Source organism: Nocardia sp. NPDC004278 (assembly GCF_053602975.1).
This window is the reverse complement of sequence record NZ_JBSGEQ010000026.1, coordinates 1-57671: the sequence shown is the minus strand read 5'-3', so window position 1 is coordinate 57671 and position 57671 is coordinate 1. Positions and strand designations below refer to the sequence as shown.

Below are 57671 nucleotides of genomic sequence, written 5' to 3'. Positions count from 1 at the left end.
CGACCATCCCGGTGTGCGGGCCGCCGGCGCTGAGGTTGGCGCGGGTCAGTTCGGCGTTGTTGGCGCCGTCGACCAAGCGCCAGAAGGCGTTGCGGACGCGTTCGAAAGTATGCCCGGCATAGGAGGTGATGACGAAGATGATGGTGGTGACGTGAGCGGGAAGCCGGGTCAGGTCCACGGCGATGGTTTCGTCGTCACCGTCGCCTTCACCGGTGAGGTTGTCCCCGAAATGCCGGATCGCGCCGTCGCGAGTGGCCAACTGGCCGCTTCAATTGTTCGGCTCGCCACACCGGCGCGGTCAGACGTTGACCCCGTAGTCGCGGGCGATACCCGCCAGCCCTGAGGCGTAGCCTTGCCCGATCGCCCGGAACTTCCATTCCGCGCCGTTGCGGTACAACTCTCCGAAGACCATCGCGGTCTCGGTGGAGGCGTCCTCGGACAGGTTGTAGCGTGCCAACTCGGCACCATTGGCGCGGTCGACCACGCGAATGTAGGCGTTGCGGACCTGGCCGAAGGTCTGGCCACGCACTTCGGCGTCGTGGATCGAGACCGGGAAGAAGATGTTGGTGATCGTGGGCGGGGTCGCCGACAAGTCGACGTTGATCACCTCATCATCCCCCTCGCCGTCGCCGGTCAGGTTGTCGCCGGTGTGCTCGATCGTGCCTTCCGGGGAGCGCAGGTTGTTGTAGAACACGAAATGGCTATCCGACAGCACCTTCTGGCTCGGCCCGGTCGCCAACGCGCTCGCGTCGAGATCGAAATCCGCGCCCGTCGTGGCCCGCACATCCCACCCCAAACCAACCGCCACCGCGGTCAGGTTCGGTACCTGCTTCGACAGCGAAACATTGCCGCCCTTGGCCAGAGTCACACCCATTGTCATCCCTTCCCTCTCGAATTCACATGGCAGCCACGGCCATCCGCCGCTCCCCAACAACGGCGACGTCGACCCTAACGGGTGTCCCGCCACCCGAGCATGATCCGGCGTCGGTGAACCGCGCAACGTGTCAACCAGTTCGATGATCCTCGCCCCGGCGCTGCCCCGGCGGGGCTTGCGCATCAACTCCACCACCGGCGGCGAGCCGCAGACCTCGACGTGCTCGACAGGTTCATCGCTCGCACCGCCACCGGTGTGCTCGAGTTGATCGGCGATGCGGGTGATGCGCCGCTGCAGCGCCAGCAGCTCGATCAGGTCCTGGTTGACCGGCCGACCCGCCCGCCGGGCCGCCTGCGCCGCGTCTACCCCCTCCGCGTGAGCCGAGAACACCGCCGCTCGAAGCCTCGCCGCCACCGTCTGCTCATGTGTTGGTTGTGGCCGGACCGGCGATCCCCCCGCATCGACATTCACCCCGCCAACCCTAACCCGAAATCCGGCATCCGACACCTATCGCGAAGACCACCCATCGACTGCGACAGCATGCGCGACTGGTATCCGCGCCGACCTCGTGGGTTCACCCCGAACCTGTCGCCGAACTCGAAATCTGTTGCCCAACAATCCGTGTGAACACTTACGGTTTACGATGTGGACGCACTGCTGACGACGTTCGGTATCGCTGGTCTCCTCCACGCTGCTCGGCGCGGCGATGGCGGCCTTCTGGGTCCTGCGCGGACGTAAATAACGAGCGGCCAAGCAGGATCGCTGACTAGCGAGGTCGTGCTGCGCCCCCGGTACCGGGCACGGCTACGCCGGAGTGTTCTTCGGGCTCGTCTCGTTCGTCGCGGTTCTGCTCGCCGAGCAGGTCGCGAGTCATCAGCGTGGCGCCGGCGACGGCGCCGGGCATCAAGAACACCGCGACGACCGGTATCAGGAACGCGAGACCAAGCGGTGCGCCGAAACCCCACGCGAGGCCCTTGCGAGAACGCAGTAGGGCGAGGCGCTCGCGCAGTTCGACCGAGCGGCGTTGCAACGCGACCGCGGTCAATTCCTCGGTCAGGAAGAACCCTGTCACAAACACCCCGACCACCGGGACCACGGTCTGGCCCAGGACCGGAACGAAACCCAAAGCGAACAGCAACACTCCCCACAGACCTGCCCGCACCAGGATGCGGACGCTGTCGCGGGCGGAAACCCACAACTCACGCCACAACGGCAACCCGGATTCGGGAGCGCGGCCGTCCGGAGAAACCGAGCGGTCGACCTGCTCCGACAGCGCCTCATAGAACGGCTGGCCGATCAACAAGGTCACGGCCGTAAAGGTGAGCACCGCCAACAACAGAGCCGCCGCGAACAACACCACGGCCAGGACCCCGCGGAACAACCCCAGCCAGGGACTGGGCCAGTCATCGGCGAATCCGGTCAGCCCTGCGGCCAGATCGGTTCCCCAGACTACGAGCGCGATCAGTGCCGCGATGTAGAGGACCAGGGTGATCAGGCCCGGCAGCAGACCGAAACCATACTGGTTCCCGTGCCGGGCCACCCATCTTTGTCCCTGCAGCAGGTACCGAAAACCCACCCCGAAATCGCGCATCCCCGAACGATACCCGCCCCCGTGATGTCACGAATATGCCAACGGGCCAACACAGTTCGAGTGCCCTCCCCGAGCCGCGCGCGGGATCCTCGGCGGCGGAGCTGGATTGACCTACAGTGGCAGCAAACCCGCTCCGCGAAGCGAAGGACCGCCCGTGTCGGCAACACTCGTCAAGGGCCAGAACGCACCGCTGGCCGCCTTGGATGTTCTGATCGGTGTGCAGGGTGCGGGTGTCGCCGGAGCCGAGGGCACCGGCACGGGCGGCGTCGGTGGTGGTTGCGCGGCGGCTCTCATCACACCGGTGAGGGTGATCAGGACCGCGGCGAGCACCACCGCCACCGTGGCCGCGGTGGTGCGGCAGGTACGTAATGCCCACAGCTCGAGGGCAGGGGTGAGGCGGGCGAGAAGTAGGGCGCTCACTCGGACTGGTCGTCGGCCCAAGGTCCACGTAAACCGCTCGGGCCCAGTGGACTCGGGAGATCCGCAGGTGATCGAGCGCATCCAGGACAGACAGGCGCTCCACTTCGAGCGCAGTCAACTCCCGCGTATCCAACCCTGCCCGTTCCAGAAAACTCCGCCGTCCGGGTATCAATGATTTCGGTCAGGACGCTTTCCGTGGGGTACACATTGCCGTCAAGGTCGAGGACCAACATGCCGATCTCACCCCCATCAGCGCACACGCACGGCCCGTCGCGGCTGAGAAGAGAGTGCGTCCGGCGGTGGGTCTGATCATCGGTGCGTTTGGGCCTCTCGCACGGACGTGAGGAGTTCGAGCGTCGTGGTGATCAGGCGTGAGTGCTGGGCCCCTTGAGGGGCGGCGGCGAAGATCCGCCGCTGCGGCCTAGGTGCGGCGATCTCGCGAATGGCCACCGTGGCGGGCAGATCGCGCTGGGCCAGCCTGGGGATCAGCGCCACGCCGTGGCCGTGGGCGACGAGTTGGGCGAGCGCCTGCCAGTCGTTGGTCCGGTGCGCGATGTCCGGAGTGAAGCCCGCTGCCGCGCAGGCCGCGACGGTGATGGCGCCACAGCAGCCGTCGCTGTCGCCGGTGATCCACAAGTCATTCTCGAAGTCCTCGAGTGCCGGGGTTTCCTTCCCGCAGAGGGGGTGATCCGGCGGTAGCGCGACGTCGAACTCGTCGGCCCCGAGATCGACGCGGTGATAGCGCGAGTCGCTTGCGGCCGGCGACCCAGTGAACTGGACGGCAAGGGCGATGTCGAGGCGTCCGGCGTCGACCTCGTCGAACAGCGCCGGCGGCTCGGCCTCACGCAGCATGATCCTGACTTTCGGCATGGTGTCCCGGGCCCGGTCGAGCAGGAGCGGGAGAAGCCCGGCGATCGCGCTGGAGAACGTACCGATCGTGACGGCGCCACGCACGCTGTCATCCCACGAGTCGAGTTCGTGGCGTGCACGTTCGATCTCGGCGAAGACGATGTCGGCGTGGGCGAGCAGTGCCTGTCCCCGCGGCGTGAGCACCACCCGCCGCCCGACGTGATCGAGCACCTCGAAGCCGACGTCGCGGCCGATCTTCGTCAGTTGCTGAGACACCGCGGACGGCGTCAGGTGCAGCGCCTGCGCAGTGGCCGCGATGCTCCCGTGCTCGCGGAACGCCCGCAGCACGCGCAGCCGCCGAAGGTCGTCCATGAAGTCAACGCTTAACGATCGCATTAAAATAATGTAGCTTGTACTGATTGTCCGGGCCGTGGAGACTGAGCTCATGCAATCTCGTTCAGACCGGTGGGGGCCGATCCGCCTGGGCGTCGTCGGGCTGGGTGCGATGGGCACCGCAATGCTGGCCGCGGCTGCCGCGACTCCCGAGTTCACCGTTGTCCGCGCGTTCGACGTCAACCCTGCGGCTGTCGACCGTGCGCGGGCGACGTACCCCGCCATTTCGTTCACTGCCGACGTGCGGGACGTTGTGCAGTCTCCGGACGTCGACGCTGTCTACTTCGCCACCCCTCCGGCGCTGCACGCGGAGCCGGTGATCGCCGCGATGCGGGCCGGTAAGGCCGTCTTCTGTGAGAAACCGCTGGCGATCAGTCTTGCCGACGGGCGTCAGATGGCGGAGGCAGCAGCCGAATACGGCGTCGCAGCCGCGGTGAACTTCGCGTTGTCAGACCGCGCCGCCGTGCTCGAAGTAGAACGAAGCCTGCTCGCAGGCGAACTCGGCGACATCAGAGGAGTCGATGTCCGGCTAGTCTTTCCCCGGTGGCCACGGGACTTCCAGACCGGGGCGGCCTGGCTCGCCGGCAGGACGCAAGGCGGGTTCGTCCGCGAGGTCCTATCACACTTCGTGTATCTGACCGATCGGCTGTTGGGCCCGCTTGACGTGGCTGATGTCAGCGTCGACATTCCACTCGCCGATCCGCATGCCAGCGAGGTCGCCGCGCGAGGGCTCCTGCTTGCCGGAGGCGTTCCCGTTCACGTATCCGCCTTTGCCGGCGTGGCCGGGCCTGAGTTGTACGAGTGGATTCTGTGGGGAACTCGCCGGTCGTACCGGCTCCGGAACTGGGGAGAGTTGCAGGTGTCCGACGGCGGCGAATGGACGCCGATCACCCTGGAAGGACCGAGAGGCTCCGAGGCGACTCGCCTCTCGCTCTTCGCCGACGCCGTTCGCGGTGCGCATCCGCGCTGTCTGGCCGACTTCGCCACCGCTCTACGTGTGCAGTCGGTCATAGAAGCCTTTCATCGCGTCGACTCGGCGGCCTAGCCAATGCACGCCATAAAAGTGAGCCTGGCAATACCGACGCCACGTACAACCTTGCCGTCATGCTCGACAAGTCTTTCCACTTCGACGAAGCCATCACCTGATACCGGCGGGCCGCCGACCACCAGCCACCGGGTTCGCTCGGGTACCGTCCGGTCGATCGCTCAGCGTGACACCGATAACCGTCCCCAATCGCTTCCACCATCCCGATTGCACCTGCTCCACACGTCAGCTCGGCTCTACCTTCGGCAAGGCGGCGCAATTTAACCGGCAGCAGCATCCGCCGCCGAACTGCAACTCCGCCAACGACCGAGCAACCATGGTCACCACTGCGAGCCAGAACCTTCTGCGCCGGACACTCACCAACGACCGGCCAAGCCCATCGACAACACCATCGGGCCCGAGCTCAGATCATCATCACCATTCCCACTCCCCCGCTTCGACACCGGCTTGGCCTAACGAGCCGGACGGAGGAACGCTGAACCTCAGCGGGCATAGCGCCGCCGGTCCAGATACCTGCCTGACGGTCTTAGTAGGGTCGGGGACTGGCGCGGTGGCGTGACCGCTCCGTTTCCAGCCCCCGCCGCCTCAAACCGTACGTGCAGTTCTCCCGCATACGGCTTTCCGACATCGTTCACCGTTTGGCATGCACCGTCGCCCTGCGCACAGTCCCGGTCAAGCGGTAGCCCCCGAGCCGGGTGACCCACCCGTATGTGAATCGGGTGCCCCAATTCCGGCCCGCGAGACCGTATTTCCAGCTGGCCATAATCGCCAGCCGCTCGTTGACGTAGCCGTCGACCGCGTTGAACTTCCGCCCCGAGTTGCCGTTGCGGAAGTACGCGCCCCAACCCTTCAGGATCGGGTTGATATCGGCGACCACAGCCGAGACCGGCCGGGTCGCTTGGGAGCGATGGGTGGCCGCGCGGACTTTGTCCCGCAGTACCCGCATCGCTCTGACCGACGGCCAGCGTTGCAGATAGAACCTGCCCCGCCATCGCCACGATTCCACTTTCCGGTGGTGGAAGCCGAGAAAATCAAAGCCCTGCCCGCCCTTGGTGAGGCAGGCGATGCCGGACTTGTCGGGGTGCAACCGCATCCCGAGTCGTCCCAGTACCCTCGCGGCCAGTTCCCGCGCCTGCTCGGCACGCTGCCTGGTCGGTGACAGGACCACGAAATCATCGCAGTAGCGCACCAACGTCCCCAGCCGGCAGCCTTCGTGCTGCCACGCTTCGTCCAGCACATGTAGCGCGACGTTAGCCATCAACGGAGAAGTCGGTGAACCTTGCGGGGTTCCCGCCCCGGTCGGGGAAGTCACCCCGCCGACCAACGTGGTCACCGGCCCCTCGCAGCACAGCACGGCATCGGTCAGCTCGAACAACGCGTCCGAACGCGACCCGAGACAGTCGTAGAACGAACAACGAAACGCCGCAAGGGAATTCACATCATCGACGCGTGTCGGCTCGACGCCGACGACCGCGTCGGGCACGCTGAGGGCCACGGTCACCGCTTCTGTTCTTCCGGATCTTTCGCAGGAACCCGAAGATAGTCAGACGGTGACCGTTTCCACGTCAGTGACACACCCGCACGGCCGGGCGAAACGCTTTCAGGCACAGCAACTTTCACCATACAAACAACCTCGGCGACCGGTCATGCCGGTCGCCGAGGTTAAACAACAAGCTGAGAGAACCCCGGGAAACCAGCATGTCGACCCGGCGGATCGTCGACCGTCATATCACGAATGTCTTTCCAGCTCTGCGGATATCGTCGGGGTCCTTGCCTTGCAATGCAACGCCACTGGCAGCCGCGCATTTCGCGCGGCGGCCGTTCGGCGGTCACTCCGGAAGCACCCGTTCACCGAGCGCGGCCACCACCCGGAGAGCAACCTCCAAGGGCATCTTGTGTTCGTCGAGCGGCTGCGGCAGCAACTGTTCGACCTGCTGTATCCGATAGAGCACCGTGTTCTTGTGCACGCCGAGCGCCTCGGCGGCCCTGGCCATACTGCCCTGCTCGAGGTACACCAGTGCGGTGTTGCGCAGCCGCGCGGCCGCCGCGCCCCGCCCCGCGAGACCGCCCAATTCGCGCCGCACCAGCCGGGACAGCGCGGCGATGTCGGCGGCGAGACAGCTGATGAGTTCGACATCGCGGTACAGGGTGACCGGCGCGGGGGCGGTCTCGGCGGCGATCCGATAGGCCCGCAGTGCCTCCTGATGGCTGACACGGAATCCTTCCACGCCGGTGGCGGGCACCCCGGCGGCCAGCAGCACGACCGGTTCCCGGTGCTGGAATACCTTCAGGCGAGCGATCTCCCGGAGGTCGGGCACCTCCGGCGTGGCCAGCCAGACCCAGAGCATCCGACCGCCGGCGGGCAGCGTCAGGGGACGTGGAGCGCCGAGCGCGGTCGCGATTTCGATTGCCAGCCGCTCGAGCAGTGCGGTGGCATCGTCCTCGGTGGGGTCGAGAGTCCAAATGATCAGGCCGGTCTGCTGGACGTAGAGGTTGTGCCCGAGTTGCCGTGTGCTGCGCTCGATATCGACTGCCTCCTCGCGCAATATCGCCTCGACGAGCTCGCGCCTGCGGGTCAGCACGCTACTCGCTTGCCGCCGCGTCTCGTCGAGGAAGGCCATCTCGGCCCGTTCGGTTGCCCGGGATATGGTGCGGCTCAAGTGATCCCACTGCAGATCCAGCACCACCGGCAGCAACTCCGGATCGGTGATCTCGCGGCAGGCCGAGGTCATGATCTCGGCCCAGCCAATGCGCTGCAGACTCCGGTAGCAGCGCTGCAGGAGGGCGATGTCGTAGCCACGCCGGGCCACTGCGCGCCCCAGGGCTTTGGCGGTATTGGGCAAATCGATATCGCCTGGGCGTTCATGCGGGCCCTGACTGAAGTACGCGCCGACACCGTCGTGCACCGCGACCCGAAGCGCCGGCCGAAGTGCGGCGTCGGATCCGATCTCCGGTGCGTCGGCGGCAATGGCATCGATCATTCGCCCGGACAGAGTGGTCAACTCCGGCTCGGCCCCCTCACGGTAGGCGAACGATTCGAACCAGGCTTTGGCCTCCGCGACCAGGTCACGGGGTTGACGCATATCGATTTCTCCCGGGCGTACGTCGATGTACAGGTGGCGTCGGTGGCACATTACAGACCGTGGCGTCGGCACAACCGCAACCGGCCGCTTTGTGACTCACGGTACAAGCGTCCCGTTCTCGTGTCACAGCACACTGGCCGCCATGAGCACTTCGAACACCCTGTCGCGGCTGTCACGGGCAGCTTCGCTGTGCGAGCTGTTCCAGCACACCTGCGCGACTCGCGCCGGAGATATCGCGCTGCGCACGCTCGACGGCGGGACCGTATTGACCTGGGGTGAATACGGTGCTCGAGTGCGCCGGCTCGCCGCGGGGCTCGCGGCACTCGGCGTTCGGCACGGCGACACGGTCGCGATCATGCTGACCAACCGGCCGGAGTTCAATCTGATCGATGCGGCCGCGTACCACCTGGGCGCGATCCCCTTCTCGGTCTACAACACCAATGCCCCGGCGCAAATCTCATACCTGTTCAGCAATGCGGCGAACCGCGTCGTCGTGTGCGAGCAGCAATTCCTGGAGCGGGTGCTCGAAGCCAAGGTGGACAGCCGCGTCGAGCACGTCATCTGCCTCGGCAACGCCCCGGCGGGCACGATGACGCTGGCGGAGCTCGAGGCCCTCGGCGACCCCGAGTTCGACTTCGAATCCCGTTGGCGTGCAGTCCGAGCGGACGACACGATCACCATCATCTACACCTCCGGCACCACCGGCGACCCGAAGGGCGTCGAGATGTCACATCGCAACGCCATATTCGGCACCGAAGCGATGCTCGGGATTCCGGAGTTCGCGTCGGGATGCGTCGGACGGGTGGCGTCCTACCTTCCCGACGCACACGCCATCAACCGGTGGCTTGCCCACTACATGCCCGCCATCACCGGTGCGGCGGTATATGCGGTGCCCGACAGCAAGAACCTCGCGACGGCTCTGCCGGTGGTGCGTCCGACGGTGTTCGTCACCGTACCGATGCTCTGGTACAAGGTCGAGGCGGCCGTGCGTGCCGCTCTGGCCGAGGAGGCGGGCCCGCGCGGCAAGGTGGCGGTGTGGGCGCTAGAGGTCAGCCATCGCAAGGTTGCCGCGGATCTCGCGCGCCGACCCGTCCCGCTACTGCTGCGGCTACAACATCTGCTCGCCAAGCGTCTGGTCCTGGCACGCCTGCTGGAACAAATCGGCTTGGACCAGACCACCATCGCCTACACCGGTGCCGCACCGATCACTCCGGAGACTGTGGAATTCCTACTGGCGCTCGGGATTCCGGTGGCCGAGGCCTGGGGCATGTCCGAGATCGGCTTGGCGACTTCCAACCGCCCGGGTGCGCAGCGGGTGGGCACCGTCGGCACGGCGCTGAGCCAGGTTGAAATGCGCTGCCTCGATGACGGTGAACTGCTGGTCCGCACACCCGGATTGATGAAGGGTTATCGCAACGACCCGGTCCGCACTGCTGAGACGGTCGCCGCCGACGGTTGGGTGCACACCGGTGATGTCGGGGTCATCGACACCGACGGATACGTCACGATCATCGATCGCAAGAAGGAACTGATCATCAATTCCGCGGGCAAGAACATGTCTCCTGCCAATATCGAGAGCGCGATCCGGGCGGCGAGCCCGCTGGTCGGGTCCGTGGTGGCTATCGGCGATCGGCGCAAGTACGTGACCGCGCTGATCACCCTCGAACCCGAGGCGGCGGCCGCATTCGCCGCCGAGCACGGTATCGATCTTTCCCCGCGCGCGCTGGCAGCTGATCCAGCCGTCCGCCTGCAGCTCGACGAGGCCGTCGCCACCGCCAACGCGCGACTGTCACGAGTCGAGCAGGTGAAGGCTTACACCGTGCTGCCGGTGTTCTGGGAACCCGGGAGCGACGAGATCACTCCCACGATGAAGCTGCGCCGCAACGTCATCGCCGAGAAATTCGCAGGCGAAATCGACGCCCTCTACGAGCATGGTCAGGCCTGAACACGCTGCCGCTCAGCCATTTCCATTCGGCGGAACCGTCGCGTCGAATCCGAGGCGACAGAACGGAAAACAGAAAGCAATGACGACAGAAGCATTGGTATACGACGCAATTCGCACTCCGCGGGGTCTGGGCAAGCCCACCGGCGCGCTGTACACGATTGCGCCGGTCGAGCTCGCCACCGGGCTGATCCGGGAGCTGTTGCGACGCAATGAGGGCATCGACGCCAAGCGCATCGACGACGTGATCCTGGGTTGTGTCAGCGCAGTCGGCGAGCAGGGCTTCGGCATCGCCGAAATGGCAGTGCTGCGTGCGGGATTGGGCGAGACCGCAGTGGGCGTGCAGCTCAACCGGTACTGCGCTTCCGGACTCGAAGCGGTGAACACCGCCGCCCAGAAGATCGCTTCGGGCTGGGAGGACCTCATCTTCGCCGGTGGCGTCGAATCCATGTCTCGGGTTCCGATGGGCTCCGACGGCGGCATGGTTGTCGCCTCGGACCCCAATGCGTACCAGCGCACTCCGATCATTCCACAGGGACCGGCCGCCGATCTGCTGGCCGCCAAGTACGGCTTCAGCCGCACCGATCTCGACGCCTTCGCGGCGCGCTCACACCAGAACGCGGCCCGAGCATGGGCGCAAGGCCGGTTCAAGGATGCCGTCGTACCGGTCGCGGACCTCAACGGTGTCGTCGTGCTCGAGCACGACGAACTGATTCGTCCGGACGCCACCGTGAAGTCTCTGGGCAAGCTGAAGCCGGCGTTCGCGGCGATCGGTGAGCACGGCGGCTTCGACGCTGTCGCGCTGCAGCGCTATCACGAGCTCGAGCGCATCGAGCACGTGCACACTGCGGGCAATTCCTCGGGCATCGTGGATGGCGCGTCGCTGCTCGCCATCGGAAACGCCCGCATCGGCGCGGAATTCGGACTCACCCCGCGCGCTCGGATCGTGGCCACCGCGGTCGCCGGATCCGACACAACGATCGGATTCACCGGCCCATACCCGGCTTGCCGCAAGGCGCTGGACAAAGCCGGACTGAGCATCGACGACATCGACCTGATCGAGGTAAACGAGGCGTTCGCGGCCGTGGTGCTGACCTTCGCCCAGCAGTTCGACATCGACGTGGACAAGATCAACATCAATGGTGGTGCCATCGCCATGGGGCACCCGCTGGGCGCGACCGGCGGCATGCTGCTCGGCACCGTCATCGACGAACTGGACCGCTCCGGCAAGCGCTACGGCATGGTCACGCTGTGCGCGGTCGGCGGCATCGGCATCGCCACCATCGTCGAGCGCCTGGGCTGATCCGCCGCACCAGAGAGGACTTGAAAGACTATGACCGAGAACATCATCGACTGGCAGCTGGGCGCGGACGGCATCGTGGTGTTGACCATCGACGACCCCTCCCAGGCCATCAACACCTGGAACGCCGCCTTCCGGCAGTCGCTGGCCGACACCGTGGATCGGCTGGAGACCGAACAAGCGAGCTATGCCGGTGTCATCATCACCTCCGGTAAGGAAATCTTCAGCGCCGGTGCGGATCTGAAGGAGCTCGGGCCGCTGCTCCAGAGCGCGGACGCGCCGCGGATCGCCGACTTCTTCGACGGAGCCAAGGCGCTGCTGCGGCGGCTGGAGACCCTGGGTAAGCCGGTGGTGGCCGCGATCAACGGCACCGCCCTCGGTGGTGGTCTCGAGCTGGCGCTGGCCACCCACCATCGAGTGACCGTGGATCGGCCCGGAATTCAGATCGGCCTGCCCGAGGTGACCCTCGGCGTGCTTCCCGGCGCGGGCGGAGTGGTGCGGACCGTGCGCATGCTCGGCCTGGCAGGTGCGCTGATGAACGTGCTGTTGAAGGGCACCAAGTTCGGCCCGCGCAAGGCGCTCGCGGCCGGACTGGTCGACGCCGTGGTCGGCACCGATAGCGAACTGCTGCCGGCCGCGCGGGCGTGGATCGCCGCCAACCCGGCTCCCGTGCAGCCATGGGACCGGAAGGGCTACACCCTGCCGGGCGGACGCGCCACCGAGACCGAACTGTCGCAGCAGGTGTTGGCACTGGCGGCCACCGTGCGCAAGCAGCTCAAGGGAGCCGATCTGCCGGCCCCGCGCAATCTGATCGCCGCCGCGACCGAAGGCAGCCTCGTCGGCTTCGCCGCGGCATCGACGATCGAGACCCGGTACCTGGTGAACCTGGCGCTGAATCCGCTGACCGCCAATGGGATTCAGGCATTCTTCGACCTCGGGGAGGCGAACAGGAACACCGACCGCGCCGCCGGGGCGGCGCCTTTCCGCCCGACCAAGGTGGCGGTACTCGGCGCGGGCATGATGGGCGCGGGCATCGCCTACGAATACGCCAAAGCCGGTGTGGCCGTAGCCCTCAAGGACATCTCGCCGGAGGCCGCCGAACGCGGCAAGGCGTACTCGCGCATGCTGGTCGAAGCCGCGGTCGCCAAAGGCCGATGGACCCAGCAGCGAGCCGATGAGCTGCTCGCCCGCATCACGCCGACCGCGGACGACGCCGACCTGGTCGCCGCGGATCTGATGATCGAGGCCGTGTTCGAAGATCCCGAGCTGAAGAAGAAGACCTACGGGCAGGTCGAGCCGGTGCTGGACGGCGGGGCGCTGCTGGCGTCGAACACCTCGCAGATTCCGATCTCCGGACTCGCCGAGGCAGTCACCCGGCCGGAGGCATTCATCGGCATGCACTTCTCCTCGCCGGTGGACAAGATGCCGATGGTCGAGGTGGTCAAGGGCAAGCTGACCAGCCGGGAAACGGTGTCGCGCGCGGTGGACGCGGTCCGCCTGATCAACAAGACGCCGATCGTGGTCAACGACGGCCGCGGCTTCTATCTGACGCGCCTGTTCATGGCGGCGACGTTCGAGGCATGCGAAATGGTCGCCGACGGCGTGCCCGCTACGTCGATCGAACAAGCCGCCATGCAGAACGGGATGGTGACCCAGCCGCTGCTGGTGCTGGACCAGGTGAGCCTGTCGCTGTCGCGGCAGATCATCGCCGACCAGGAGGCCGCGGCGGGCGGGGCGGACAGCCGCACTGCGGGCGAGGGTGTCGTGATCCGCATGGTCGACGAGTTCGAGCGCCTGGGCCGCGCCGCCGGAGCGGGCTTCTACGACTACACCGATGGCAAGCGCCTCGGGCTGTGGCCGGGTCTGCGCGAGGCGTTCGGACCCGCCCGAGGCATCCCGTTCCAAGATCTGCGCGACCGGTTCCTGTTCCGGGTGGCGCTGGAGGTGGCCGCCTGCCTCGAGGAGGGCATCGTCGAATCCGCTGGCACGGCCAATATCGGTTCCGTCATGGGTGGATTCCCGGCCGGAACGGGCGGTGCGCTGTCGTTCATCAACACCTACAACGGTGGCCCCGCCGGATTCGTCGCCCGCGCCCGGGAACTCGCCTCGGCGTTCGGTGACCGGTTTCTACCGCCTGCCGGGGTGGTCGCCGCCGCCGAAAACGGCACACTCATCGGCCGCTGAATCCCCGAGTCCCGCAACCTGATCGGACCATCATGAACACATTCATCCTCGAAGAGGATCACCTCGTCTTCCGCGACAACATCCGCAAATTCGCCCGCGAGAAGTTCACTCCTGGCCAGTTGGGACGGGCCGCGCGCACGGAATACCCGCGCGCGGAACTGCGTGAGCTGGCCGCCGCGGGCCTCACCGCACTGGCTGTGTCGGAGGAGCACGGCGGCCAGGGCGCGGACCTGCTCGTCCTCGGACTGGCCGCCGAAGAGATCGCCTACGCCTGCTCGACAATGGCGGTGGCGTACTTCTTCGTCAATGCGCAGACGAGCTTCTTCGCCGCCCACGCGCCGGCGGCGGTGCGCGAAGACTGGCTGCCCAAACTCATCTCCGGCGAAGCCATCGGCTGCACCGCACTCACCGAACCCGCCACCGGCTCCGACGCCTCGGCGTTGACCTGCCGCGCCGAGCGGGTCGAGGGCGGCTGGAAACTGTACGGAGAGAAGTCCTCCATCACTCAGGCCCCGCACGCCGATGTCGCCGTCGTCCTCGCGCAGACCGATCCGGGCAAACGCGCCAAGGGAATCGGTGCCTTCGTCGTGCAGCTGGACGATCCGACCATCTCGCGGCAGGCGTTCCAGGACCCGGGCTGTAAGCCGATCGGCCGCGGAGCGCTGACCTTCGACGGCACCTACGTGCCCGACTCCTACGTGATGCTCGAACCAGGCTCCGGCTTCCACGGGATCATGCGGGAATTCGACCTCACCAGGACCCTGATCGGGCTCATGGTGATCGGCACCGCGCAGCGCGCCATCGACATGACGGTGGAATACACCAAGCAGCGCACCACCTTCGGGCAGCCGCTGGCGATGAACCAGGGCGTGCAGTTCCCGCTGGCCGAGCACAGCACCTATATCTCCGCGGTACGGGCGCTGGCCTACCAGACCCTCGGCCTGCGCATGGCCGGCCAGCCGCACACCACGCAGGCGGCCATGCTCAAGTGGTGGGCTCCGCAGGTCGCGTTGGCCGCCGTCAACGACTGCGTGGTACTGCACGGCCACATCGGCTGGTCCGAGGAAATGCCGTTGCAGGCCATGCTGCGCGATATATCCGGCTACCAGATCGGTGACGGCACACCGCAAATTCAGAAGATGATCATCGCCCGTGATCTGTATGCCCGGTGACGAACCCGCTGCGCCGTAAGCCGGTAACGAGCTCGTTCCCACCTGTCTTCCGAAGGGCCCCAACTTGCGTATCGGCATCAATCTCCATCTCAGCACCGACTATCAGGTCGGAATAGACACCGTCGCACAGCAATTGGCCGACTACGAGAGCGCAGGGCTCAACATCGCCTCTCTCCCTGAGGGATACAGCTTCGACGCGGTGAGCCAGCTCGGCTACCTCGCCGCCCGCACCAACAGCATGCGGCCGGCCTCTGGAATCCTGCAACTCCCAGCGGAGACGAGGTCACCCCGACGATGAAACTCCAGCACAGCCGGATCTCGGCGAAATACGCGAACGAGATCGACGCGCTCTACACCACGAAAGAGGGTGCCTGAGATGGCCCGACCGTATCTTTCACCACAAGGCTTGCGCGGCAAGGTGATTGCCGTCACCGGCGGCGCCCGTGGCATCGGCCGGGCGACCGCGGCGGCGTTCCTCGCCGCCGGCGCCGACGTCGCGATCGGTGACATCGATGCCGGGCTCGCCGCCGAGACCGGCGCCGAATTGTCCGCCCGCCCCGGCGCCCGCATCGTCGGACTGCCACTCGACGTCACCGACGCGGACTCCTTCGCGAACTTTCTCGCCGCCGCCGAGGCCGAGCTGGGCCCGCTCGACGTGCTCGTGAACAACGCGGGCATCATGCCGACCGGACTGTTCTCCGACGAGGATCCCGCGATGACCGCGCGGATGGTGGACATCAACGTGAACGGCGTACTCATCGGCTCCCGGCTCGCCGTACAGCGGTTCCGGCCACGGGGCAGCGGACACATCGTCAACATCGCATCGCTGGCCGGCGTGACGGTATTGCCGGGTCTGGCCACCTACTGCGGGACAAAGCGTTTCGTCATCGGGTTCACCGAGACGCTCGAGCGGGAGCTGCGCACCGATGGTGTGGCCGTCACGCTCGTATTGCCGGGCGTGGTGCGCACCGAGCTGTCCGCGGGAACGCGAATGCCGAAGTGGATGGAAGGCATCACGACCGTCGATCCCGAGAACGTGGCCGACGGTATCGTCGCGGCGGTCGCGAAACGCAAGCGGAGCGCCGTGAGTCCGAAATCGTTGGGCCAGCTCCTCGCGTCGATGGCGATCCTGCCCAGCGGCGCACGGTATGCGCTGCTGCATGCACTGAAGATCGACGTCGGTGCCACGCACGTCGATCCCGTACTACGGGAGCGCTATCACCGGCGGCTCACTGGTGGCGCGGCATGACCGGCAAGATCGAGGTGCTGTCGCCGGTCGATGGCACCGTACTGGCAACGGTACCGAACGAGCGGCCCGAGGCGGTGGCCGCGATCGTCCGGGAATTGCGTGAGCAGCAACGGGAATGGGAGGCGATCGGTCCCGCCGCCCGGGCCGGCTGGCTGCGCAAGCTGCGCGAGTGGCTGCTCGCAGAACGGGATCGCATCGCCGATGTGCTGCAGTCCGAGTCGGGCAAGCCGCGCGCCGAAGCGGAAATCGAGCTGCCGTTCGTGGCCGAGGCGATCAGCTACTTTGCCCGCCACGCCATGGAGTTCCTCGCCGACGAACGCATCCGCCCGTCGGGACTGCTGAGCACACCGAAGCGGATGATGCGGATCCACCGTCCCTTCCCGGTAGTGGGTGTGATCTCGCCGTGGAACTTCCCGCTGCTGATTCCCGGCGCGGATGCGATCACGGCCCTGCTTGCCGGCGCGGCGGTGCTGCTCAAGCCGTCGGAGGTGACACCGCTGACGGCGCTGGAACTGCAGCGCGGCTGGCAGGAGATCGGAGCGCCGGCGGTGTTCGCGGTGGTCACCGGCACTGGCGAGACCGGTGCCGCAGTGGTCGAGAACGTGGACTACGTCCAGTTCACCGGATCCACCCGCACCGGGCAGGCCATCGCACACCGGTGCGTCGACCGGATGATCCCCTACAGCCTGGAACTCGGAGGCAAGGATCCGGCGATCGTGCTGGCGGACGCGGACCTGGATCGGGCGGTGCGCGGAATCGCCTGGGGCGCACTGCTCAACTCCGGGCAAGCGTGTATCTCGGTCGAACGGGTATACGTCGAGGCGCCGGTCTACGACCGGTTCGTCACGAACCTGGTGGACTACGTCGCCGGGCTGCGCCAAGGCGACGACACCATGCACTACTCCGTCGACATCGGCGCCATGGCCACACCGGCCCAGCGTGCGATCGCGCAGCGTCACATCGACGAGGCCGTCGCCGCCGGAGCCAGAGCGCTCATCGGCGGCGGTGACGCCGACGGGCCCTTCCTCGCGCCGACCGTGCTCGTCGACGTCGACGAGTCGATGACCTGCCTGCGCGAGGAGACCTTCGGGCCGACCATCCCGATCGTGAAGGTCGCCGACGCCGCCGAGGCGATCCGACGCGCGAATCAGTCGACGTACGGCTTGTCGGCATCGGTGTGGACCCGCGATTCGGCCCGCGGCGCGCAGATCGCCCGTGCGCTGGAGGTCGGTGCGGTCAACATCAACGACACGGTCACCAATCTCTTCGAGATGGGACTGCCGCACGGCGGGTGGAAGCGGTCGGGATCCGGCGCACGATTGGGCGGAGCCGCCGGCCTTCACAAATACACGCGTCAGCAGGCGGTCACCGCGCCGCGCATCCGTCCCCTGACTTGGGAACCACTGTGGTACCCGTACGGCCCGCGGAAGGCGCGAGTCGTACGCCGGTTGCTCGCGGCGGTCGCCAGGACCGGCAGCGCGTCGATGTGGCGACTTCCGGCGCGCACCGCGCAGACGTGAAGATGAAGCGCTGTCTGCGGAAGACCACGCTCCGCATCGAAACCCTCTTTCGTGGGTCGCCGAGCGCAACGGATGACGGAAGTAAGTTGGCTCAGCACTGTCTGAGAGTGCATGAGGTTCTGATCGGTTCAGCTGGAGGCACGGACGATGTCAGGTAATGCGGTAGCGGTCGGGCGTAAGGGTATGGCGCGGGTGCCGGGTGGCGTGTTCGCCATGGGTTCGCTGGATTTCTTCCCTGAGGAACAGCCGGTGCGTGAAGTTGTGGTGGAGCCGTTCTGGATCGACATCCACCCGGTGACGAACGCGGCATTCCATCGGTTCGTGCGTGAGACGGGATATGTGACGATGGCCGAGCGAGAAATCGACCCCGCGGACTTCCCCGGCGCCGATCCCGCAGACCTCGTGCCAGGCGCATTGGTGTTCCGTTCGCCGGGCAAACCGGTGCCACTGGATGATTGGCACCTGTGGTGGTCCTACGTTCCGGGCGCGAACTGGCGACATCCGGGCGGGCCGGGCACAAATCTGGATGGGCGCACACACCACCCCGTCACCCACATCGCCTACGCCGACGCCGCCGCCTATGCCGAGTGGGCCGGAAAGACGCTGCCGAACGAGGCCCAGTGGGAGTTCGCCGCCCGCGGCGGATTGGACGCGGCGACCTTCCCGTGGGGTGCGGAGTTCGCCCCGCGGGGGCGGCGGATGGCCAACACATGGATGGGCCGGTTTCCGTGGGAGTTCTTGCCGGGCAAGGGCCAGACGACGCAGCCGGGCACGACCAAGGTCGGCACCTACCCGCCCAACGGGTACGGACTGTTCGATGTGGCGGGCAACGTGTGGGAGTGGACCACCGACTACTTCCGTCCCGAACACCGTGCTCCGGCGGGCTCGTGCTGTGCACCCGCGACCAGTGCCGCACGCGCTGACGCGCCACCAGAACCGGAGTTCGGTGAGCGGTTCCCGCGTCGCGTGGTCAAGGGCGGTTCGTATCTGTGCGCACCGAACTATTGCCTGCGGTATCGGCCCGCGGCGCGTCAGGGCCAGACCGAGGACACGGCGACGTGCCACCTCGGGTTCCGTTGCGCCTTGTCCGAATGACTGCCCGACCGCAGCGACCCGGCACGCCGGCCGCGACCAGGAGTCACCGTCATAGGCCATATCGGCTGGCCACTTTTCAGTTTCTGACCACGCTTCGGAAACTTCGATCCGCCTGACGCTATGGCCCTACATCGAATTGATATCGAAAGGTTGGTTATTTAATCATGGACCGGTCCGACGAGCAGTCTTCGCTCGAATCCAATTCCACTCCTCATCCTCCCGGCAAAAAGCTATCCAGGCGTTCCATTCTGGGTGGCTTCGCCGCGGCAGGGGCAACTGCCGCCGCCGTCCCGCTGATGGCCGCGTGCGACAAATCCAAGAACGACGCTCCGCCCGGTTACGGAACCGGGATCGACGACGGATTCCACGGCAAGGTCGAACTCGACGCGCGCGACTCCAAGCCGGACTGGACCCCGTACGAGGTCAAGAAGGCACCCAACGGCGCCCCGAATGTGCTGGTGGTGCTGTTCGACGACGTCGGGTTGGCATCCTGGTCACCGTATGGCGGCCGGATCAATATGCCGGTATTGCAACGCCTCGCCAACGATGGGCTGACCTACACCCAGTGGCACACCACGGCCCTGTGCTCGCCCACCCGATCCTGCTTCTTGACCGGCCGCAACCATCACGTCAACCGATTCGCGTCAATCGTCGAGGGCACCAACGGTTTTCCCGGCGCGGCGGGCCGCCTGCCCGCACAGTGCGCGACGGTCGCGCAGGTGCTCCAGGACAACGGCTACAGCACGTTCTGGCTCGGCAAGAACCACAACGTGCCCGAAAGCGACATCTCCAGCGGAGGCACCAAATCGGAATGGCCGCTGCAGAAAGGTTTCGACCGCTTCTACGGGTTCCTCGGCGGTGAAACCAACAACTGGTACCCGAACCTGGTGGAGGACAACCGGTTCATCGAGGCACCCTACAGCCCGGAGCAGGGCTATCACCTGTCCAAGGACCTGGCCGACAACGCCCTCAAAATGCTGCGCGACCAGCGGTCGAGCAACCCGTCCAAACCCTGGTACATGTGGTTCTGCCCCGGTGCCAGCCACGCCCCGCACCACAGCCCGGCCGAATACGCCGACAAATATAAAGGCCAGTTCGACGACGGTTACGAGGCGTACCGGGAATGGGTACTCGAGCGCATGATCGACAAGGGCATCATGCCGAAAGGCACCGCCCTCACGCCGATCAACCCGCTGCCCAAGGATGTCGCGCTCGCAGCGGACTCGGTGCGGCCCTGGAATTCGCTCAATCCCGACGAGAAACGATTGTTCTCGCGGATGGCAGAGGTGTTCGCCGGGTTCTCCGAGTACACCGACGTCCAGATCGGGCGCATCGTCGACTATTTGGAGCAGACCGGGCAGCTCGACAACACCGTCATCTTCTACTGCGCCGACAATGGCGCTTCCGGCGAAGGTTCGCCGAACGGGTCGGTCAACGAGAACAAATTCTTCAACGGCTACCCCGACGATCCCGCCGAGAACATGCGATATCTGGACCGGCTCGGCAGCCCCGACACCTACAATCATTATCCGACCGGCTGGGCCGCAGCATTTTCCACCCCGTTCCAGATGTTCAAACGCTACGCGCAGTTCTCCGGCGGCACCTGCGACCCGATGGTGATCCACTGGCCCAAGGGAATCAAGGCGAAGGGACAGATCCGGCACCAATACCACCATTGCACCGACATCGTGCCGACCATTCTCGAGGTCACCGGCATCCAGATGCCCGATGAGTTCCGCGGGGTGAAGCAATACCCGATCAATGGTGTGTCGATGCGCTACAGCTTCGACAACGCCGACACGCCCACCGCGAAGAAACGCCAGTATTACGCCATGCTCGGCACCCGCGGCATCTGGGAGAACGGCTGGAAAGCCGCGTCGCTGCACGCCGCCCTCGGCAACAAGGGCCACTTCGACCAGGATAAATGGGAGCTCTACCACGTCGACGAGGACCGCTCCGAATCCAAGAACCTCGCCGACCAGTACCCCGACAAGCTCGAGGAACTGATCAACGCCTGGAACCAAGAAGCCCACGACAACTACGTCCTGCCCCTCGACGACCGTTCCGTCGTCGAACAACTCGGCCTCGAACGACCCAAACCCGAACCGCCCCGCGACCGCTACGTCTACTACCCAGGTGCCTCGCCGGTCCCCGACGCCGCCGCGGTCAATGTCTGCGGCAGGTCCTACAAGATCGTCGCCAACGTCGACCTCACCCCCGAAGCCCGAGGCGTCATCTTCGCCCACGGCTCCCGCTTCGGTGGACACACCCTGTTCATCAAGGACCACAGGTTGCACTACGTCTACAACTTCCTCGGCATCCAACCCGAACAGGACTTCGTCGCCTCGGCACCGCTCACCCCGGGCAAACACACTCTCGGCATGGAGTTCAGCCGCGAAACCTCCGGGAAACACGGCGAATCCGAAGGCACCACAACGCTGTACATCGACGGCCAACCCGTCAGCAAAGGCCCGATGCGCGCCCAACCCGCCAGATTCGGCCTCGCCGGCGAGGGACTCAGCATCGGCTACGACAGTGGCGACACCATCTCCCCGCAATACCAGAGCCCAGCCACCTTCACCGGAGGAACCATCCAGAACGTCACCGTCGATATCGGCAAGGAGTCCTTCAACGACCTCCAAAAGGAAGCCGAGGCCGTGCTGGAAGGAAACTGAGCTCAGAACGCGATCTGCTCACACCGGGGCGGCCAATCCGGTCGCGCGCCAACAGCGCTATCCGCGTCAAGGAAGTTGTAGGTCGGCGACATACACCAGGTTGGGGATATGGGTCCGGTCCCCCTCCGGACACAGATACGCCAACACGTGGCCGTGGGTTCGTCGCGGCCGTAACCGCGTGGTCGTCGTGGTTGTAGGTGAATTTCAGTCCCAGTTCTCGGTATACCTCCAGCTTGCCACCGAGTGCATCCACCAGTTGACGGATTTCGTCCCGGCTCATTCGTTGAGCTGGGACGGCGCGACTCGCGGCTGTCGTAAGTTGCGCGGCCAGGACCGCGCGTTCCAGCTTGTGATGGAACGGGTTTCGAGGATGCGGATCAGCAGGAGCGCCGACCAGCAGCGGATAACGTGAGCACGGATGCGTTCTTGGAGGCGAGGTAGCCGACGGCGATGTCCTCGGCCGAGAGCTTCGGATCCGAGCAGCACAGTAGGTATTTCCCGGCGAAGTTGGCTTCCGCTTTCACTTTTGCCGCGTCCACGGCGTGGTCTTGGGCGGCCCATCCGAGGATGGCGTCGAGCGTGGGTATGGCTCATTGCCGTCGGCGTATCGCCCGCGCTCGGAGTCGATGGGCCGCGCGACGACCCCGCGGCCCGGTTGACGGCGATCCACCGAAGCGAGGGTGTCGCCGCGTCCGGCGGTGATCTGTGCGATGTTGGCCAGCGCTTCGGTGGGCTGCCCGGTCGCCGGGTCGTAGCGCAGATAGCCCTGATGCACGGCCTCGACACCGGCGAAGTCCATTGAGTCGGGGAACTCGGCGGGGAATCGTTTGCCGCCGAACGCCTCGGAGGCGGGATCGACACCGTGGCCGAGCCGCGAGTTGAAGCGGCTCTGTGGGCCCGGCTCGTCCGCTCCGAGCATGGTCACCAGATCGCGCCACGATGCGGCGATAAGGATACTGTCCGCGCCGATGCCGAACTCCGCGGCATGGCGGACCGGGCCCGCTCCCGGCGACCCCGAGACGGTGATCGTGACGACCAGATAGGCGAGCTTCCCCTCGCTGCCCGCATAGAATATGACAACTGAACCGTAGCTGTGCCCGTAGAGCCGGGTGACAAGCCGGTCGGCTCCGGCGGTTCCGGCGCGACTTCTGGTGGCGTGGAGTGCCGTGATGTCGCAGAGCAACCGATGCCCGCCGACGCGTGCGCGGCGTCGGAAGGCGGCTTTCACATAGCCGGTGTTCACCGGCCCGGCCGGCGCGTCGTATCCGATCCAGATGATCGACGCCAGCTCGAGCGATGGATCGACGCGCAGCGTCTCCTCATACAGGTTGCGCAGCGGCTTGAACTGGTAGGCCAGCGAGGAAGAGGTCGTATTCGTCCCGGGCACATGCCAGTTCACCGTGTGCGCGGTGTCCACATTACCGAGTGCGGCGACGACCTTGCCTTTGCCGTGGAAGGCGGTAGCGTCGTAGGACAGCAGGTGCACCGGCGGACCGCCCCTCATCTTCGCGGCCTGTCGGTCCAACTCCTGCAAGTGATTTCGGGTGTGGATCAGGTTACTGAACTGTTTCCTCTCGGCGTCGGTGAGGTCGGTCCGCAACCAGTTGAGTAGTCTCCGGTCGGCTGGCTTGCGGGCGATGAACTCGTCCAGATCGCGGCGGATCGACAGCCGGTTGGCGTGGTCGCGGACCGTGGCGGGAATGCCGTCGGCGTTACCGATCTGATGCGGGTACACCTGGATCAGCGCCCGCTGCAAGCTGCTCGACCCACCAGGTGCGGCGGGGTCGCTCAGCGAGTCCCACCACTCACCGTTCTCGGTCGCACGGCGGCGTGCGGAGCCCGCGGTCAGGCGATATCCCCAACGCTGCAACCTACCCGCGGCATCGAAGCCGCCCGCGCGTAGCGCCTCGTCGGCCAGCCGCCGCTGTTCGTCGTCGAAACCGTGATCCACAGGCAACGACCGCCAACGGTTGTCCGCGTCGGCGCGCACGGAGCCGATGCCGTTGTTGTCATCCGGACGCCCCGACTCCTCGGACGAGGCGGTCGCTGGATGGGAGCCGCCGGGGGTGATGGGGCCGCCTCCGCCCGCCTGGTCAGCAGGTGGCCTGTCTTGTTGCAACTGGCCGGCGGGTCGATCCGCAGTCGTCGAGGAGGAACCTCGACCGCTGCCCCTGGACCGTTTGCCCGACTCTGCGTGCCGGTCCATCCAGTCCACGACCGCGTCGAGATATTCGTCCGCCGTATACGTTTCGTTCTCCACGAGATGGTGTTCGCGCTGCAGTCCGCTCTTGTCGTAACCGGTTTCGTCTACGTCCGACATTCCCGCACGGGTCGCGATCCGCCCCGCGACGTGCCGGACGACGTCGACCGCACGCAAGGCGCGCACGGAATCGTCGGGTTCGAAGGTGGCAGGCGACGTCGCCGGTCCGAACCGGTTGACCAGGAGTTGGCGTTCGGCGGCCGTGAGTTGGTCGAGTGCCGTTTGCAGGTCGGTGGGATTCGCCGCGGTCAGCGCGGTGGCCAGCACCGCCTGCGACCGGTCGTGTTCGGCCGCAAGGGCGGTCACCCATCGACGAGCGGCGATGAGCGCCATGCTGCGAACAACCGGTGTATTCGCTCCCGCGCGCAGCCGGCGTAGCGCTTCCAGATGAGCCGGGCTGAGCCCTTGGACAGCGCGTTCCATCTGCTCTGCGCTCGCCGCAGCCAGCAGTTCGCGTGGATCCGGCTGGTCGGCGCTCGTCACGGCGGCATACATGGCTGCTCGGAAGCGGTCGGCCACCGATGTCGGGGACGGCGGGTCGGCAGGACGGCTCGCCGCCACCAGCTGTGCCCGCTGATTTCTGAGCTTGCGGCGGACGCTCGCCAGGTGCGTCCGCACATCATGCACGGAAAGATCGAGCGCCGCCGCTATTTCGTTGTGTGTCATGCCTTGCCGCACCCGAGCGAGTACTTCGCTCTCGCAGGCGGTGAGCGGGACCAGGCCAGGTGTGTTGTCGGCGGGCTGCTCGGGGATCAGGTGCGGTGGTTGTCTGCGGAGTTGGTCGTCGGGGTGCGGTTCGCCGATCACCTCCTGCGACCAGGGCGTCGTCTGGCCCGGTACGGGGCGTCGTGGTGGCTCGTCCTGTTCATGTGGTCTGCTGCCGATCAAGCCGCCAGGTTTCGGACTGTCCTCGCCTGGTTTCGAATCGCCGCTTCGCGCAGCTGGCTGATCCGGCTCCGCCCTGGTCGTGGTCCACGGTGTCAGCGGTACCGGGTCCTGTTCGCTCGCGGTGTTCGTCTGCGAATCGTCCTCATGTGGTCTGCTACCGATCAGCCCATCCGGACGACCCGGGGCGGGTGGATCCGCCTGGGGCGGAAGATCGACCTCGAGATCCGGTGTGATCTGCGGCGGATGCATGGTGGTCACGTACTCATGGATCACCCACTGTGGTGTACCGACCGGCACACCATGGATATCTGCTTCGGCAAACCCGACAGCAAGCGCCTCCACGTCATTGAGTTCCGTCTTGGATTCATCGGTGAAGGCGTACTCCGGCAGTCGAGTGAGCCAAGTCCGGTGAGACTCGTCGATCAGGCCAGATCTCCGAAGCCGCTCCCAGGTCTCCTGCAACACCTGTGGCAGGTTCTCCGACAGCCGCCGCCCGCGCTCCTCGATTCCGTGGACATCCATCGCGTGAATGAACTCGTGCACGGCCGCGTGGTGAAAAGGCCGGTCACCAACCGGATTGAACCCGAGTTCACGATCCTGGATACCGAGTTCCACAATCTGTGCCGGCCTGATCGCGTCGTACAGGTTGAACACGATCTTCTTGGTTCGACCCCGCGCTACCGGATCCCAAATGGGGTACGTTATGGCGCTGGCTTCCCAGTCACCGACGTAATCGATCCGTAGTTCGCGGATGTTGGTCCGGTTGGGGAACCTGGTCAACATCTCATCGAGCCCGCCGAGAATCTCCTCGACGACATCGGCGGTCACATCCGGATGGTCGAACCCGGCCATCGTGAAATGCGGATACTTCAGGGCGAACGTCTCGACTAACCGCGCCTTGCCCCGGGCCTCCGCATCGAGCCCCGCGCGCTGCGGCATCTCGCTCGGAGTCGGCACGACGTGTCGTTCGATCTGCGCCAACGCGGCCAGGTACCCGCTGTAGATGTCGAGCAACTCATCGAGGTATTCGCCAGGAGCCTGAAGACCGTTGATCCACGATTCGAGGTTGGTCACCCGCTCGCGAATGTGCGCAACCGCCCACTTCGGCAAGGTGTGGTCCAGCCACACCTCACGGCCATCGATACGCTTGACGAACTTCGCCGCGAACACACCGGCCGGCGTAGCGTCGACTTCGGATCGGGCGCGTCCACCCATCACCTTGCCGTCCGGACTCACACTCCACTCGCGCGGCGTACGGTACGTCCTGGTCACCGCGTCGAACAGGCCGAGCCGTAGAGCCGAGGACGAGTCCAGAATGTTTTGGGGCACGACGTCGATGCTGTCGTCCGGCCGCCCGGGGGTGAGTTCCCGGTAGACGGTCGAACTGTCCCATAACGAAGTCGCGTGGGCGACCGGAGCATCCATGATGACGGCGACTTTCCCCTGCAATACCTGCACAAGCGCCTCCATTGGAGCGGCATACGTCTCCTCGAGCACCCGCAAGCCATTGCGGCACGTCACCAACTCGATCCGCACCCCCGGCGCATCCTCCACCAAGACACGTTCCACAATGCCCGAGCCCAGACCCGCCAGTATCAAGTCCTCGAACAAGGGGCCGGCGAACGCACGCTCACCAGGCGAATCCTCAAACGGCCTGCCACCGATCAACCCACTCGAACCGCCGGCGCCCGCCTCGGGATCACTGCTCCGTACCGTCAGCTGATCCTGCTCCGCTACCTCGGCCCGCGGAGTGAGCGCAGCCGGACCCTGTTCGCCCGCGGTCACCTCGCCCGGTCTCTCCGAGTCGAACGTGTCACGCAGCCGCGCAACAGCTTCGGCGAAAATCTCAACTGCGGTAGCGACCGGCAATGCCACTCGTTGAGCAACGTCGGCCAATGGCACGCCCTCCACCAGATGCAGCATCACCAATCGCGCCGCGGCATCAGGATCAGCCATATCAGCTAGCGCGGCACGAACCATCCTCGCGAAATCGGTATCGGAGGACCCTGCGGTAGCAACCGGATCGGCCACTTCCTGATGTGGTCGGTTCGTACCCTCGATCGGAGCATCCAGTTGCACGGGGGGCAGAGTTAGCATCTGGCGCGCCAGCATGACGTCGGCCATCTTCAATCGTGTCGCGCGGGCAATCTCTGTGTTGTCGAGAGCCTCACCGGCAGCAACCATACGGTCGATCTGCGCTCTTACCGCTCTGACTTTCCGCAGGGTGCGATTGTTCAGATCTAGGAACTGACGCTCGAGTTGGTACCGGGAAATTGCTCTGCTACCGCTGGCCCACGCCTGTGGGGTGAACGACGCGGAGGGGATGTGGTTGTCGATCGCGCGGAGAATCCCCATCCACGCGACCTGTCCCGCCTCGTCTCGGGTATCCGGAGACTCCCGAAGCGCCAACGCATTCCGAACCCACATGAACCGCTTGCAGATCTCGTCCCGGACCGCCCTTTCCTCCGGCGAACCCACTCTGGTCACGACATATCGATTGAACAGATCTACTTCATATCGATCACCGGACGGCCCGAAACGACCCCGCTCGTAGAATCGCTCGACAGCCTCGAGCAACACATCGCCACCGACACCCAACGCCCCACAGAGCTGCCGAAACTTCCGCAACCGCGGACGAAATCGTTGGTTTTCGATCTGGGAAATGGAGTCCCGAGGCATCCGCGCTCGACGCGCAAGCTCGCCCCCCGACATACCTGCGTCATTGCGCAGAGCCGCAATCCAGCTTCCAGGCAACCCAGGGTCGTGCGCGGCAGGTTCGATATCGAGATGGATATCCGAATAGAAGTGACGGGCGGCGGCCCGCAGCAGTTCGCCACCGACCCCCAGCGCATCGCAGATTCGCCGGAACACCGCGAACCTCGGCCTGTTCCTTCCGGATTCGATCCGGTAGAGATGGCCCGAGCCGACACCGATCGCCTTCGCGACCTCGCTCTGGGGCATGTCCCGGTCATGCCGCAGCGCCACGAACCAACTACCGGGCGACGCGGGATCGTGCGCGGCGGGGTCGAGGTCGAGATTGAGATCCCGATAGAAGTAGCGAGCGGCGGCGGCGAGTACATCCGGCGCAACTCTCAGTGCCCGGCAGATTCGCCAGAAGACGATCGAGGTCGGAGTGTGTCCGCCCTCGATTCGGCTGGCAAACGTCTTCGGTATGCCCGCGGTCCGTTCCAACTCGGGCTGGGACATGTCCCGGTCATAGCGCAGCGCCCCGATCCAGGTTCCGGGCGACCGAGGGTCATGCGCGGTGGGGTCGAGGTCGAGGTTGAGACCCCGATAGAAGTGGCGAGCCGCCTCCGTCAGCGCTTGCTGCTCGAGACCCAGTGCGCGCGCAATCCGCAAGAACAGACCAGGCCGCGGCGGCTCCACGTTGTTCTCGTAGACCCGGATGCGCACCGGGTTCACACCAACCGCGTGTGCGAGGTCCGACTGTGTCATGCCCTTGCTGTGACGAACAGCGCGCACCCAGTCACCCAGCGAATCATGGGCAGCCACACCGATATCCAGCACGATATCTGGATAGAACTGTCGGACGGCATCGTTCAGCGCCTCGCCCTCGAGCCCGAGTGCTCGGCAGATCCGCGCAAAGGTGCCGATCCGCGGCTTCCGCTGCCCGCTCTCGATAGTGGACAGTGCGCTGTTCGCCAGGCCCGCCGCTTGCGTGAGCTGTTTCCGCGTCATCCCCCGCTCGAGCCGCAACGCCTTGATCCACGCACCCCGCGCAGCATCCGACTGTGAATCGTCCTCATATGGCCTGCTACCGATCAGCCCACTCGGACCGCCCGAATCCGGATGATCCTCATGCGGCGGGAGATCGACCTCGAGATCCGGCGTGACCGGTGGCAGCCGCCCAGTGGTCACATACTCATGAATCGCCCACTGCGGCGACCCGGCCGCCACGCCGTGAATGTCCGCCTCCGCGAACCCGACAGCGAGCGCCTCCGCATCGTTGAGCACCGTCTTGGCTTCGTTGACGAAGGCGTACCTCGGCAGTCGAGTGAGCCAGGTCCACCAGGACTCCTCGATCAGGCCGTGGTTCGACAGGCGTCCCCAGGTCTGCGACAGCATCGGCTGCAGGTTCTTCGACAGTCCCTCCACGGCATCGATAGCGTGGACGAACTCATGCACGGCGTTGTGGTGAAACGGCCTGTCGCCGACCGGATTCAATCCGAACTCGAGAAACCGGATTCCGCGTTTGACAGTCTGTGCCGGGTTGGCCGCATCGCGCAGGCTGAACCGCATACTCAGGGTCCGGCCCGCCGCTGTGGGGTCAGCATAGTTGTGCGTTCGGGGGCTGCTGGCTTCCCAGTCGGTGTAATCGATCCGCAGTTCGCGGATATTGGTCCGGTCCGGGAACCGGGTGAACATCTCATCCAGCCCACCCAGGATCTCCTCGACGACATGAGCGGGCACATCCGGATGATCGAACCCGACCAGCGTGACGTGCGGATAGTTCAGCGTGAACACCTCGACCAACCGCCCCTTGGCCTGCGCTTGCGCATCCAGCCCGGCACGATGCACTCGCTCGCCGAAGGTATGCACGGCGTGCCGCTCGACCTGCGCCAGCGCTGCCAGGTACACGCCGTAGATATCGAGCAGCGCCGCTCGATGTCCCTGGGGCATCGGAAAATTCGAGATCCACGTATCGAGGTGCGACACCTGCTCCCGAATGGCCGCGACGTCCCACGTCGGCATAGCGTGGTCCAACCACACCGCACGATCGTCGATACGCCGCACGAACAACGACGCGAACACACCGATCTGCGTGGCGTCGACGTCGGATCCGGAACGTCCGCCCATCACCTCGTTGTCGGCCACACTCCACTCTCGCGCCGTCCGGTGCGTCCCGGTCACCGCATCGAACAAGCCGAGCCGCAGGGCCGAGTCCGAGCCCAGAACCTCCGGGTCCACAACATCGACGCTGTCCCCAGGCCGCCCAGGGGTGAGTTCCCGATAAACGCTGTCGTCCTCCAGGTTCAGCATCGCGTGGGCGACCGGAGCACCCATCATGATGGCGACCTTGGTCTGCAACACCTGCACCAGCGCGGCTACCGGATCGGCATAGGTCTCCTTGAACACCCGCACGCCATTGTCGAACGTCACCTCCTCGACGCGCACCCCCCGCGCATCCTCGACCACGAACCGTTCCGCAATACCGGATTCCAGGCCCGCCAGCACCAACTCTTCGAACTCGGGACCAGCAAACCCACGCTCACCAGGCGAATCCTCGAACGGTCTGCTACCGATCAGCCCACTGCCCACGTCCGGTGGACCATCGTGCGGTGGAGTCGTTTCGCCGAATTCGGCGAGTAGGCCATCAACAGCGGCCGTCACCGTCGGTGCGAAGTCGGGCAGGGTCGGTATCCGCTCGGATTCGATATCGCTGGTGCCAACCCTGGCCTCGGCGCTGCGGCCGGAGATGATCCGATCGGTGACGACTCCCTGGACGGCGGCGGCGAGGAGCCGGGCGGTGTCTTCGTCGATCTCGTCGACGGCTGCGGCGAGGTGGTCGGCCAGCATCATCCGGTGCCGGTCGTGCAGCGGGCCGTGCGCACGGAGGTCCAGATGTAGGACGCGGGCCTCGTCCGGGTGCTCGGCCAGGGCAGTGAGGTAGGCGCGGACGGCGGTATCGAATCGGGATCGGATATCGCCTCCGGTGATGTCGGGCATGGCCGCCCGGGACGCGGTCCGCAGACGTGCGAGGGCTGCGGCGCAAGCGGCTTCGAATCCGGTCTCCTTGTCGGAGAACAACTTCCGGTAAGTCTGTGCGGATACTCCGGCGCGCCGCTGGACCTCCTCCAGCGACATCGCGGTAAAGCCCTGTTCGGCGGTCACCGCGATCAACTGGGTCGAAATCCGCTCCCGCTCATCGGGTTTCGACTGTTCGAACGGCACGACGCGTTGCTGATGTAGATGTGCGATATCAACCTCGGCGGCGGACTGCGCGGCCGGTGTCGTCGTGCCATTCCGGAAGAGAGCCGCCAGACCGCTGCGTAGGCGCGGTACGGCGGCGGCATCGCCGGTCGCGACCCAGTCGGCGAGGATCCCGTGGACCGCTGCCGCGAGGGCGCGACGCTCCGGCGTGAGTACGGTCGTCTCGTTGCGCACGGTCGCGACCGTGTCGGCGATCACCAATGTCACATACGCCATCACATCGGCACGGACGGGGGGGTCGAGGGCAACGCCCTCGACCAACAGCATGCGCGCGGTGGCCGGCCGCGCAGCCAAGGCGCTCACATACGTATTCACCGCCACTGCGATACGGGCGGCGCGGTCCGGTGCCGCGCCACGGACCTCCTCGTCGACCATGTTCCGCAGATCGATCAAAGCCTCGTGATGCGCCGTGCGGAAGGCACTGCCGGTGGTCCGGAAGTAGTGATGGAAGGCGGCGCTGGAGATCCGCGCACGGTGGCAGACGTCCTCGACGGTGGTTGCGCCGAATCCCTGGTCGGACACTGTCGCCACGAACGCCCGCAGAATGCGGCTCAGTGAATCATCCTGCGGCACAACAGTTCTCAGGGACGAGAACATCCACTCGTCGACGTCCGCCGCTGCGAGCCGGATGGGCTGTGGATCCGGCGCAGGCGCGAACACAACACCCGCACCGGCGAGAACGGCCGCCCGCACTGTGCGATCGGTTTCCATCGCATCGGCCACGGCGAGTATCCGCAGGTAGTCTTCCTCTTCGCCGCGCGCCACCACACTGCCGGACTCGAATGAAACCTGGGTCCGCGACTGTCCGATCTCCGGGCGGCCGTGCGGGTCGGTGTTCCGTGCGGCGTGTACGAACATCCTTGCGCTGTTTTCGCGGGTGTACGGCCGCAGCAGTTCCTGCAACCCGCGGGCCGCCGCCCACGCACCGGGCAGGTCGTCGAGTACGGAGCCGAGTCCCGCTACCCAGTTGTCGATCGGCACCTGGGCACCGAGAGGCTGTTCGACCAGGTTGAATCGTTCCGCCAGGTCGCGGTAGTCCCCCAGTTCGGCAAGGAAACGGCCCACTCCGCTGGATGACGAGACAGCGACCGGCACACCTTGCTCGATCGCCTCGGTTGCTACCCCGCCGAATCCCTCGGCACGCGACGGCATCACCACGATGGTCGCCGCGCGGATATCGTCGCGCAGCTTCCTACGGCTCGCTGTAAATGGCCGCACTTCGACCGCATCCGGATCGCCCACCAGCCTCGCCAACTTGGCGTGGGCGGCTTCGACGCTGTCTCTCGGGTAGCCCCGCACCACCAGCCGCACATCACGTCCCTGCGCGCGCAACCGCTGCACTACCTCGGCGGTCTCCGCAGCACCTTTCAGGTGGTCGTCTACACGGCCGAACAGCAGAATCCACGCCGGGTCACCGGGTGCGGGCTCCGGTGGCTGCTCGGCTATCTCCAGACCCGGCTGTAGTTGGTGCACCGAGCCGTGGCCCGCCATGACAGCCGCCGACAGCGCATCCGTGGCCAGCACTGGACCCAGGCCCGTCACCAGATGTGCACGCCGCGCCAAGTAGATGCGGGCAGCGATCTCGGCGCGACCGTTTTCCGGACTGTAGTTGAGGGTTTCCCACAGCATCGGTGTCAGATGGTGGACGCTCACGAGTCTCGCGGCGGGGTACCGGGTCTGGGCCTCCAGTGCCACTGTGGGGCCGTCGTCCTCGGCGTGCACGATCACCAGATCCACCGACCACGGCAAATCGTCCGAGCCTGCGTCGAACCGCTTCCACCGACTCGCCCCAGAGACACGGTCGCGGTCGCCGTACACCTTCACACCCGAGAGCCGGGAACCACGCGCGATCTGGCCGGCTGAGACGATCACCTCGTGCCCGGCCGCCGCCAGCCCCCGACACAGCGCCCAGTTCACCGTGGACAGACCGGTCCGGCCCCGGCCCCAAACGGTGCAGTACACCAGAATCCGCTGTCTGGTGAGGTCGAGCCGAACCCGATGCCGGACCTGGCCCTGCGGCAGAGGAGCGGCGGTGTCGACGTCGATGCGGCCATCCACGTCGGACAGCTCGCGGCGCAATTCTTCCGCCGTCACACCGGGAGCGGGATCGGTGGCGTCCGGTCGGGTGTAATCCAACTCGGCCAGCAATCGGCGCCGACCGTCGGCTTCTTTGGACGAGGTCACGACCAACACTGCATCAGCCCCGGCACGGGGCAGGGTGAGTGCCGCGAGCCGCGCGATCGCATCGATGTGGCCCTCGCGAGCCCGCGCGGAGCCCAATTCGGGCAGTCGCGCGGCGAGGGTGCCGGGGTCCGATGCGTCGGCGCCTGGCCCGATGACCAGCTGCCAGCCGAAACCGCTGTGCTTCTCCCGCATCTCGGCCATGTGCAGCCGGGAGTCACGATTGGCGTCCACCGGCGTGTAGCCGGGGTCGCTCGCCAACCGGTCGGCGATCTCCCGTGCCTTCGCGGCGTGGTCGCGGCGCATGTCACGGTTCGCCAGCAGCCACCCCTCCGGCGGCCGGTATCCGCTGTCGGGGTCAGCGAAACCGGCGCGGTCACGCAGGCAGTCGATGAGGGCTTGGCGCGCGCCGACATCATTGCCCCAGTCGGACAGGATCCATTGAACGACGGCGTCCGGCTCCGACAACGTCTGCAGGTCCGCGGCGGCCACCCACCCGGCAACGCGCATCGCCGTCTCGAACTCGCCGCCGGTGATCTCCCCCCAGCGCTGCCGCATCTCCTCCATAGCCGCGGGCGACGCGATGGTCCGGGTCCCCGTCCGTGCATCGAATCCGATGCCGCTCACCGCGAATCCGAGCACGCGGGCGGTACTCGCGGCAAAGCCGTGCACCAGGGCACGAGCATGCAGCAGTTCCGCCGACCGCACCGCGGCCCGGCGCTGCGGATTGCCGCCGTGCCGCCCGCCGCCGTCCGCGAGATCGCTCCAGGCGTCCGCGATCATCGCCGCCATGATCTCGCCGAGGTCGGCGCCCTGGAGTACCCCGTTGTCCAGGACGCGGTGCAGGTCCGCGGCCACCCGCAGCCCATCGCCATAGCGGTTCGCTGCGCCGGGCTCCCGCAGCTCGACGGCGGCGTCGTGAATGTCATCGGCGCGACCGGTGTCCCCACGGCCGTACAGCCTCCGGCTGATGTACAGCCCCTCGGCCACCAACCGCACGCCGCGCCGAACTTCCGGATCAGCGAGCTGTTCCGGCGGCACCCGCGAGCCGAGGATCTCGGTCACCTCATCGATCTCCCGACCGATCACCTCCTCAGGCAACGGCCGAGACGCCAGGCTCAGCAGGTCATCGGCGCTCCCGTCCGCCGCCGCCACATCCCCCGACCGACCCGGCTCCGACATCCACCCGTCCGGGCGATCGCCCGCATTCTCCGATGGCCGACTACCGATGCGACCACCGGGCTCGCGGTGTTGCTGCTGGTCGCGCGTGCTGGTCGCCCCGACGAGGTAAGCGCATTCGGAGACGTCGTAGCCGTTGAATATCGTGTCCGAAGGATTGACCCGGATCGGAGTCAGTTCGGGGCACGCTTCGGCCAGGTACCCGTACAGCGCTGGGCGATTTGTTGCCGCGCCGCCGCAGTGATCGTCTATGACGATCGCGAGGCGACGTCCTCGGGCCGCGGCGACACCGTGCGCCCAGTCGGTGAATTTACGGTAGAAGTCCGCGACGGAGATGTGGTTGATATACGTCTCCAACGGATTGAGGCCGCGGATGAGGAGAAGGGGCTCACCAGATGTGCTGGTGGTCTCGATGAGCAGGCCCGCGCCTGCCAGTGCGGTGCGCGCCGGGTCGTCGGGATTCCGGACCATGATGACGGCTGTCATATTCGGCATCGCCTCGGCGACCGAACGATATGCCCCCGCCCAACAAGCACTGGCAATATGTCCGGAAAGCTCGATCAGCGGCCCCCGCGTGGGAACGAACCGCAGCCGAGTGGTGTCGCTCGAGACTCCGACGCCCTGGGTACGCGCTATCGCTTCGTCCAGCGCCACGACACTCGTCATCCGCCGGAAAGTTCGGGCACCCTGCCGGTGTGCGAAATACTGTGCGAACACCTCCTGATTGGTGATGTGCTCGACAAATTCCCGGACGAGAGTGATATCTTCCAGTGTCGGTTCGCCGACACCGATGTGCTGCAATCGATCGACCCATTCCGGATGTTTCTGCATCGCCCAGGCAAAGCAGATTGCCCGCAGGTCGTCATGCAACTCGCCGACACGAGACAATTGCTGGAAATTGTTTTCGAAATCCTTGAGTGATCGCAACGCCGGAAATTGCGTCGCACCATCAGCCTTTGGCGCGATGAGTTCCTGCAAATCCTGTGCGCGAGCGACCATATTTCGACGCGCCACGTCATTCATGGGTAAACCGTTGGCGAGTCTGCCCGAAGCGATGGAGTGCTCCAGGATATCGATGTGCTCGGCAATGCGGTGTCCGAGGTTGTCGAGCAGATGGGTGATCGGCCGCCGCGCAAAGGTCGAAGTCGAGCGCGCGACCTGCAGATTCTGCGCCAGCCGTGCGAAACGGGTCAGTAGGTCCTCGGTCCATTGCGGCCCCGACTCACCGTCGCGGGTCCGCAGTTTGGCGACTTCGACCACACCGCTGGGACGATATTCCCCGGGCATCGGTGTGATGTCGCCTTTCGCCGTCACCCGCTCGTGGTAGCGGAGCATTTCACGCAGCGACGCAATGTCGCTGGGCCCCCAACCGGACCTCTCATAGTGGGTGACGTCGATCAGCAACCGGGCGAGGAAGTCCGAAGACTGCACCTTCGCCAGACTCTCGGCCGATATACCCGCACCTTTTACCTCGGCCACGAAGGAGCGCGCAATGTCCTTCAACTCAGCGAGGTCCGTCTCGCCCGAACGCTGCAAGCCGAGTGCACTTCGCTCGGCGCCGTCCGCCCCGTCTGCCAGCACAGCGCGAAGGCATCGGGCAAACTCCGGCGTCACCTCCCGGACGAACTCCATCGCAGCGCGAATTGCCGGTGGCCGCTGACCGACCGGCAGCTGACCCACCGTCTCCACATAACAAGCGAATTCGGGGCCGTTCGGACCTCGGATGTAGAGGTCCTCCACGGCACACAACTGCTCCGGGGTGAATTCCACCTCTGCCCGCACATCGTCCGGGATATTTGCGATTTGCCGGGTCCGCAGAAACGCGTTCGCGAACTTACGACGGACCGAGCCTGGAGAGAAATCATCGAGGGCGGCCAGCATGTCCCAGGCTCGATCCTTTCCGGGCGGATTTTTCGTCACAAACCTGTCGAACATCGTGAGCAGACGCAAATCCACAGCACCGGCCGGAATTTCGGCAACTCGGCGCAACTCCCGTCCGACGGCATCGAGATCGACCGTAATGTGTTTCGACATCCGTCTACAGACATAGGGTTCGAAATGAGAGTTGCTCTCGTCGATCTTTTGCAAAGCTTCGCTGATCTCGGGTCTGGCCAGGAACTCGATTGCGGCGCCGATCGTGTCAGCACTCCAGTGACCGGAGTTCGCCATGTCGAGCAGGATGCTATGCGCCATCGGAGTCGAGATCACGTCCACGATCTCGGGAAAGGCGGCCAGACTGATCTGAGTCTGCTGTGTATGGAGGTGAAGGTCGAGCAGATCGCCGCCGCCCAGGTCGGCGTTGAGCTCGGCGAGCATCTGGTTGCGCTCGAACTCGTCCGCGAGCATGCGAAAGAAGTGCACTATTTGTGTGTGCTCGCCGGCTGGCCGTCCGGTCAGCCTGCGGACGCGGAGTTCGATGTCGTCCGCACTCAACGAAAGGCGGGATCCGGACCGCGCGAGTTCTGCTGCGGCATCGGTCGGCGTGACCACGGGATCGAACGCACCCAGCGCCGCCGAGAAGTTCTCCTGGAACCACCCGTGCACCATGCGATTGGCATCTGCGAACTCGAGTTCACCACGGGTCAGCCAGCGGGCATTGGTGATGTGCCTGTCGGCGACTCCCGCAACGAACTGCTCGGACGCATCGACCAACACCATGTCGGCTTCCGTGATCTTCGACGGTCCCGCGGCGCGCAGATCCAACGCCATCGCCTCGAGTGCGGACGGCAGCCTCCACACCCCCCGCCCACCGTCGCGGAAGACCTCCTTGACCATTAGGAACCGCTCGACTCCGGTGGAATCGACATGCCTGGCCAGCACGTCAGCAGCCGGTGACCGGACACCGGGAAAGCGTTGACCGAGATGCTCGATGACGTCCCCGCTGGACGGACCGAGCAGGATAGGGGTATCCGGGGGCGCGCCGAAGACTTGGGCGAGTTCGTTGTCCAGTTGTTCGGTGACGGCGGCGAGCCCGGTTTCGTGGCGGTGAGCCTGGTCTGTGACGCTGGCGATCATGGTGAGGTCACCGAATGCCGTCGCCCATCTCTTGGTGTTCCCGTCGTCCGAGAGATACCGATAGTCGTCCAGCTCTTGCTTGCTCAGTTGCGCCGGGTCGCGGCCGATGGCGGCACGAAGTTCCGCCTTCGCCATCTCGAGCAGGCTTTCGAGTCGGGCACGGCTGGTCGAGCCAGGACGAACGTCGAACCACACGAGCCCCTGAAAATTGCAGGCCTTCTGGAGGCTGGCGGTGTCAATCGCGTCGAGAGCATCCTCGTGGACTTCCAGCTCCGCGGTCAGCGACTCCAGGCGGTCGGCCAACGCCCTCCGGGCCTTCGCCGCGTCGTCGGCCGGTTCATCTCGCAGGATGGCGCTGCGCAGCTCATCGGCACGGAGCTGCCCGGCCAGCTCGTCGAAGCAACCGAGACGCCAGGCCAGCAACGCGACGCGGTCGGCGCTCTCCAGAACCCCGCGGCTCACCGCGAACCGTTCTGCGGCCGAGTGCACCACGCCGGGTGCATGGCGGTGCGCGTCGCCGATGCTGGTCCACCCCATCCGCTCATCGACGTACAGGCCGTGCTCGGTCGGATTCCGCAGCATACGGCGCGCATTGAGCTGTGCCCGCACCTGCCACACACGCGAGTCGATGGCAAGCTCGTCGGGATCCAGCCGCAGCAACTCGGCCAGACGGTGCCGATCTACGACCTGGCGAGTCGCCCAGTCCAGCAGCACCGGCGAACCCGGCTGCAGGGCCGTCGACAGCGGCTCCCCGAACATGGCACTCAGCCAGTTACCCGCGACGCTGTGGTCCTGCCTGGTGCGATGTCGGTAGCGCTCATACGCCGATCCCGATCCCCCTTCCGTCGGCCGCGCTCCGATCAGCCCGTCCGGGAAATCTTCGCCGCGCACACCTGTCGATTCGCCGTCGACCAGCTGGCGCTCCGGGCCGTTGGGTCCGAGTCCAATCCCGAATCCCTTGTCCCACTTGCCCACCCAGCTGGACGGATCGAACGGCGGCCAGTCGCGGGTGCGGGCGGCTCGGGCCGCGGCGCCCGGCTCGACACTGTATGGATTGACCTGGTTCAGGTCGATCTGCACAAGGCGGTCGTCGCCATCGTTGCGGACCATCACCAGATCCACGCCGCTGCCGTAGTCACGAGCCGGGTTCTCGACGGCCAGCAGCGCGAACGTACGCGGTCTGCCTGCTAGATGCGTCGCCACGTCTTCGGGCCTATCGAACACCGCCGACCAGTCGGCGCCCACCCTGGCTGCGAATTCTTCGCCCGGCGCACCCACAGGAAAGTCAGGACTCGCCGTCGCCTCGACGAGGTGAACCGGGTGATCCGGCATCAGATATTTGACCAGCCACAGCATTTCGGACACGGTGTCGCGGCGGTCGCCTTCCAGAAGCCGGACCAGAGCACTCCCGGCTGCGGCGGAATCGACCACCTTGTCGTGATAGAACGCCCGCGTGGCGGTGATGTCGGTCAGGTCTGCCAGCCTTCGATGCTCGGCATCCGAGTCGGTTTCGCTGGACACGAAGATCACGACGGCCCGGCGGTGTCCCGGTCCGAACTGCCGGTCCGAGGCGAAGTCGTCGACGACCCGGTCGACCTCGGCGCCGAGCAGATCGACGGTGCCCGAATCGACTATGTGCCGATCGGTGATGTCGTCGACGTCCGGTACCAGATCCGGGTCTCCGACGGTGAGCACCAGGTATCCGGTGTCCGGGTCGAATGCCCACAGATACACCTCGGGTTGCCCGGACATTCGGTCGGCGCGCGCGTCGGCACGGGTCAGCACGGCGCCGACGGTCTCGAGGTAGGCCAGTCGCCGCCGTCCGGCCTCGTCTACGTTGTTCCAGCTGTCGCGCAGTCGCGCCACCTCTTGGGCGTGCCGGTAGCGGCACGCGCGGTTGTGCCACCGCGCCGGGATTCCCGGCAGCTGTGAGGTCAGGTCGTGCCGTTGTCGTACCAGTGCCGCCCGTTGTGGCCAATCCGTGCGGAGATATGCCGCGGACGAGATGTCACGGTGTACCCCGTCGGTGATCACCGTTCTGAACCGGCTGCGGACCTGCTCGTCCCTGCGATGCCGCGCCAGGTCCTGATCGTCGGGCATTCGGCGCTTCGCGTTGACGTGGACGGTCCCCAGGTTCTCCGACCGTACCCGGGAGTTGCCTGAATCATCTTGCTCGACAACGGGTTTCAGCTGTCGGATAGCGTAGCCGGTGCTGCGGAGCTCGCTGCGCAGCTCGAGGTTGTGCAGCAACATGTCGGTCACCGCGTCGTCGTGCCAGCCGTCCTCGGCTATCACGACGACAGTGTGTCCGGGTAGCAGGACGATGTTCGGTGTCAATTGCCACGCGCCGGGATTGCGGCGCACCACGTCGGCGGCGACCGCGGCGATGGCGGAGTGGTCGCGTGCATCCTCTTCGGCCCACCATTGCCGGACCCACTTGGCCAACTGCTCGATCTTCGCGATCTGTATCTCGACCTTCGCGCGCCTGCTCGACCAATCGGCGGAGATCTCGGTAGTGCTCGGACGGAACGCTTGGCGGTCTATCTCCGCGCTTTCCAGCGCAGCCTCGTCGCGCAGGTAAGCGATCTCGGACGACCAGCCCGCTCGATCCAACATCTCCGGAAGTCCGATCCCGATGAGGCGTCCCCCGAGGCGGCAGCGCATCTCCCACAGGCGGCTCGGCCGCACGAACGTCACCACGGCTTTCTCGAAGTAGCCGGGGTCGCCAACCGTGTGGTCGATGAGGACCTCGGTAAATCCTCTGCGGCACGCCATCTTTCCGGTGAACGTGGCGCGCGCTGCGTCCTCGGGTGACAGTTTTTCCCGGATGCGCGCATTGAACGTGGCGAGATTGTCCCCGAGCATCTTGTTGTTCTGGACCCAGAAACCCTCGATTCCGTGGACGATGTCGCCGACCTCGTCCCACCCGTCGGCGAACATCATCCCGCCACGCGGCGTGCCTTCGGCAGCCACGATGGTGTTGCGCATGATTCCGGCGCGGTTGACCTCGCTCGATACGCCGACGTAGACCCCTCTGTCGTTGACGCTGTCGACAGCCTCGTAGGAATTCCGATACTCGCCCACCGGCGCGTAGTCGACCAGCCATTCCATCAGCTGGTACATGGTGCGCGCGTGCCAGATTCCGGAGCCCGCGTTCTCGAACTCGGCGCTGAGTTCGACGAGCCGACGCCACAAGGGCAGGAGTTCGGCAAACGGCTCGTCGCCGACAAGGCGGAGTGCGACCTCGCCGACCGTCGAGAAGTGCCTGGCGAGCGGACCCAGCTGGGACGCCAACCATCGGAAATCGGGGCTATTGCCTTGCGCTGCCCACCTTCCCGCATCGGCCGTGACCAGCTTCGGGATCGCCACTGTGAACTCGCGCCACGATCCCTGGCGGTCTCCCGGCGCATCCGCCATAGGCCTGCTGCCGGTGGACCCGGCGGTGCTTTCGTGCGGACGGCTGCCGATGCGGGCGGGTTCGGCCAACCGGAAAATATCCGACTTGTCGGGCGTGTCCGTGTCGGTCCGCGACGGCAGATCAGGTGTGCCGTTGCCATTGACCGGCCAGCCCGGCTGCATCGAGTTGATTTCCTGTACCAGTTCCGCACTGACCTCAGCGTCGTGGGACCGAGGCAAGGGCGCGTCGCGGTACGACCTGCCGAGGAGATTGCCGTCGACGTCGAAGTCGATGGTCTCGAATCTGTGTTTGCCTGCGGCCAGTCTGTCGATGAACTTTTGCTGCTTTTGCCGCCAGGTGTCGAACTGGACGGCCTTGTCCAGCAGCGTGCGGCGGTTCCGTAGGTCTTTTGGGCCGTAGTCGGTGCCGGTGTCGCCGTCGCGCGAGGCCGCAAGGTCGACAACGACCAGGTTCGGGGCCTCGCCCGGCTTGCTGTCGTTGACCACCAGCACCATGTGGTCGTCGGCTTCGGCGATACCCGTGGCTTTGGCGTTGGCGCTGCCAGTGGCTGGGGTGTCTTTCCATTTGTAGACCAGGACGGTGATGCCTCCCGGCCGAGCTCGCAGCGATTCGGCCACCCCGTCCAGCGATCCGGCATTCTCGAGTGGGGCGCCGAACACGTTCTTGACAGCGTCGCGGCCGTGGCCTGCCAGTGTGCTGGACGGCATCTCGATGTCGCGTCCGGTCAACACCCGCATGCCGGTCACGGCGTTGTTGACGCAGCTGTTGGGGCTGCGGCGGTGGATCCGCTCGACCAGGTCGAGCAGGGCCGCAGTGGCGAGATAGTGCGACGCCGCGGCGATAACGTCCCCGGCTTCCGCATTCTCGGCTACCCGGTCCACCGATATGGGGTTCGCCGATATGGTGGCGGCATCGCCGCGGGAGGCTTCGTCGCCACCGGCCGACTCGGGGGCACCCTCGGCGGTCAGGTGCTGGTTGACCGCTTCGCCCAGGATGTCGCGGGCTATCGCGGGGGTGATGTCGGAGGCGGGATAGCCCAGTGCTTTCGCGAGGTTGTTTCGGGCTTCGGTCAGCGCGGGGTCGACCATGCGCATGCCTTCGGCGCCTTCGATGGCCTTGGTGTCCCAGCCGAGTATCCCGGCCAGACGGCGCTGCTGCGTGACCAACTGGTCCAGTGCCTGTTCATTGTTGAGCCCGGCGTACTGCGCAGCCGTCGTGGGTGCGGTCGCCTCGACATGCTGCCGCAACGCCTCCACCGCGGCGGGCGGCAGGCCCGCCTGGTCCAGCAGTCTGTCCAGCGGGTCACCAGCGCCGTCCTGTTCGAGCGCTGCGGCGGTCCCGGCGACGGCTGAGGCGGGGATCCCCAGCAACCCGGCCAGATGTGCGGCCCGATCCGGCGTGTGGTCCGGCTGACCGATCTGACCGGTGTCCGTGCTGCCCTGGTAGCGGAACGCCTCGGCGGCGGCGAGAACGGCGGCCGGGTTATTGGTGAAGTACGCGTGGTGGCGGATGAAGTCGGCGGTTGCGTGGCGGAGAGCACGCTCTTGCAGACCGGGGACCAGCGAGCGGAGATTATTGCCGGCCTCGACCAGGTTGTTGTGATTTTCGGGGGTGGGGTCGGTGCGGTGGGCTTCGGCGACTTGTTCGTAGCGGATCGCCGCCGCGCGTACCCCAGTCAGGTGCATGGCTTTGCGGATCAGCGCGTCCTGCGGCGATATCAGCGCCTGCGCAGCCCCCCGGTCCCCGTTGCGGGCGGTGCGGTTCTTGGCCTGCTCATGGATGTAGGACTGCTCGGGGACTTCGGTCATCCAGACGAACATGCCGCCCTTGGCCTGTACCGATTCCGACACCGAGATATCGACGCCGCGCTGGCCTTGGCGGTTGATCACCAGGATCTTGCCCTGCTCGCCGGCAGCATCGAAGACGTTCTGCAACTTGGCTTCCCAGTCGGCACCCCACCCCGCGATCCGGTCGGCATCGACCGCCTCGATCGCCTCCCTGGGCACCCCCTGGCGCACCAATGCCTGCACCTGCCGGTCGACCAGGTCGTTGCGATGACACAAGATTTCCTGGGACCTGCCTCGGCCTCCCTGCCACACTCTGTGTGCACCTTCGGCGATTGCGCTCAGCTTGGCACGGGTGTTCGCCACCACCTCGGGGGCGCCCTCCATCAACCGCTGCTCCCGAGACCGGTTGACCCGGTGTGCTTCCTCCAGACCGTAGATCTTTTCCAGCACGGGGTTGAGGTCGGCCAGCGTGCCCGAGGCGCCGGTGACCTCATCGAAGAACCGATCCTCCGGGCGTCCCCCCATACGATAGATTTCGACCGCGTTGATGGTCTTGGCCGAGTCGGCGTCGGCGCGCACCACGATCTGATGCTGCTCGGCGCTCATCCTGATGGCCTCGGCCGCCCGGATCTCTTTGGCCTCGACGGCCTGAGCCAGGCTGGCCTTGCCCTGCTCGGCGCTCCACCGTGATTCGCTCGAGGTCTTCGGATTGCGTTGCAGACCGTGTTCGCCCTGATCGATGATGACGATCTTGCCCGCATCCATTACGTAGTGGGTTTTGTTGCGGGTGGTGAACTCGGCGGCGGCGGCCATCTCGAGCCGCGAGGAGCCCAACCCGTCCAACCACTGTTTCCCGCCCGGAAGCGCCCCGACCTTCGCCCGACCCTCCGGCGTCAATTCCGCCCGACCGTCGTACCAGAACTCGACCTCAGGGGTTCCGTCGGAGTACAGGCCGACTTCTTCGATGATCCGCGTGAGACCGAAATCCTGATGCGACAGCACCCCCTTCGCCAGCGCGTCGGCGAGGAAATCGTGGGCGGCGAACACCTCGCGTGCCGTCGCCTCTGGCGCGGCCTGCTCCACGCCTTCCGACCGGAGAAACTGGCGCTCACCACGGTCGATGATGCCGTCCATCTCATCGATCAACGCGTGGCGCGGCGGCCGGTGACCGGCATTGCACAGATGCCCGACCGTTTCGCCGGTGGCCACCACGACCGCTGGCCGACCGTCGGTGACCGGCCCGAAACCCTGCTGCTGGTCGGCACGGAACACGTCGATCCCGAAATCGGTCAGCATCCGTCGATACTTGGTGAATTCGCGGTGGGCCAGCCCATCGGTCGTCGTGACCAATAGACACTCACCGTGATGCACTGCCCGCTGCATTGCGGCCGCAATGAACACCAGCGACTTGCCTTCGCCCGGCTTCATCTCGACCGGACGTTTGTCCAGTGCGTATACCCCCTCTGCCTGCTCGACCCGCAGCACCATCCCCCCTGGCACGGCGTCGCTGATCGTGCCGCGCCGAATGATCTCCGTCGTCGCGATCATCGACTTCCGCACGTCGGCGTCGAACAATCCGGCCTTCAGCACCTCGTCCGGAAGGTTGCACAGCCGCAGCTGCTCCGGAATGTGATCACCGGAACTGGCGTGGAAATCGGCCAACAACTCGACTGCCTGCTCACGAGCGCTCGGCGCCGGCGAGCCGGCACTGTCGACCGAATCCGCACCCGGGTCGCCCGACACCTCCTCGCCCGTTTCACCCACCAGGACGCTCCGCTCCGCCTCGGAAGCGTGGACTGCATTGTCCGCGGGAGCGTGCTCCGCATTCCCCGGCAACAGGTGTTCACCGGCGGCAGGCGTTTCGGGACCGTCGCCGGTACTCGGTGCCGGACGGGCGTCACCCGGGGTCTCGTGGCGGGTTTCATCTGCGGCGGCACTCACCTTCCCGGTGTTGCCGTGCTCGTGATTTCCCGGTGATCGGTGTGCACCGGCGGTGGCTGTTTCGGGCCCGGTGCTGACCTGACGGGCCGGGGTGCTCGTCGAAACCTTGGGTGGCGCCGACGTTTCCCCACCGGCCTCGACCTGTCGTGGCGCTGTCGCATTCGTGTGGGGAACCGATTCGCCGCGCTGCGGACCCGCCACCGGCGCACCAGTCTCCGAACGCCCCGCCGACCCGGCGGCGGAGTCGAGTCCGGCCGGAGTACGGCCGTTCGCGTCAATGTGCGGCGTGGATGCCGATGCCGCGGGCGCGCGCGATTCGCCGGACTTGACCGGCACGGTGTTTGTGTGCCCTCCGGCCGCGGATACCTCCGCCCGCTCGCCCCCGGCAGCCACCGCATCCGGAGCCGCCGCCCACGCCGCCTTCGCCGCCGCCCACGCCTGCCGCGATTCCGCGGACACCTCGACCGGTGGGAGGGCCGGCGCCGCAGCGTCCTCGCTGCGCGCGGCGGCGGGCAGGTCGGGCCGAGTGAAAGCCCCACCGCCGTCGGGCACCACCCCCGCCGGGGCACCCGATCCCGGGCGAGCGGCGGCGTGCGCGTGGACTGCCCCGGCGAAACCGCCGTTGAGCAACGGCGCCAGCACATGATCGAAATGCTCCGGCCAACCGGTTACCAACGCCGCCGCACCCAGACCCGCCACCGCGCCCGCAGTGCCATGCACCAAACCGAGCGCCAACCGGCTGCCCTCGATCCGGGTAAACACCTTCGGCGCGATCCGGCCCGCGACCATGCCGCCCACTGCACCACCCACACCCGACAAGGCCGCGACTTTGATTGATGTCAGATCGATACCCGTCGGATTCTCACCATCCGGTCCGATCACGGCGCGGGTTCGATCACTGGACACGACCTGCAGCGCCTGCACGCCCGCGTCGACACCCACCGGCAGCGCTGCTGCCCTACCCAACGTGACAGGCAACCGCAGCGCCCCCAGCGCCGATAGCCGGGCGGCCGACCGCGTCGCGCCCGCCCTGAACGCCTGCTCCAGGCCCGCACGCATCGCCGCGATACTGGCCCGCCCCTCGACCAGCATCGACTCCGCCACCGGCACGGCGACGGCCGCACCGGCAGGGCCAGCCGCCGCGGCACCGGACAGCACACCGAAGATCCGCCACGCCAATTCGATCCCGAAGACGAACATCACACACAGCGTCTTCTCCGCATCGTTGGCGGCGGCCTGTACCTGATCGGCCAGGGCCAGCGCGTCATCTCCGAGCCTGGCCGCCCCATCCCGGTGCAAACGCAACGTCTCACGCAGCCGTTCGCCGAGTGCGCCCACCGAATCTTCTTGTGCCAGTAGATCGTTCGCGTCTCCCGAACGATCGCTCAGCGCAGCTGCCTGCGCCCGGAACTCCCCGGCCATCCGACGCATCCCGGAAATATCGGCACGCGGCAGCTCTCCGCCGAATACCACCATCTCGATTGGACGCCGCACCACAGCGGGCAACCCCTCGAACGCGTTCCGCAGCTCCACGACCGGGTTCAGTGACCACGAACCGTCCACCAGCACCGCCTACCCCCGCCGAGAGGCAGCGGCGACCAGCACCGCATGCAGTGTTTTCGCTTGGACGCCCGCCTCGCTACCGCGCAGCACTACCTCCGCGAACGCGGCACCGAAGGCCCGACTCACGTCGAATCCGCCGGGGGCGTCCCCGATCAACTCGGCACGCCAGTGCTGGTAACCGCGCACCACCTCGGCGAGTGTGCGGTGTCGTCCTGGCTCCCGACGCAGGTACTCGGCGAGCAGTACGCGCTGCGCCTGCCTGCGCGCCAGACCGTCACCGGCGCCATCGAGCGCCCGGCCGAATTCCCGTAACGTGGCCGCGTAGATACCCGGGTCGACGTCGGTTTCCGTGGTTCCGGTAACTTCCCTCGGCTCCTGCGCGGTCCGCTGGTCGAGCGTGATCGAGCGAGCTGCGCCCCGGGAGTCGCGCGGTTCGGAACTCCACCGCACCATCCCCGATTCGGCGCCGAGTCCTGCCACCGCGACGATATCCAGGGCGATCACCGGGTAGTCGGTAAGCACCCGGTCCACCGCGGCCACGAACGCCCGCACCGCCGACACCTGCAGGCCAGGTGTATCGAATCCGGCCACCCGCACACCATGGTGCTCGGCCAACCTCCGCGCCAGCCACCCGACCACGGGATCGCAAACCGGTCGCCCGTCGGAACCGCGCCGATCACGCCCGCGCTGCGGTTCGTCACTGGGCTTGTTCGATCGCGGTGGCGAACCATACCGAGGGCTCGGGGTACTCGGCTGAGCACTCACGGGCGGGGTTGGTGTCGAGGGCCGTTGCCCGGTCCACGGGGTGTCTCGCCGCCCCACTTCGACCGCTGGCGGCGATCCGGACGCCGTACCCGGCAACCGGGCCGCATTCGGCGTGGCTGCCGTGGGCAATACCGGAGAGGACGGGGGCGACCCGGGGGTGGACGAGGGCTGGCGACCGGAGTTGCCGACACGGTTGCCGGATCTGCCGGTGTCCTCTCGGCCTGCCCGATTCGCCCTCTCGACCGGTCGATCCGAAGAATCCGGGCGCCGCAGACCGTCCTGCGGCGTGGACCGTGCCGTGGCAGCATCCGGTGACCGCGGGCCGCCGGGCGCGGATCGTTCGGTGGGCTGCGCCCGGTCCGTGGGATACGGCTGGCCCCCCGCTGCCGGAGATGTCGCCGCGGGATCGTCCGTCACAGGTGAGTGTGTACGGGTGAGCGCAGGCGTGCCGCCGGGGCCGTCCGGCCGCTGCGGAGCCGGCTCCCCGATGTTCGGGTCCACGTCCCCGGCTGCGGTGCTTACCCGGCCGGCAAAATAGGCGTCCTGCGCCTCGAATTGGCGTGCGGCGTCGATGATTCCGGCGGCCGTGCCGTGCAGGCTTTCCTCCATTGCCCGCACATTGGCCAGCAACTGTTCGGCGTGCGGCTCGAACTCCTTGGCGAACGCGAGGCCGATATCGTCGTCGCCCCAGCTGCCTTCGGACTGCGCGAGGCAGTCCCGCAAGCCCGCATAGGTCTGCCCCACTTGGTCACCCAGTTCGGCCAGCCGCGCTCCTCGGTTTCGCAGGCTGTCCGGGTCCAACCTAACTTCACTGTTCATGTCCCCGCCCCGTCGGTCAGACTCGGCCGCTGCTACGCATCCGGAACCGTCGCTCGAAATCGGTGACGAACACCGACAGCGGCACCGAAGAGGTGGAGCGCTCCACGACGCCGTCGTCAGCGACATAGAAAACCGCACGGTCCAAGGCCATGTCACCGTCCGGCACCGGCGAACGCACCAACCAGCCCACGCTGATGCGATCGGCCCGCAACGTCGACAGCGAGTATCCGGTGGTGTCGTAACTCCGTTGGCGGATGTGATCCCGGACCAGATCGAGCGCATCCGCTTCGCGGATCCCGGCGACGTGATCGGCAGCCAGATCTGCGAGCATCAGCTGGAATAGTCCACCGGCGATGTCGACTCCCTCGCCATCGCCGACGGCCTGCACCATCGCCTCGCGAGTCACCGCGCCCGCCTGTGCCGCCAACACCAACAGTTCGGCGGCTTGCGGGCTTTCACCCGATCGGTCACCCAGCAGGCTGCCGACAACTCCCGCAACCGTCGAGACGGTCCATACCGCAGGCAGCGCCGGCGCGCACTCCGGTACCGGAGCGGATTCGCCCCGGTACCATTGACCAGCCTCCCACCAGTAACAAAACGACAGCAATCCGGATAGCGCACGCGGGTTGAGCACTGGGTCCGCCACCCAATCCGGCGCTCCCGCAAACAACTTCGGCATCGCGCCACTCCCGTTGTATGCGGCGTCCAAGACCGGCGCATCCCACACGCCGCCCGACAGCACCGCCCGGCCACCGGGCAGCAGAGTCAACGTCGAGCCGCTGTGTCCCGCACTTTCGAAGATGCCCACCGACGGTCCGATCCGCGGCCCCCGCCTCGATCCGACTGCCACGAAGGCCGCAGCCAGCACCGCCCACCGGGCCCACAACACCGCCAGCTCCGGCAGCTCGCCATCCACGGCCACCGCCCGCACACCCGCACGCCGGTCCGCATGTATCCCGTCCACGGCCGCCTGCGGCGGCCTCGGCTGGCGTTCACCGCGCCCGATGTAGGCCGCCAACCACACCGGCAACCGGTCGCGCGGATAGCGTTCCACGTCAGCCAGATAGGCATCCGGTGCGAACAACTGCTCACCGGGGAACGGCTCCTGCGCACCATGATCGGCGACGACCTCGACACTGTCCGCGTCGATGCGCACCAGCAACCGCCACCATGGCCCACATTCCGAACCCACAGACAGCCGCCGATGCCGACGCACCATCTCCCACACCGCATCCGACACCTGGCACCGAATCGACCGGCTGCCATCATCGACCATCAACAGCGCCGATTCGGCGACAACGGTCATCGCGAACCACGCCTCCATCCGTTGCCACCCGGGCGAGGCAAGACCGCGCAGCCCATCCGCGATCCGATCGGCCAACGCTGTGAGGTCCTCACCCCCGGAACTGGTCACCGCACACTCCGACATGTTCGGGACCACGCCGTCCACGCCCTGCTGCATGCCGGGCACATGCGTTTGGGCGAAGGTCTTTCCATGTTCGTCGTCGCCCCAGCACTTTTCGTGGGCGAGGATGGCGTTCGACTCCGCCGCCATCCGTGCTGTCTGCTCCGGCGAGCTGCTGCAGTTCCAGTGTCAGCGCGCGCGACTCATCGGGATCGCTCCCAAACGGTCCCACATGATCTCCCTTCGAAACCCCCGCCCGCGCGTAATGCCAGTCATGTCAACATGTGTGACTGAGATTCCAAAACGCCATTCACATCAGTTGATGACCCGATTGCACCACGCCTGACGTTGTCTGTCAACGGTTGTCAAGCGATAATGGTTGGTAACCATTCCAGTTGACGGAAAGGCGATCGGTGGACGAAACAACCTCGGCGTTGGCGTCGAGATTGACCCATCTGTTCGACGTCGTGCGCAGGCCCGACGGCCGCGAGTTCAGCAACGAGGAGGTCGCTACCGCGGTCGCTCGCGATCAGGGTGTGAAGATGTCGGGCTCGTATGTCTGGTATTTGCGTACCGGTCAACGCGACAATCCGACCTTTCGGCACTTGAGTGCGCTGGCTCGGTTCTTCGGAGTTCCTGCTGCGTACTTCTTCGATGACGAGACCAGTCGCGAGGTTGACGCCGAGTTGGGTTTGCTGGCCGCGATGCGCGACGCGGGTGTGCGTGATGTGGCGTTGCGGGCGGCGGGTCTGTCCGCCGAGAGCTTGGCGGCGGTCACCGACGTGATCAATCGTTTTCGCCGATTGGAGCGACTGCCCGCCGGCCCACCCGGCGACCAGTAGCGCGGGAAGAACATCAACCGAGCAAGGACTGCCATGCGGAGGTGTCAGACCACAATCGGCTTGTCGGGAGCCACGTCGCTGACGGGCTCGACGGTGGTGAAAACCGGAATCGTGCGCGAGGCCGCCAAATAGGGCGTGCCCTCGGTATATCCCGTGCCACTGGCACCGCCGAGCATGCGCAGTGCAAGTCGATAATGAGTGGCGCGCCAGCGGAGCAGAGCAGCCGAGAAGTCTGCCATCACTTGTGCCAGCCGCGCCAGTTCGGATCCGGCGATGTCGCCCGAGCTTCTCGCACCAGCGTAGGCATCGTCGAGCGTGCATTCCTGACCAGCCAGAACCCGGCCGCGCACCTCAGGCACCGAGTGGTAAGCGGGCGAGTCGACACGCTCGGCGTCCGGGCGCCGACACAGCGCCTCGACGAGCTTGTAGCTCCGTGACTGGATCGCGCTGGCGCCCTCAGTGAACTGACGAAACGTCCTGAAGGACTCGATCTGCATCGTGGCAAGCATCGAGAACAGCGGTGCCGCCTCGCGCAGCGCAGTCGTCGAGTTGCAGATGAAGTGGACCGCTCGGCTCACTTCGCCGGCAGCCAGTGCTGCCACGGCGCCGCGCAGGTGCATGGCCAGAAGCGTGAAGGTTGTTTCGAAGGTCTGCAGCACCCGAAGAAACAGGTACTCGTCGTGCATGGTGTAGACGGGGAGGATACTCAGCTCGAGCACGCGCCGCTCCGCGAACGACATATCGGCGTGCACGAGTGCGCTGACTTGTTGCGCCCGGATGACCGGCTCGTCATCGGTCAAGTCGCGGTCCAGCGCTAATCGCGCCAGCGCTGGCTGGATCGCGCGCAATCCATGCCGAATCCGCTTGTTGACAACATTCCGTGGCGGACGCATCGTCGGCAGCAGTGTGGTTCGGTCCTGTATCGCGGCTAGTTCGAAGGCTAGAACATCCGCGAGAAGTTGTACCGTGCGCCGATCACACCGGGACCGCGCGAAAAGCGCCTGCTCTATCGGGTCGTCGACGACGGGCAACTCGAGCAGTCGCAGCGCCAGGTAAGTCGGGTAGTCATATCGGTTGTCCAGCTTATCGAGCGCACAGTCCAGAAATGCGGCAAGGACTCGTACCGGAGGCCAAGGACCACCGAGCCGGGGCAGTACCGTGCGGGCCTGGTCGAGCAGGTCCAAGGTGCCGGTGGGCACGAAGTGCTTGCCGACACTGTGATACCCGCGAAGGACTGCGTCATAGGGGAATCGTTCAGCTGCCGGCGCACATAGCCACGACATGAGTTCAGCGGTGGACATCAGAGCCTTTCTATCGATGCAAAAGAAAATTCAGAGTGCACGTCGGATGTCACGCAGGGCTGCGCATAGGGCGGTAACGTCCTCGACATTGCTGTAGTAGTGAAATGACACCCTTACCACGTCGTGACGTGGGCTGACCGCAATGTCATGTCCGGCCAATTGGCGACCGAGTCCGGCGGGGTCGGCGTCGATAATTCCGATATGTGCGCCACGGCGCTCGAGCGGGACGGCGCGCACACGCTCACCTTGTGCGCTCAACTGCTCGCGAGCCAATTCGCCGAGGCGCCACACGTGATTGCGAACAAGTGCGAGATCCAGCTGGCCGACAAGCTGCAGCCCCGCCACCGCGGCATAGCATGCCGGCACGGCCGGTGTACCGGTTTCGAATCGAGTCGCCGACGCCGGGTAATCCAATTGGAAGGAGTTGAAAGCATACGGGTCAACTCGCCCGAACCAGCCTGTCGAAGTCGGCAGGTGGTCGGAATATTCGGGCGCACGGGCGTAGAGGAAAGCGAGGCCGGGCAAGCCTAGTAAGTACTTCGAAGTACCCGCAACGAGGAAATCGCAGCCGAGGCTTCCGACGTCCACGGGATCCACACCAACCGCCTGATAGGCGTCAACGAATACTTCGGCACCGGCCGCGTGCGCAGCCTGGACCACTTCGACGACCGGCAGCCGCAGCGCGTGCTGATAACCGATCAAAGGCACCGAAACCAAGCGGGTTGTTCGGTCGATGAACGCTGTGAAGCTATCCAAAGTATGACCGGCATCTACAACCTCGGCGCCGCACTGCTTCTGGGCACGCCAGACATGGGCAATAGATGGAAATTCGGCTGTTGTGGTGACGATACGAGGCCGAGTTTGCCAGCTCCGAGTGGAGGCGACCTGGAAGGCGCCGATCGATGCGTTGGGAACTACCGCCACTTGGTCGACCCGCGCACCGATCAGTGCTGCAAACCGATTTCGTGCCACACTGATCTGGTTCTCGAATGCCTCCCAGGCTGCGCCGACACGGGTCATCTCCGCCAGCATCCGAGCCAAGGCACGGTCGAGCTCCACCGAACGAGCCCCAAGGCTGCAAGTAGCCAGATGTACTGCGCGTTGCAACATCGGAAAGTGAGATCGGAATGTCTCGGGAGACATCGGCCGACTACTCATCTCCGAACTTCCTGGGCAGGATCGGCATTCGGCTCTGCCATCGGGCCGGTCGCTGTAAGGAAACTTCTGATTTCCCACAGTTCGGGAAAAAATCTGTGCGAGATCAATTTGGTCAGCATTGCGACCGGCGTGCCCTGCGTGCCGGTGGCATGATGTCCGATCAACCGTGCGGTGATCTTGAAGTGCCGCACCCGCCACAAAGATACCCGCTCATCCCATTCAATCAGGGCCTCGGCCAGGCGGTGTATTTCGGATCGTTGCTCGGCCCGATATACTTCGGCAAGGTCGACGCCTCGATTCTGCACGAGCGTAGTGAACGCTTTCCCGATAGTCCGACTATCCCGTCGCACCGAAATCCAGCCCGGAGAATCAGATCCAGAACCGTGGCCGAGAACGGTACGGATAGTTTGGAAGTCCCAAGGTTCCAAATGGCGCATCATCTCCAACTGGTCGGTGATAAGCATCATTGCCAGAGATGCTCGGGTCAACAATGCGATTGCACCGTTCAGATCGGAATTATCGATATCTTCGGCCGCCTTGCGCAACTCGGCGCAGGCCAGCTTGAGCCACAACTCGGTCGACTGATGGACGATTTGGAATAGTAACTCGTCACGGTGCACCATCTCGTCCGAGCGACGCTGCAGGTCTAGCAGTCGATCAGTACGCATGTAACGGGCATAGTCGTTATCGCCCTCTCCACTCAATATCTGCTGGGAGTAATCCTTAATGGCAGCAAAGTGGTTTGAATTCATGTTGTCCTTCTTGCATCGGAGCCAATTATCCTGTGATCGGGTACCCGGTCTTCGTGCTGCGGGTAAATTCAGCTGGTGCAGCTCCAGTGCTAACGCGCGCAACTCATCGGGATCGACCCATAACGGTTGATCCACATGTGTCAGGGCCGCGGCCTCCTCACGCCGGTGTCGAGCAATGTCGCGGTGCACCGAGGGAGTCCGCCGACGATCGGCCCTCCGGTGTGGCTCCTGCCCTCTGCCGGTCGTCTCGCCACGGCACGGCTCTGCCAGCGTGTCAACATGTGTGACTGTGAGGCTTACATTCCCTTCACGTCAGTTGATGTGCCTGATTATTGCCATGCCTGGCGGGCCCTGTCAACGGTTGTCAAGCGATAATGGTTGGTAACCATTCCAGTTGACGGAAAGGCGATCGGTGGACGAAACAACCTCGGCGTTGGCGTCGAGATTGACCCATCTGTTCGACGTCGTGCGCAGGCCCGACGGCCGCGAGTTCAGCAACGAGGAGGTCGCTACCGCGGTCGCTCGCGATCAGGGTGTGAAGATGTCGGGCTCGTATGTCTGGTATTTGCGTACCGGTCAACGCGACAATCCGACCTTTCGGCACTTGAGTGCGCTGGCTCGGTTCTTCGGAGTTCCTGCTGCGTACTTCTTCGATGACGAGACCAGTCGCGAGGTTGACGCCGAGTTGGGTTTGCTGGCCGCGATGCGCGACGCGGGTGTGCGTGATGTGGCGTTGCGGGCGGCGGGTCTGTCCGCCGAGAGCTTGGCGGCGGTCACCGACGTGATCAATCGTTTTCGCCGATTGGAGCGACTGCCCGCCGGCCCACCCGGCGACCAGTAGCGCGGGAAGAACATCAACCGAGCAAGGACTGCCATGCGGACTACTGATTTGCGGAAGCGCTGCGAACGGCGAATCGACACGCTTGGGCTACCGGTTCGCTTCGGTATCGGCGAGGTATGCCAGCGGCTGGAGAGTCTTTTGGGCAGACGGATCGAACTGATCCCGATGGCCTTGCCGCCGGCGAGTCCGCTCGGCTTGCTGATCACCGACGAACGCGGGCATTCCATCATCTACGAAGAGTCGGCCAGTCCAATCCACCGCCAGCAGATCATCTTCCACGAACTCGCGCATCTTCTTCTCGGTCACACGGGGAAGCCGATCGGCGATGACCGACAGCACTGCCTGTTCGTGCACATCGCCCATCAGACCGAGGGACAGGTTCTTGCCAGATCCTGCGGATCCACCGAGCAGGAGGCCGAGGCGGAGATGACGGCGACGTTGCTCCTTCGGCGCGCACAACGCTCGAGCCAGCCGGTTACCGTCGCTGCCGATCCAGCGATTGCCGACATAGTCCGCCGCTTGGATAACTCACTGTGACCTCCCACCCGATTCTCCTCATCTTGCTCACGGCGCTCGCTTGCGTCACTGTCCTCGCCATCAAGGCTCGCGACATCACGCGGGATCCGGACAACGGGATGCACCGTGCGAGTGCGCTGTTTGTCGGCGCGATCTTGGCGACCATGGCGCTCTGGCTGGAATCCGATGCCATCGACTACCACACCCATGTTCCGAGAATCGGCATATTGTTCAGTGACGTCGCAGCGATGCTCGCGGTATGCGCGAGCCAGATATGGTTCGTGTACCTCACGACACGGACCGAGATTGCTCGCCGCAGGTCGCGGCTCTGCTACACCGGGTTCGTTGTTGTCGTCGTCGCTGTTGTCTCGCTGTTTGCCATGTCCTCGTCGACGTCTCCGGACGGTACGCGGTATCGGTATCTGTTCATCTGCTACGTCGGTGTCAGCGCCGTCGCGGCGGTAGTGTTCGGGTTCCGCTACGCCGCGCTCACCGCGAAGCCGTGGTTACGCATCGGATTCCGCGTCATCGCGATAGGTGGCATCGTCGTGATCGCGCGTCTGGCCTTCCTCGCCTATACACTCGTCGTAGCCGATCTCGGCCACACACCCCAGCCGATGTATGCCGTCGTCGACGGGCTACTCACCGTAACCGGATTGCTCATCGTCATCGCAGGCATGGCGCTGCCCTCGGGCAGTGAGGTTTTCGGGTCGCTGCTCCATGCTTACCGATGCCACCGAACCGAACGACAACTCAGCGCGCTGAGCCGGCACCTGACATCCGCCACCGGCACGGCCAGCGCTGTACCCCTCCCCGCCGACCGCGAATGGAATCCTTTGCGGGACGCCGAATTCCGGCTCTGTCGCCGGGTCATCGACATTCGGGACGCGCAACTGGCGTTGCGTGGGTACGCCGATCCACAGGTGCGGCGACTCGCCGCCGAACGGTCCGCTGCGCTCGGCCTACCAGACCATGAGCGCGGCCCGATGATCGAGGCGGCCGTCATCGCGGCCGCAATCCAGGCGAAGCGGGCAGGCATACCGCCTCGGCACAACACGACGATGACCTTGTCTGCCGAAAATGGTGGCGCTGACACGCTACTCGACGAAGCCAAATGGCTCGGACGTATCAGCCGCGCCTTGCGATCTTCCGAGATCGTACGTCGCAACGCTGAGGTCTAGCTGCCGCGTCCGAGACGCGTACTGTTGATCGCTGCTCTCGCTGTCGACCTGGTGCGAACACAGAGGTACCGGCGCTTTGCCGGTGCGGGCGGCTACGGCAAGGCATTCGGAGCGCCACCAAATGACCGCAGAACCGACCGCAGCTTGACACTTCGCGAGATCGGAGGCCTTCTTCGGCGCCATCGAGGTCGACATCGACGCCGAACTCGCCCAGCTCGGCCTGACCGGATACCGGCCGCTGCGCGTCCAAGACACCCTGTTCTGAGCATCGCACCCGGTCGTTCGTGCCATCCGGTAGCCGGATGCGTTCGAGTGGGGTCTGTCCAGATAACGGCTCTGCGAGCTTGACCAATGCGTAAAGATATGTGGGTCTTCGCGTTCGTGGGGCTGGTTTCAGTCGGCGGCATAGCTGAAGTCTCGTGTCCGTTCTCGTTCAATCTGAGCCGCTAGACTGCCGTTGAGCTGGGGTGGCTTAGGTTGGATGAGAATGGGGATAAGCGGTTTTCTCAGTCATTCCGAGCCAAGTTGCGGTGTCGTCGTCGCTGGCGTCATCCAGGTCGACCACTTCGGACTGGTGTCGTCGGTTCAGTCGTAGGATGCGGTGGGCGGTGTCGGCGAGCCGCCGGCCCATCACATATCGAGCGACGCCATAGGCGGCGGCCCTCTTCTGCATGGACGGATTCGGTTTGGTCGACACAGCACTATGGCGACGCCGGTTGCGCTTACCTCGCCACGACTGGCTGCTCGGTATCGGCGGGATCCTCGCCGGCGCGGCGGTGTTCCTTCTTATGGCGCGTCCGCCCGTTCCATCGGATGGAAACGACCTCGTTCATTGGGCCGCGCAGGGCCGCGCGCAACTGATGTGGAGCGATGAGATGCTCTTCTTCGCCGTGGTATCGCTGGGCGCGGGCTTTCGTGGCAGCCTCGCCGATCGGATAACCCGTCGTTCAACGCGAGTCGACCTCGGCGCGGCGTCTTCGATGGTCAGCCTCGTCTCCCTTGTGGTGGTGCTGCTCGCTGTGGGCAGACTGGTGTATCCGGCCTATGGAATCGCCCTTTCCGCCGACGTCGTCGCCTTGCTCGTCAGTGTCACTTTCGGTGCTCTGCATCTCGCGCTTCTCGCTTTCGCTGTGACCACCGTCTCGCTGACCTGGTTCGTGAGCCCTGCGAAGTGGCCCGCCACCATCGTCGGGATCGCCATCGCAGCCGCGTTCGTCGCCGGCTCCTTCCCATGGTTGACACCCACCTGGTGGAATCTGCTTGTGGCAGTGTTGCTGGCCGGTTGGGGGTTCCTCATGGGCTCCCTTCAAAGAACCCGCTGAGGACCGCCGAATCGTGCACACAACGCCATCGGAGGCCCGGCACAATTCCCAAGAGTCACCTGCAACTGACGCCAGGTTTCACGTGCCCAGCCATTCGATGAGGTGTTCGCCGTGAAGGTCGTCGATCGACCGGCGATCGCTGTGCGGAATCCACTCGAGCAGAGGCGCGTTCCGCTCAGGCGTGCCGCTGATCAGCCCGGTGTCGCCGATCTGCTGGTAGAACCGTCGCCGGTCGCCGGGATGATCCGATAGCGCCAGGCGCCACCAATAGGGAGAGACAAGAACGCTGAGGACGCCGACGATGTCGGGATGCCGCAACGACCAGCACGTGGCCGCCGGCGAAACTGGTTCCCCAGATGCCGATGCGTTCCGGGTCGATACCGTCCAAGTCTGGGCGAAGGTGATCGCATCTCGGTACCCCTCGATCTGGGTCTAGGGTTCGACCTCGTAGCGCGGTCCACCATCGGAGGTCCGAAGCTAGGGTGGTCGTACACCAGACAAGCCAGACCGACCTTGCTGAACACTTCGGCGAACGGGGCGACTCATTCCTTCATGCCCGCGAAGCCGTGCGTCATCACCACCAACAGGACGATGCCCTGCGCCGGTTCCAGCCGATGGAGCCACCTCGCAAGGTCACTGCGCCACTGTGAATTCGATATCGACGCGCATCGCGATTCCCTCCCATTAGTTCCTTCTTGCAATCAAAGTACGGCGCGGGTGATCTGCTGTCGACGGCTCCCTCCGCCAACCCGGCCTCAGGACAGCGGGGCCCGCCCGCCCCGAGTTCGGTTGATTTACGCGACCGCCGCACGCGTCGTAGCTTCGTTGCTCTCGCAGCGCATCAAACGCAGCCCTACCACACCGAATCCCCCAGCAGTGGCGAACGATTCGACAGCACGGTCAAATAAGATTGCGAGAATCAGCAGACAGGCTCAAGAGCGATGCCATATGCCCACGCCTCAATTCTATTTCGCCGCCAGCCGCTACCCCGCCGCCGCGTGGTACCGCTCCCGATGCTCCACCCACGGAAGCTGACGCTCCTCCTCACTCATCGCCAACAACTCCCGCAACTTCCCCCACGCCGCCTCATCGGTCGGGGTATACACCTGCATCCACGCATGCGGCAACGACGGCAAACTCATACTCGTCAAAAACATCTCCAACTCCCCCACCGCCAAATTCCGGATCTGCTT

General features: G+C 65.6%; 29 protein-coding genes and 2 pseudogenes (1 of these 31 running past the window's edge). 15 read left to right on the top strand and 16 right to left on the bottom strand.

The genetic code is table 11. The features are described 5' to 3' along the window. The 5 genes from ACWEO2_RS31560 to ACWEO2_RS31540 form a co-directional block, all read right to left on the bottom strand. Nucleotides 1–259: the 5' portion of a TerD family protein gene (locus tag ACWEO2_RS31560; RefSeq protein WP_452408676.1), read on the bottom strand. The gene continues 110 nt to the left of window position 1, outside the view; the window shows 259 of its 369 coding nt (coding positions 1–259); the start codon lies at nucleotides 257–259; its stop codon lies beyond the left edge, outside the window. 39 nt (nucleotides 260–298) lie between these two features. Then, nucleotides 299–874, bottom strand: a complete 576-nt coding sequence (locus tag ACWEO2_RS31555) for a TerD family protein (protein ID WP_452408738.1) — start codon at nucleotides 872–874, stop codon at nucleotides 299–301. A 766-nt stretch (nucleotides 875–1640) separates the two neighbouring features. Continuing rightward, the gene (locus ACWEO2_RS31550) at nucleotides 1641–2465 is read right to left on the bottom strand and encodes an EI24 domain-containing protein (RefSeq protein ID WP_452408675.1); all 825 of its coding nucleotides are present in this window, start codon (nucleotides 2463–2465) and stop codon (nucleotides 1641–1643) included. A gap of 111 nt (nucleotides 2466–2576) precedes the next feature. Continuing rightward, a complete protein-coding gene (locus ACWEO2_RS31545; protein ID WP_452408674.1) occupies nucleotides 2577–2885 on the bottom strand; it encodes a hypothetical protein in 309 nt (102 codons plus the stop codon). A gap of 309 nt (nucleotides 2886–3194) precedes the next feature. Continuing rightward, on the bottom strand, nucleotides 3195–4106 hold the full coding sequence (locus ACWEO2_RS31540; protein WP_452408673.1) for a LysR family transcriptional regulator: 912 nt from the start codon (nucleotides 4104–4106) through the stop codon (nucleotides 3195–3197). Between the two features lie 58 nt (nucleotides 4107–4164). On the opposite strand from ACWEO2_RS31540, the gene ACWEO2_RS31535 reads away from it, so the two are divergent. Next, nucleotides 4165–5172 carry a Gfo/Idh/MocA family protein gene (locus ACWEO2_RS31535; protein ID WP_452408672.1) on the top strand — a complete coding sequence of 336 codons (1008 nt, stop codon included), beginning with the start codon at nucleotides 4165–4167 and terminating at the stop codon, nucleotides 5170–5172. Nucleotides 5173–5803: 631 nt separating this feature from the next. Here ACWEO2_RS31535 and ACWEO2_RS31530 read toward each other — a convergent pair. Then, the gene (locus tag ACWEO2_RS31530; RefSeq protein ID WP_452408671.1) at nucleotides 5804–6673 is read right to left on the bottom strand and encodes a group II intron maturase-specific domain-containing protein; all 870 of its coding nucleotides are present in this window, start codon (nucleotides 6671–6673) and stop codon (nucleotides 5804–5806) included. A 328-nt stretch (nucleotides 6674–7001) separates the two neighbouring features. Next, nucleotides 7002–8255: a PucR family transcriptional regulator gene (locus ACWEO2_RS31525; protein ID WP_452408670.1), complete on the bottom strand. Its 1254-nt coding sequence runs from the start codon at nucleotides 8253–8255 to the stop codon at nucleotides 7002–7004. 142 nt (nucleotides 8256–8397) lie between these two features. Between ACWEO2_RS31525 and ACWEO2_RS31520 the strand changes: the two genes are divergently transcribed. The 9 genes from ACWEO2_RS31520 to ACWEO2_RS31480 all read left to right on the top strand — a co-directional run bounded on the left by ACWEO2_RS31520 (nucleotide 8398) and on the right by ACWEO2_RS31480 (nucleotide 21392). Next, a complete protein-coding gene (locus tag ACWEO2_RS31520; RefSeq protein WP_452408669.1) occupies nucleotides 8398–10200 on the top strand; it encodes an AMP-dependent synthetase/ligase in 1803 nt (600 codons plus the stop codon). Nucleotides 10201–10279: 79 nt separating this feature from the next. Beyond that, nucleotides 10280–11500, top strand: coding sequence for an acetyl-CoA C-acetyltransferase (locus ACWEO2_RS31515; protein WP_452408668.1), 1221 nt, complete (start codon nucleotides 10280–10282; stop codon nucleotides 11498–11500). A 30-nt stretch (nucleotides 11501–11530) separates the two neighbouring features. Beyond that, a complete protein-coding gene (locus ACWEO2_RS31510; protein ID WP_452408667.1) occupies nucleotides 11531–13681 on the top strand; it encodes a 3-hydroxyacyl-CoA dehydrogenase NAD-binding domain-containing protein in 2151 nt (716 codons plus the stop codon). Nucleotides 13682–13713: 32 nt separating this feature from the next. Further along, on the top strand, nucleotides 13714–14853 hold the full coding sequence (locus ACWEO2_RS31505) for an acyl-CoA dehydrogenase family protein (protein WP_452408666.1): 1140 nt from the start codon (nucleotides 13714–13716) through the stop codon (nucleotides 14851–14853). Between the two features lie 64 nt (nucleotides 14854–14917). Next, nucleotides 14918–15151 (top strand): LLM class flavin-dependent oxidoreductase, encoded by a 234-nt coding sequence (locus tag ACWEO2_RS31500; protein ID WP_452408665.1) that lies wholly within the window; start codon nucleotides 14918–14920, stop codon nucleotides 15149–15151. A 78-nt stretch (nucleotides 15152–15229) separates the two neighbouring features. Then, entirely contained in the window at nucleotides 15230–16102 is an 873-nt protein-coding gene (locus tag ACWEO2_RS31495; RefSeq protein ID WP_452408664.1) for an SDR family oxidoreductase, read from the top strand. Next, a complete protein-coding gene (locus ACWEO2_RS31490) occupies nucleotides 16099–17622 on the top strand; it encodes an aldehyde dehydrogenase family protein (protein ID WP_452408663.1) in 1524 nt (507 codons plus the stop codon). Before ACWEO2_RS31495 ends, ACWEO2_RS31490 begins: the two co-directional genes overlap by 4 nt. Before the next feature lie 183 nt (nucleotides 17623–17805). Next, on the top strand, nucleotides 17806–18717 hold the full coding sequence (locus tag ACWEO2_RS31485; RefSeq protein ID WP_452408737.1) for a formylglycine-generating enzyme family protein: 912 nt from the start codon (nucleotides 17806–17808) through the stop codon (nucleotides 18715–18717). Between the two features lie 164 nt (nucleotides 18718–18881). Beyond that, nucleotides 18882–21392, top strand: a complete 2511-nt coding sequence (locus tag ACWEO2_RS31480; RefSeq protein WP_452408662.1) for an arylsulfatase — start codon at nucleotides 18882–18884, stop codon at nucleotides 21390–21392. Nucleotides 21393–21734: 342 nt separating this feature from the next. Here ACWEO2_RS31480 and ACWEO2_RS31475 read toward each other — a convergent pair. From ACWEO2_RS31475 to ACWEO2_RS31460, 4 genes and pseudogenes are all read right to left on the bottom strand, one after another. After that, nucleotides 21735–21931: pseudogene (locus ACWEO2_RS31475) on the bottom strand (IS1634 family transposase); the annotation flags it as partial. After that, complete coding sequence (locus ACWEO2_RS31470; RefSeq protein WP_452408736.1) at nucleotides 21913–43560, bottom strand: helix-turn-helix domain-containing protein; 21648 nt, start codon at nucleotides 43558–43560, stop codon at nucleotides 21913–21915. The gene ACWEO2_RS31470 and the pseudogene ACWEO2_RS31475, both read right to left, overlap by 19 nt. A 2025-nt stretch (nucleotides 43561–45585) precedes the next feature. Beyond that, the gene (locus ACWEO2_RS31465) at nucleotides 45586–47160 is read right to left on the bottom strand and encodes a hypothetical protein (RefSeq protein ID WP_452408661.1); all 1575 of its coding nucleotides are present in this window, start codon (nucleotides 47158–47160) and stop codon (nucleotides 45586–45588) included. A 16-nt stretch (nucleotides 47161–47176) separates the two neighbouring features. Then, complete coding sequence (locus ACWEO2_RS31460) at nucleotides 47177–48715, bottom strand: hypothetical protein (protein ID WP_452408660.1); 1539 nt, start codon at nucleotides 48713–48715, stop codon at nucleotides 47177–47179. A 263-nt stretch (nucleotides 48716–48978) separates the two neighbouring features. Between ACWEO2_RS31460 and ACWEO2_RS31455 the strand changes: the two genes are divergently transcribed. Next, on the top strand, nucleotides 48979–49407 hold the full coding sequence (locus ACWEO2_RS31455; RefSeq protein ID WP_452408656.1) for a helix-turn-helix domain-containing protein: 429 nt from the start codon (nucleotides 48979–48981) through the stop codon (nucleotides 49405–49407). A 44-nt stretch (nucleotides 49408–49451) separates the two neighbouring features. Here ACWEO2_RS31455 and ACWEO2_RS31450 read toward each other — a convergent pair whose 3' ends face one another. The 3 genes from ACWEO2_RS31450 to ACWEO2_RS31440 form a co-directional block, all read right to left on the bottom strand. Further along, nucleotides 49452–50438 carry a tryptophan 2,3-dioxygenase gene (locus tag ACWEO2_RS31450; RefSeq protein ID WP_452408659.1) on the bottom strand — a complete coding sequence of 329 codons (987 nt, stop codon included), beginning with the start codon at nucleotides 50436–50438 and terminating at the stop codon, nucleotides 49452–49454. Nucleotides 50439–50738: 300 nt separating this feature from the next. After that, nucleotides 50739–51740 carry an aminotransferase class V-fold PLP-dependent enzyme gene (locus ACWEO2_RS31445; protein WP_452408658.1) on the bottom strand — a complete coding sequence of 334 codons (1002 nt, stop codon included), beginning with the start codon at nucleotides 51738–51740 and terminating at the stop codon, nucleotides 50739–50741. Nucleotides 51741–51862: 122 nt separating this feature from the next. Further along, the gene (locus ACWEO2_RS31440) at nucleotides 51863–52618 is read right to left on the bottom strand and encodes a tryptophan 2,3-dioxygenase family protein (protein ID WP_452408657.1); all 756 of its coding nucleotides are present in this window, start codon (nucleotides 52616–52618) and stop codon (nucleotides 51863–51865) included. Nucleotides 52619–53030: 412 nt separating this feature from the next. Here ACWEO2_RS31440 and ACWEO2_RS31435 point away from each other — a divergent pair, with 412 nt between their 5' ends. The 4 genes from ACWEO2_RS31435 to ACWEO2_RS31420 all read left to right on the top strand — a co-directional run bounded on the left by ACWEO2_RS31435 (nucleotide 53031) and on the right by ACWEO2_RS31420 (nucleotide 56478). After that, nucleotides 53031–53459, top strand: coding sequence for a helix-turn-helix domain-containing protein (locus ACWEO2_RS31435; protein ID WP_452408656.1), 429 nt, complete (start codon nucleotides 53031–53033; stop codon nucleotides 53457–53459). Nucleotides 53460–53654: 195 nt separating this feature from the next. After that, nucleotides 53655–53996 carry a hypothetical protein gene (locus tag ACWEO2_RS31430; protein ID WP_452408655.1) on the top strand — a complete coding sequence of 114 codons (342 nt, stop codon included), beginning with the start codon at nucleotides 53655–53657 and terminating at the stop codon, nucleotides 53994–53996. Further along, nucleotides 53993–55156 carry an MAB_1171c family putative transporter gene (locus ACWEO2_RS31425; protein ID WP_452408654.1) on the top strand — a complete coding sequence of 388 codons (1164 nt, stop codon included), beginning with the start codon at nucleotides 53993–53995 and terminating at the stop codon, nucleotides 55154–55156. The genes ACWEO2_RS31430 and ACWEO2_RS31425 overlap by 4 nt, the downstream gene beginning before the upstream one ends. A 686-nt stretch (nucleotides 55157–55842) precedes the next feature. Further along, nucleotides 55843–56478, top strand: a complete 636-nt coding sequence (locus tag ACWEO2_RS31420; RefSeq protein WP_452408653.1) for a hypothetical protein — start codon at nucleotides 55843–55845, stop codon at nucleotides 56476–56478. A 78-nt stretch (nucleotides 56479–56556) separates the two neighbouring features. On the opposite strand, the gene ACWEO2_RS31415 is transcribed toward ACWEO2_RS31420, so the two are convergent. Next, nucleotides 56557–56796, bottom strand: a complete 240-nt coding sequence (locus ACWEO2_RS31415) for a hypothetical protein (protein ID WP_452408652.1) — start codon at nucleotides 56794–56796, stop codon at nucleotides 56557–56559. Nucleotides 56797–57461: 665 nt separating this feature from the next. Further along, nucleotides 57462–57671, bottom strand: a pseudogene (locus ACWEO2_RS31410) (transcriptional regulator); the annotation flags it as partial.

Bases quoted from the DNA above. Each gene is read 5' to 3' on its own strand.
- ACWEO2_RS31555 (WP_452408738.1), bottom strand. From the start codon at position 874: ATGGGTGTGACTCTGGCCAAGGGCGGCAATGTTTCGCTGTCGAAGCAG.
- ACWEO2_RS31550 (WP_452408675.1), bottom strand. From the start codon at position 2,465: ATGCGCGATTTCGGGGTGGGTTTTCGGTACCTGCTGCAGGGACAAAGA.
- ACWEO2_RS31540 (WP_452408673.1), bottom strand. From the start codon at position 4,106: ATGGACGACCTTCGGCGGCTGCGCGTGCTGCGGGCGTTCCGCGAGCAC.
- ACWEO2_RS31525 (WP_452408670.1), bottom strand. From the start codon at position 8,255: ATGCGTCAACCCCGTGACCTGGTCGCGGAGGCCAAAGCCTGGTTCGAA.
- ACWEO2_RS31520 (WP_452408669.1), top strand. From the start codon at position 8,398: ATGAGCACTTCGAACACCCTGTCGCGGCTGTCACGGGCAGCTTCGCTG.
- ACWEO2_RS31515 (WP_452408668.1), top strand. From the start codon at position 10,280: ATGACGACAGAAGCATTGGTATACGACGCAATTCGCACTCCGCGGGGT.
- ACWEO2_RS31510 (WP_452408667.1), top strand. From the start codon at position 11,531: ATGACCGAGAACATCATCGACTGGCAGCTGGGCGCGGACGGCATCGTG.
- ACWEO2_RS31505 (WP_452408666.1), top strand. From the start codon at position 13,714: ATGAACACATTCATCCTCGAAGAGGATCACCTCGTCTTCCGCGACAAC.
- ACWEO2_RS31495 (WP_452408664.1), top strand. From the start codon at position 15,230: ATGGCCCGACCGTATCTTTCACCACAAGGCTTGCGCGGCAAGGTGATT.
- ACWEO2_RS31490 (WP_452408663.1), top strand. From the start codon at position 16,099: ATGACCGGCAAGATCGAGGTGCTGTCGCCGGTCGATGGCACCGTACTG.
- ACWEO2_RS31485 (WP_452408737.1), top strand. From the start codon at position 17,806: ATGGCGCGGGTGCCGGGTGGCGTGTTCGCCATGGGTTCGCTGGATTTC.
- ACWEO2_RS31480 (WP_452408662.1), top strand. From the start codon at position 18,882: ATGGACCGGTCCGACGAGCAGTCTTCGCTCGAATCCAATTCCACTCCT.
- ACWEO2_RS31470 (WP_452408736.1), bottom strand. From the start codon at position 43,560: ATGGTGCTGCGGGTCGAGCAGGCAGAGGGGGTATACGCACTGGACAAA.
- ACWEO2_RS31465 (WP_452408661.1), bottom strand. From the start codon at position 47,160: ATGAACAGTGAAGTTAGGTTGGACCCGGACAGCCTGCGAAACCGAGGA.
- ACWEO2_RS31460 (WP_452408660.1), bottom strand. From the start codon at position 48,715: ATGGCGGCGGAGTCGAACGCCATCCTCGCCCACGAAAAGTGCTGGGGC.
- ACWEO2_RS31445 (WP_452408658.1), bottom strand. From the start codon at position 51,740: ATGCTGGCGGAGATGACCCGTGTCGGCGCAGCCTGGGAGGCATTCGAG.
- ACWEO2_RS31440 (WP_452408657.1), bottom strand. From the start codon at position 52,618: ATGAATTCAAACCACTTTGCTGCCATTAAGGATTACTCCCAGCAGATA.